Origin of the sequence: Mesorhizobium sp. M0293, assembly GCF_040321735.1 — a bacterium.
Lineage (GTDB): Bacteria > Pseudomonadota > Alphaproteobacteria > Rhizobiales > Rhizobiaceae > Mesorhizobium.
Genome location: NZ_JAMYSA010000059.1, coordinates 1 through 40,775, shown reverse-complemented (window position 1 = coordinate 40,775; position 40,775 = coordinate 1). Strand labels below are relative to the sequence as shown.

General features: G+C 63.7%; 39 protein-coding genes. 25 read left to right on the top strand and 14 right to left on the bottom strand.

Features of this window, described 5'->3' with window-relative positions; translation table 11 throughout:
* Positions 1–143: 143 nt before the first annotated feature.
* The 13 genes from NKJ06_RS21640 to NKJ06_RS21580 all read left to right on the top strand — a co-directional run bounded on the left by NKJ06_RS21640 (position 144) and on the right by NKJ06_RS21580 (position 12,299).
* Positions 144–809 (top strand): amino acid ABC transporter permease, encoded by a 666-nt coding sequence (locus NKJ06_RS21640; RefSeq protein WP_352632807.1) that lies wholly within the window; start codon positions 144–146, stop codon positions 807–809.
* A gap of 1 nt (position 810) precedes the next feature.
* Complete coding sequence (locus NKJ06_RS21635) at positions 811–1,461, top strand: amino acid ABC transporter permease (RefSeq protein ID WP_352632808.1); 651 nt, start codon at positions 811–813, stop codon at positions 1,459–1,461.
* Between the two features lie 2 nt (positions 1,462–1,463).
* Positions 1,464–2,258, top strand: coding sequence for an amino acid ABC transporter ATP-binding protein (locus NKJ06_RS21630; RefSeq protein ID WP_352632809.1), 795 nt, complete (start codon positions 1,464–1,466; stop codon positions 2,256–2,258).
* 38 nt (positions 2,259–2,296) lie between these two features.
* Positions 2,297–2,758 (top strand): RidA family protein, encoded by a 462-nt coding sequence (locus NKJ06_RS21625; protein ID WP_352605817.1) that lies wholly within the window; start codon positions 2,297–2,299, stop codon positions 2,756–2,758.
* A gap of 24 nt (positions 2,759–2,782) precedes the next feature.
* Positions 2,783–3,988 carry an aminotransferase class V-fold PLP-dependent enzyme gene (locus NKJ06_RS21620; RefSeq protein ID WP_352632810.1) on the top strand — a complete coding sequence of 402 codons (1,206 nt, stop codon included), beginning with the start codon at positions 2,783–2,785 and terminating at the stop codon, positions 3,986–3,988.
* A 232-nt stretch (positions 3,989–4,220) separates the two neighbouring features.
* On the top strand, positions 4,221–5,210 hold the full coding sequence (locus tag NKJ06_RS21615) for a sugar phosphate isomerase/epimerase family protein (RefSeq protein ID WP_352632811.1): 990 nt from the start codon (positions 4,221–4,223) through the stop codon (positions 5,208–5,210).
* Between the two features lie 41 nt (positions 5,211–5,251).
* Entirely contained in the window at positions 5,252–6,304 is a 1,053-nt protein-coding gene (locus NKJ06_RS21610) for a sugar ABC transporter substrate-binding protein (RefSeq protein WP_352632812.1), read from the top strand.
* 70 nt (positions 6,305–6,374) lie between these two features.
* Positions 6,375–7,886 (top strand): sugar ABC transporter ATP-binding protein, encoded by a 1,512-nt coding sequence (locus NKJ06_RS21605; protein ID WP_352632813.1) that lies wholly within the window; start codon positions 6,375–6,377, stop codon positions 7,884–7,886.
* Positions 7,887–7,895: 9 nt separating this feature from the next.
* The gene (locus NKJ06_RS21600; protein ID WP_352632814.1) at positions 7,896–8,864 is read left to right on the top strand and encodes an ABC transporter permease; all 969 of its coding nucleotides are present in this window, start codon (positions 7,896–7,898) and stop codon (positions 8,862–8,864) included.
* Positions 8,861–9,736: a MurR/RpiR family transcriptional regulator gene (locus tag NKJ06_RS21595; protein WP_352632815.1), complete on the top strand. Its 876-nt coding sequence runs from the start codon at positions 8,861–8,863 to the stop codon at positions 9,734–9,736. Before NKJ06_RS21600 ends, NKJ06_RS21595 begins: the two co-directional genes overlap by 4 nt.
* Positions 9,733–10,626, top strand: a complete 894-nt coding sequence (locus NKJ06_RS21590) for a ribokinase (protein ID WP_352632816.1) — start codon at positions 9,733–9,735, stop codon at positions 10,624–10,626. The genes NKJ06_RS21595 and NKJ06_RS21590 overlap by 4 nt, the downstream gene beginning before the upstream one ends.
* A gap of 102 nt (positions 10,627–10,728) precedes the next feature.
* Positions 10,729–11,226: a 5-(carboxyamino)imidazole ribonucleotide mutase gene (gene purE, locus NKJ06_RS21585; RefSeq protein WP_352810562.1), complete on the top strand. Its 498-nt coding sequence runs from the start codon at positions 10,729–10,731 to the stop codon at positions 11,224–11,226.
* Complete coding sequence (locus NKJ06_RS21580; protein ID WP_352810561.1) at positions 11,223–12,299, top strand: 5-(carboxyamino)imidazole ribonucleotide synthase; 1,077 nt, start codon at positions 11,223–11,225, stop codon at positions 12,297–12,299. Before purE ends, NKJ06_RS21580 begins: the two co-directional genes overlap by 4 nt.
* Positions 12,300–12,308: 9 nt before the next feature.
* Here the strand turns inward: NKJ06_RS21580 and NKJ06_RS21575 are convergent, their stop codons facing one another.
* Entirely contained in the window at positions 12,309–12,731 is a 423-nt protein-coding gene (locus NKJ06_RS21575; RefSeq protein ID WP_352632819.1) for a lysozyme inhibitor LprI family protein, read from the bottom strand.
* Positions 12,732–12,969: 238 nt separating this feature from the next.
* On the opposite strand from NKJ06_RS21575, the gene ykgO reads away from it, so the two are divergent.
* The 3 genes from ykgO to NKJ06_RS21560 all read left to right on the top strand — a co-directional run bounded on the left by ykgO (position 12,970) and on the right by NKJ06_RS21560 (position 14,996).
* Entirely contained in the window at positions 12,970–13,095 is a 126-nt protein-coding gene (gene ykgO, locus NKJ06_RS21570; RefSeq protein ID WP_006203764.1) for a type B 50S ribosomal protein L36, read from the top strand.
* Between the two features lie 111 nt (positions 13,096–13,206).
* Positions 13,207–13,812 carry a tetratricopeptide repeat protein gene (locus tag NKJ06_RS21565; RefSeq protein ID WP_352632820.1) on the top strand — a complete coding sequence of 202 codons (606 nt, stop codon included), beginning with the start codon at positions 13,207–13,209 and terminating at the stop codon, positions 13,810–13,812.
* Positions 13,813–13,928: 116 nt separating this feature from the next.
* Entirely contained in the window at positions 13,929–14,996 is a 1,068-nt protein-coding gene (locus NKJ06_RS21560) for an alpha/beta fold hydrolase (RefSeq protein ID WP_352632821.1), read from the top strand.
* A gap of 27 nt (positions 14,997–15,023) precedes the next feature.
* Here the strand turns inward: NKJ06_RS21560 and pyk are convergent, their stop codons facing one another.
* Together pyk and NKJ06_RS21550 are read right to left on the bottom strand one after the other, a co-directional pair.
* Complete coding sequence (gene pyk / locus NKJ06_RS21555; RefSeq protein ID WP_352810560.1) at positions 15,024–16,460, bottom strand: pyruvate kinase; 1,437 nt, start codon at positions 16,458–16,460, stop codon at positions 15,024–15,026.
* The gene (locus NKJ06_RS21550; RefSeq protein WP_352632857.1) at positions 16,457–16,903 is read right to left on the bottom strand and encodes a DUF1036 domain-containing protein; all 447 of its coding nucleotides are present in this window, start codon (positions 16,901–16,903) and stop codon (positions 16,457–16,459) included. Before NKJ06_RS21550 ends, pyk begins: the two co-directional genes overlap by 4 nt.
* 287 nt (positions 16,904–17,190) lie before the next feature.
* Between NKJ06_RS21550 and NKJ06_RS21545 the strand changes: the two genes are divergently transcribed.
* From NKJ06_RS21545 to NKJ06_RS21535, 3 genes are all read left to right on the top strand, one after another.
* The gene (locus NKJ06_RS21545) at positions 17,191–17,988 is read left to right on the top strand and encodes an N-formylglutamate amidohydrolase (protein WP_352632823.1); all 798 of its coding nucleotides are present in this window, start codon (positions 17,191–17,193) and stop codon (positions 17,986–17,988) included.
* A gap of 14 nt (positions 17,989–18,002) precedes the next feature.
* On the top strand, positions 18,003–18,311 hold the full coding sequence (locus tag NKJ06_RS21540; RefSeq protein ID WP_352632824.1) for a DUF1244 domain-containing protein: 309 nt from the start codon (positions 18,003–18,005) through the stop codon (positions 18,309–18,311).
* Between the two features lie 448 nt (positions 18,312–18,759).
* A complete protein-coding gene (locus NKJ06_RS21535; RefSeq protein ID WP_352810559.1) occupies positions 18,760–19,935 on the top strand; it encodes an MFS transporter in 1,176 nt (391 codons plus the stop codon).
* Here the strand turns inward: NKJ06_RS21535 and NKJ06_RS21530 are convergent.
* Entirely contained in the window at positions 19,899–20,807 is a 909-nt protein-coding gene (locus NKJ06_RS21530; protein WP_352632826.1) for a LysR family transcriptional regulator, read from the bottom strand. The genes NKJ06_RS21535 and NKJ06_RS21530 overlap by 37 nt on opposite strands.
* Positions 20,808–20,902: 95 nt before the next feature.
* On the opposite strand from NKJ06_RS21530, the gene NKJ06_RS21525 reads away from it, so the two are divergent.
* A complete protein-coding gene (locus tag NKJ06_RS21525; protein WP_352632827.1) occupies positions 20,903–21,862 on the top strand; it encodes an NAD-dependent epimerase/dehydratase family protein in 960 nt (319 codons plus the stop codon).
* A gap of 72 nt (positions 21,863–21,934) precedes the next feature.
* Here the strand turns inward: NKJ06_RS21525 and NKJ06_RS21520 are convergent, their stop codons facing one another.
* From NKJ06_RS21520 to NKJ06_RS21495, 6 genes are all read right to left on the bottom strand, one after another.
* Complete coding sequence (locus NKJ06_RS21520) at positions 21,935–22,093, bottom strand: DUF3309 family protein (protein WP_352632828.1); 159 nt, start codon at positions 22,091–22,093, stop codon at positions 21,935–21,937.
* Positions 22,094–22,215: 122 nt separating this feature from the next.
* Complete coding sequence (locus NKJ06_RS21515) at positions 22,216–25,398, bottom strand: efflux RND transporter permease subunit (protein WP_352632829.1); 3,183 nt, start codon at positions 25,396–25,398, stop codon at positions 22,216–22,218.
* Positions 25,399–25,477: 79 nt separating this feature from the next.
* On the bottom strand, positions 25,478–26,653 hold the full coding sequence (locus NKJ06_RS21510) for an efflux RND transporter periplasmic adaptor subunit (protein WP_352632830.1): 1,176 nt from the start codon (positions 26,651–26,653) through the stop codon (positions 25,478–25,480).
* Between the two features lie 154 nt (positions 26,654–26,807).
* Positions 26,808–27,416, bottom strand: coding sequence for a hypothetical protein (locus tag NKJ06_RS21505; protein ID WP_352632831.1), 609 nt, complete (start codon positions 27,414–27,416; stop codon positions 26,808–26,810).
* On the bottom strand, positions 27,413–29,686 hold the full coding sequence (locus tag NKJ06_RS21500) for a xanthine dehydrogenase family protein molybdopterin-binding subunit (protein ID WP_352632832.1): 2,274 nt from the start codon (positions 29,684–29,686) through the stop codon (positions 27,413–27,415). The genes NKJ06_RS21505 and NKJ06_RS21500 overlap by 4 nt, the downstream gene beginning before the upstream one ends.
* 2 nt (positions 29,687–29,688) lie before the next feature.
* Positions 29,689–30,150 (bottom strand): (2Fe-2S)-binding protein, encoded by a 462-nt coding sequence (locus NKJ06_RS21495; RefSeq protein WP_352632833.1) that lies wholly within the window; start codon positions 30,148–30,150, stop codon positions 29,689–29,691.
* 125 nt (positions 30,151–30,275) lie between these two features.
* Here NKJ06_RS21495 and NKJ06_RS21490 point away from each other — a divergent pair, with 125 nt between their 5' ends.
* Entirely contained in the window at positions 30,276–30,872 is a 597-nt protein-coding gene (locus NKJ06_RS21490) for a helix-turn-helix domain-containing protein (RefSeq protein WP_352632834.1), read from the top strand.
* Positions 30,873–30,905: 33 nt separating this feature from the next.
* On the opposite strand, the gene NKJ06_RS21485 is transcribed toward NKJ06_RS21490, so the two are convergent.
* The 3 genes from NKJ06_RS21485 to NKJ06_RS21475 form a co-directional block, all read right to left on the bottom strand.
* Positions 30,906–32,036, bottom strand: a complete 1,131-nt coding sequence (locus NKJ06_RS21485; RefSeq protein WP_352632835.1) for a patatin-like phospholipase family protein — start codon at positions 32,034–32,036, stop codon at positions 30,906–30,908.
* 49 nt (positions 32,037–32,085) lie between these two features.
* Entirely contained in the window at positions 32,086–32,877 is a 792-nt protein-coding gene (locus NKJ06_RS21480) for a 3-hydroxybutyrate dehydrogenase (protein ID WP_352632858.1), read from the bottom strand.
* A gap of 178 nt (positions 32,878–33,055) precedes the next feature.
* A complete protein-coding gene (locus NKJ06_RS21475) occupies positions 33,056–34,144 on the bottom strand; it encodes a citrate synthase/methylcitrate synthase (RefSeq protein WP_352632836.1) in 1,089 nt (362 codons plus the stop codon).
* Positions 34,145–34,236: 92 nt separating this feature from the next.
* Between NKJ06_RS21475 and NKJ06_RS21470 the strand changes: the two genes are divergently transcribed.
* The gene (locus NKJ06_RS21470) at positions 34,237–35,376 is read left to right on the top strand and encodes a citrate/2-methylcitrate synthase (RefSeq protein ID WP_352632837.1); all 1,140 of its coding nucleotides are present in this window, start codon (positions 34,237–34,239) and stop codon (positions 35,374–35,376) included.
* A gap of 59 nt (positions 35,377–35,435) precedes the next feature.
* Here NKJ06_RS21470 and phaR read toward each other — a convergent pair whose 3' ends face one another.
* Complete coding sequence (gene phaR / locus NKJ06_RS21465) at positions 35,436–36,050, bottom strand: polyhydroxyalkanoate synthesis repressor PhaR (protein ID WP_352632838.1); 615 nt, start codon at positions 36,048–36,050, stop codon at positions 35,436–35,438.
* Positions 36,051–36,349: 299 nt separating this feature from the next.
* Between phaR and NKJ06_RS21460 the strand changes: the two genes are divergently transcribed.
* The 3 genes from NKJ06_RS21460 to NKJ06_RS21450 all read left to right on the top strand — a co-directional run.
* Entirely contained in the window at positions 36,350–37,528 is a 1,179-nt protein-coding gene (locus NKJ06_RS21460; RefSeq protein ID WP_352632839.1) for an acetyl-CoA C-acetyltransferase, read from the top strand.
* A 112-nt stretch (positions 37,529–37,640) separates the two neighbouring features.
* Entirely contained in the window at positions 37,641–38,366 is a 726-nt protein-coding gene (gene phbB / locus NKJ06_RS21455; RefSeq protein ID WP_352632840.1) for an acetoacetyl-CoA reductase, read from the top strand.
* 741 nt (positions 38,367–39,107) lie between these two features.
* Positions 39,108–40,775: helicase-related protein (locus NKJ06_RS21450; RefSeq protein ID WP_352810558.1), on the top strand; the 1,668-nt coding region annotated here is incomplete at its 3' end.

Sequence of the window (40,775 nt, the reverse complement as noted above, 5' to 3'; positions counted from 1 at the left end):
CCCCCCCCCCCCCCACCCCTATTGGGGGGCCGGGCCCCCCCCCCGCCCCCGGGGGGCCCCCGGCCCACCGCCCCCCCCGGCGCGGCGGGGGCCCCCCCCCCCCGGGCCCCTCTCCCGAAGGCCTGCGGCACCGAGGCGAACGCATGGGCTATGCCCTCAACTTCAACCTGATCTGGCGGCATTTCGACAAGCTGTGGGGCGGCCTGCTGCTCAGTCTCGAACTCGCCGTCATCTCGATCGCCATCGGCATCGTCATCGGGCTGGTACTGGCGGTCTGGTATGTTTCGGCCGGGCGCGTGGTGCGCACCATCATCGCCGCCTATGTCGAATTTATCCGCAACGTGCCGTTGATCCTGCTCGTCTATCTCGTCTTCTACGGCTTGCCGACAGTGGTCGATATCGCCTACAGCGCGCCGACCTCGTTTGTCGTCACGCTCTCGCTCTACAGCGGCGCGTATCTGGTCGAGGTGTTCCGCTCCGGGCTCGAGGCCGTTCCGCGCGGACAGCTGGACGCCGGCAAGGCGATCGGCCTGACGCCCTGGCAAAGGCTGCTCAACGTGCGCCTGCCGACGATGCTGCGCATCACGCTGCCGGCGTTGTCCAACACCTTCATATCGCTGTTCAAGGATACGTCCGTCGCGTCGGTCATCTCGGTGCCGGAACTGACCTACGGCGCCCAGTGGATCAACTTCAACACCTTCCGCATCGTCGAGGTCTATCTCGTGGTGACGGCGATGTATCTGGTGACCGGCTACGCACTGCTTTTTGCGCTTCGGCTTGTCGAGCGCCGGTTCAGGGCGGCGCGCTGACATGCTGACCCAGATCGCCTATGCCTTGCCTTTCCTCGCCCAGGGCTTTGCCCTGACACTGTGGGTATCCCTGCTGGTCGTGGTGTTTTCTCTGATCGCCGGCGTGATCATGGGCGTCGGTCTCGTTTATGGCCCCGTGCCGTTGCAATGGGCAGTGCGCATCTTCAGCGATACCATCCGCGGGATACCGATCCTGGTGCTCATCTTCTTTGTCTATTACGGCCTGCCGGCCGTCGGGCTTCATCTCCCATCCTTCTGGGCTGCCGTGCTGGCGCTGACCCTGTTCAAGACGGCGCAGGTCGTCGAATATCTCAGGGGTGCGGTCGGCTCCATTTCGAAGGGTCAGTCCGAGGCGGCAATGGCGATCGGACTGACCTTTCGCCAGCGTCTGGCCTACGTCATCTTCCCGCAGGCGTTCAGGCGCTTCCTGCCGCCCTGGATCAATGGCGTCACCGACGCGGTCAAGGGCAGCGCCCTGGTGTCGCTGCTCGGCATCACCGATCTGATGCAGGCCATCAATCAGGTCATCGGCCGCACGTATGAGGCGATGCCGCTCTACCTCCTCGGCGCGCTCATCTATTTCGCGGTCAATTATGCCCTCTCGTTCGCCAGCCGGCGGCTCGAGCGGCGTTTCTCCTTCATTCGGGATTAGCAATGTCCACAGGTTCGAACGACACCCCGGCGCTTCTCGACATCCGCGACGTCTCCAAAGCCTTTGGAACCGTCCAGGTCCTGCGTTCGGTCAGCCTGCGGGTGGCGCGCGGCGAGGTGGTGACCGTCATCGGCCCCTCCGGCAGCGGCAAGACCACGCTGCTGCGTTGCGTCAACTTCCTCGAAAGCTACGACAGCGGCTCGATCCGCATCGACGGCAAGGAGGTCGGCTTTCGCGAAACCGGAGCCCGCCAGCGCCGCAGCGAACGCGATCTGGCCGCGATGCGCGCCGAAACCGGCATGGTGTTCCAGAGCTTCAACCTCTTTCCGCACCTGACTGCCGCCGGCAACATCATGCTTGGTCTAACCAAGGTGCGCGGCAAGAGCAGAGCGGAGGCCCGCACCATCGCCGAACACTGGCTCGGCCGGGTCGGCCTCGCTCACAAGGCCGACAGTCTGCCCGCGGAACTGTCCGGCGGCCAGCAGCAGCGTGTCGGCATTGCCCGCGCCGTGGCCATGGGGCCGAAGATCCTGCTTCTCGACGAGATAACCTCCGCGCTCGACCCGGAGCTGGTCGGCGAAGTGCTCGAGGTCGTGCGCAGCCTGGCCGAGGACGGCATGACGATGGTGATGGTCACGCACGAAATGGCCTTTGCCCGCGATGCCTCGAGCCGCATCGTCTTCATGGCCGATGGCGGCGTCAGCGCGGCGGGCCCGCCCGCCGAAATCCTGGCGGCGGATACCGACAACGAGCGCCTGCGCACCTTCCTGGCACGTTTCCGCGCCTCGCATTTCTAGAACGGGACAGCGAGCGCTGTCGCAAGGAGCCTTCTTTCATGACGCCTTATATCCGGCTCGCCGCGTTGGGCCTGACGCTGCCCGAGCCGCCGACCCCGATCGCCAATTTCGTCACCCATGCCGAAAGCGGCCGGCTGATCTTCCTGTCCGGTCAGGGGCCGCTGCGGACCGACGGCACGTTGTTCACCGGCAAGGTGGGAGATGATGTCACCGTCGAGGAGGCCTATGGCCATGCCCGCCTCACCGGCCTCAATCTGCTCGCCGTCATGCATGCAGCCACCGGCGACCTTGGCCGTATCGTGCGCATCGTCAAACTGCTCGGCTTCGTCAACGCGATACCGACCTTCAGCGACCACCCGAAAGTGGTCAATGGCTGTTCAGACCTGTTCGCCGATGTATTCGACACCATCGGCGGCCATGCCCGCTCGGCGATCGGCGTCGGTTCCTTGCCCGGAAACATCACCGTCGAAATCGAGGCGGTCGTCGAGATCGCCGCCTGACCCGCTAGAAATGGAATCCGAGAGATGAAAACCACGTCCACCGACGGCTCCAACACCACGATCCGCGAACGGCTCGGCCTTCGCCCGATCATCAACGTCTCCGGCACGATGACGGCGCTCGGCGCGTCGATCATCGTCCCGGAAGCGATCAGCGCCATGTCCGAAATAGCCTCGCAATGGGTCGAGATGGACGATCTGCAGCGTGCCGCAAGCACGATCGTCGCGCGTCTCACCGGCGGCGAGGCCGGTTTCATCACCGCTTGCTGCGCCAGCGGCATCACCATGGCGATCGCCGGTGCGATGACGGGAACCAATTTGCTCGCCATCGAACGCCTGCCGGACGACACCGGAGGGCTGAAATCGGAGGTCATCGTCCAGCTCGGCCACATCGTCAACTACGGCGCGCCGATCGACCAGTCGGTCCGCGTGGCCGGCGCAAAGGTCGTGCCGGCCGGCACCGTCAGCGTCACGCAGGACTACCACGTGCGCCAGGCGATCAACGAGCGCACGGCGGCGGGTCTCTATGTCGTCGCCCATCACACCGTGCAGTACGGCATGCTGTCGCTGGAGGAATTCTGCGAGATCTGCCACGCCAGGGGTGTCCCGGTCATCGTCGACGCGGCTTCCGAATATGATCTGCGCGGCTTCCTTGCGCGCGGCGCCGACATTGTCATCTACAGCGGGCACAAATTCCTGAGCGGACCGACCAGTGGCATCGTCACCGGGCGCAAGGATCTGGTTCGAGCCGCCTATCTGCAGAACCGCGGCGTCGCGCGCGCCATGAAGGTCGGCAAGGAAAGCATCGCCGGCACCATGGCCGCACTGGAAGCCTGGGAAAAGCGCGACCACGCCGGCATCCGCCGGCGCGAAGAGGCGGCGCTGAACCTGTGGAAAGACGCGTTGCAGGGGTTGCCGGGCATCGTCGCGCAGATCATCCCCGACCCGACCGCCAACCCTCTGGACCGGCTGCAGATTTTTGTATTGCCCGAAAGCCGGTTCTCGGCGGCCGGTCTCACCTCGGCATTGGCGACGGGCTCGCCGCCGATCATCGTGCGCAACCATGAAGTGGAGCGCGGCCATTTCTTCCTCGACCCCTGCAACCTTCATCCCGGCGAGGCCGAGATCGTCGCCGAACGTCTGCGCGCCATGCTGACCGCGGCCGAGCGGCCCGCCAATGCCATGAGACCTGCCCGCAAGGATTCATCCGGCGTCCTGCGCTGGCCGGATTGAAACGCCAGGTAGACCATCACCTGAAAATGCGCCGGCCGCGATCGGCGCGCGCCATCACGCGACCGCTCCCCTGACGGGTTCTATGGCCAGGACGTCGGCCAGGAGACTGCCGGCTCCGCCTTTGCGCGGCTCAGCCCGGCCGCCGACGAGGCCAGACAGTCGCCGACCTTCAAAAGAATAACTTTACAAATATTTTAGTATGTGTGAAGTTATGACTATTGAAGGGTCGATCATGACAGCCAATCGCTTCGCCACGCGTCTGAATTCCTTTGCCTCGCGACCACAGGCCGAATGGCGCGACCTCTCCGGCAAGCCGTCGCTGCTGCAGATGGCGGCGCGCGCCGCCAAGGTTGCCGGACTGACCGACCTCGATCTGAACTACCCCGACCATGTCAGCGAAAAGCCTGCTGAAATCGCCCGCAAACTCGGCGACCTCGGCCTTTCCATCAATGGCTTCGCCATGCGCTACTACTCCAACCCGGCCTTCAAGCTCGGCGCTTTCACCAATCCGGACCCGGCGGTACGCCGCGAGGCCATCGACCTGACCAAAGCGGGAATCGACGCCGTGCGCGAGGCGGGCGCCAAACTGATGACGCTGTGGCTCGGCCAGGACGGCTTCGATTACGCCTTCCAGGCTGACTATGCCTCGCTCTGGCAACACGAAATCGATGGCATTCGTGAAGTGGCCGCGCATGACCCCGACTGCCAGATCAGCCTTGAGTACAAGCCCAATGAGCCGCGATCCTATAGCCTGATGCCGGACGCAGCGACGACCTTGCTGGCGATCCGTGACGTCGGCCTGCCCAATCTCGGCGTCACGCTCGATTTCGCCCATGTGCTCTATGCCGACGAGCAGCCGGCCTTTGCCGCAGCCCTGGTGGCGCGTCACAGCAAGCTGCTCGGCGTGCACCTCAACGACGGTTACGCCAAGCGCGACGACGGCCTGATGGTCGGCGCGGTGCACACGCTGCAGACCATCGAGCTGCTCAGGCAGATCCGCAGGGACGGCTATGCCGGCGCCATCTATTTCGACACATTCCCCGACATGACCGGGCTCGACCCGGTGCGCGAATGCGAAGTCAACATCGCCACCGTCAAGCGCATGCTGCGCGTCGTCGACCGGCTGGAGCAGGACAATCGCCTGTCCGCCGCCATCGACGGTCAGGACGCGGTGACGTCGCAAGCCATCATCCAGGAAATCATGCTCGGGCCGGACAGCTGAGGCATCCGAGCCATCGCCGTTTTCAACAAGGGAGGAATACAATGAAACTTCTGCTTGCCACCGCTACCGCCGCACTGATGGCATTATCCATCGGCTCGGCCTTTTCCGCTGATCCCGCGCCGCTCAATTCCGATACGGAAAAGGACCGCATCGACTGGTCGCAGGTCGAGGCCAAGTTCGGCACGTTCCCCAAACTGCCCGAAGGAACAAAGGCGGGCGCGGTTTCCAAGACGCTGACCAATGAATACTGGCGCTCGCTGGGCGAGGGCTACAAAGCGTTCGGCGAGAAGGTCGGCGTGCCTGTCGTCTACCAGGCGGCGCAGAGCGAAGGCGACCAGCTCGGCCAGCTCACTATCGCGGAAGGCCTGGTGACGCAGGGCTACAACGTTCTGCTGGTCTCGCCGCAGACCGATGCCAATCTGCAGCCGATCATGGAGCAGGCCAAGGCCGCCAATGTGCCGGTGGTCAACGTCAATGACGCGGTCATCCCGCAGGCCGAGCACTATGTGGGCAATGTCCAGCGCGACAATGGCGTGCGCGTCGCCAAATGGTTCATCAAGAATCGTCCGGATGGCGGCAAGGTCGCCATCGTCGAAGGCCAGGCCGGCGTCTATGCAGCCGTGCAGCGCACCGATGGCTTCAAGTCCACCATCACCGAAGGGGGCAAGTTCGAGGTCGTCGCCAGCGTTCCCGGCAATTGGGACCGCCAGACCTCCTATGATGCGGCCACCAACATCCTGCAGCAGCACCCCGACCTGATCGGCTTCTATGCCAACAATGACGGCATGGCGCTGGGCATTGTCGAGGCGGTCAAGGCTGCCGGCCTGCAGGACAAGGTTGCCGTGTTCGGCACCGACGGCATTTCCGACGCCTATGCCTCGATCCGTGCCGGCGAACTGACCGGCACGGTCGACAGCTTTCCGGTGCTGACCGGCGAAGTGGCACTGGAAACGGCGCTGCGGCTAGTGGCCGGACAAAAGCTGCCGCGCGTCGTTGCCACGCCGCAGGCACTGATCACCAAGGACAATGCCGACCGCTATTCCGGCACCGGCGCGCGCAAGGCACTGCTCGAGGATGCCGCTGCGGGCCAGTAGAGCCAATCGACGGGGTGCCGGCCAGAGCAATTCGCTCCCGGCCGGCACCGTTGCCCGGAGATAGAACCCAATGTCACCCCGGCTGCAATTCCAGGGCATTTCCAAGCTGTTTCCGGCCGTCCGGGCGCTCAACGACGTGTCGTTCTCGGTCAGTGCCGGTGAAATCCACGGTCTGCTCGGCGAGAACGGCGCCGGCAAGTCGACGCTGCTGCGCATCCTGTCGGGCGTCTACAGGCCGACGGCCGGAAGCGTCCTTATCGACGGCAAGCCGGTTACGCTCGCCAATCCGGTCGCGGCGCGCGCGGCGGGCGTCGCCATGATCCATCAGGAACTGCAGCAGGTGCCGCGCCTCAGCGTTGCCCAGAACATGTTCCTTGGCCATCCGCTGACGCGCGGTATCTTTGTCGCCCGGCGCGAGCAGGAGCGTCGCGCGGCCGAGGCTCTGGCGGCAATAGACCCCTCCATCGACCCAGCCGCTCCACTCGGCACGCTGAAGGTGGCGCAGCGGCAGATCGTCGAGATCGCCCGCGCGCTGCTCGACCGCGCCCGCATCGTCGCCATGGACGAGCCGACATCGAGCCTGACGCCGAGCGAATTCGAACGGCTGGCGCATGTCATCACCGGCCTCGCTCGCGACGGCGTCGCCGTCGTCTATGTCTCGCACAAGCTGGATGAGGTGTTCGGCATCTGCCGGCGCGCCACCATCATGCGCGACGGCGGCGTGGTCGATTCCGTCGATCTGAAAGAGCTGTCGGAGAAAGCGGTCGTGGCGATGATGGTCGGCCGCGAACTGGCGCAGGAACACCATAGCTCCCATGCCTCGGACGAGGTGATGCTGAGCGCACGCGGCCTCTCCTCGGCGACGAAGGTGCGCAACGTGTCGTTCGATCTGCATCGCGGCGAGGTGCTGGGCATTGCCGGGCTGGTCGGATCCGGCCGCACTGAACTTTTGCGGCTGCTGGCGGGCGCGGATCGCGCCACGGCCGGGACGATCGCCATCGACGGCAAAGCGACGCGCTTCGCCAGCCCGCGCGACGCGATTGCCGCCGGCATCGGCCTGGTTCCGGAGGAGCGCAAGCGCGAAGGCATCGTGCCGCTGCGCTCGATCACCAGCAACATGGCGCTGGCTTCCATGGGTGTGTTCGCGTCGCGCGGCCTCATCGATCACACCAGGTTGAAACAGGTGGCAGTCGACAAGATGGGCCGCGTCAATCTGCGCCCATTCCTGCTCGACCGGCCGATCCGCCTGTTCAGCGGTGGCAACCAGCAAAAGGCGATCATCGGCCGCTGGCTGGCGGCCGGAACACGCATCCTCTTGTTCGACGAACCGACGCGCGGCATCGATGTCGGCGCCAAGGCGGAGATCTATCACCTGATCGAGGAACTCGCCGCCGAAGGCCATGCGGTGATCGTCGTCTCCTCCGAGCTTCCCGAGGTGATCCGGCTCGCCGACCGCGTGCTGGTCATGCGCGACGGCACGATCGCCGCCGAACTCCACAGCGACGATATCAGCGAACAGGCAATCGCGGCACACGCCATCCCGCAGACACAGACGCCGGCCGCACAGCCGGCAAGGCAGTAGGTGAAGGATATGTCGGATACCACTCTGGTGCAGCCACGGGCCGAATTCCTGCGCGGGATTTCCATGCGCGATGCCGGCACGCTGATCGGCCTTGTCGTGATCCTCGCCGTCTTCGGAGCGCTGGTGCCGGGCTTCTTTGCCGAGCGCAACCTGATCAACATCCTGCAGCAGTCGAGCATCAATGCCTGTCTGGCGCTGGGCATGACGCTGGTCATCATCTCCGGCGGCATCGACCTGTCGGTCGGGCCGACGGCAGCGCTCTCGGCCGTCATCTCGGCCTCGATGATGGTCGCCGGCGTGCCGTTTCCGCTCGCCATCGCCACCGGCTTCGCCATTGGTCTTGCGTGCGGCCTCATCAACGGCGTGCTCGTCGCCTATGTCGGGCTGCAGCCTTTCATCGTCACATTGGGTACACTCAGCACATACCGGGCACTGGCGCTGATCTATACCGGCGGCAATCCGGTGCTCGGCCTGCCGGCAGGCTTTCGCGCCGTCTTCAACGGCTCGCTGTTCGGGCTGCCGCTGGCGGTTATCATCGTCGCCTTCGTGGCGATCGTCGCCTGGGTCGTTTTGAAGAAGACTCCCTTCGGCGAATATCTGCTCGCCGTCGGCGGCAATGAGGAGGCTGCTTACATCGCCGGCGTGCCGATCGCCCGCACCAAGATCGCCGCCTACATGATCTCCGGCCTGCTGGCAGCCCTTGCCGCGCAAATCCTGATCGGCCGGCTCGGTGCCGCCGAGCCCATCCTCGGCAACCTCTGGGAACTCGACGCCATCGCCGCTGCCGCCATCGGCGGCGCCTCGCTGATGGGCGGCAAGGGCAGTATCGTCGGCACCATCCTGGGCGCCGTCATCCTCGGCGCCATGCGCAACGGTTTGACGCTGATGAACGTGCAGTCCTTCTATCAGCTTCTGGCAACTGGTCTTATAATCCTCGCCGCGATGCTTATCGATCGCGTGACGAGGGGGCGTGGATGACCTTGAGCGGGCTGGACCTGAAAGCGGTAGGACCGCGCATCCGCATGATGATGCCGCATCTCACCCCGCTGGAGGCGAAGGTGGTGGAAACCGTCTTCGGCCGTCGCGGCTTTGACGAGAGCATCCCGCTGAAGCAGATCGCCGAGGAGGCCGGCGTGTCGGAAGCAATGGTGGTCAAGATCGCCAAGAAGCTCGGCTTTTCCGGCTATCGCGACTTCCGCACCGCCGTCTATGAATACAGCCGCCTGCCGACCGCCGAGATGCATCAGGAACTGTCGTCGGACGACAGTTCGGCCGAGATTGTGCAGAAGGTGTTTCGCACCTCCATCCAGGCACTGGAGGAGACGCTGGCGATCCTCGACATTGAGGATTTCGACCGCGCCGCCGATCTTCTCTATCGTGCGAAGAACCGGGATTTCTACGGTGTCGGCGGCTCGGCGCAGATCGCGCGCGACGTCTCGCACAAATTTCTGCGCATCGGCATCCGCGCATCCGTCTACGACGATTCGCACATGATGCTGATGTCGGCCTCGTTGCTCGGCGGCGACGACATCGCCGTCGGCTTCTCGCATTCGGGCAACACCTCTGCCGTCATCGACGCCATCCAACTGGCCCGCAAGAACGGTGCCCGCACGCTGGCCATCACCAATTACGACAACTCGCCGCTGGCCTCAGTCGCCGACATCGTGCTGTGCTCGACCGCGCAGGGCTCGCCGCTGATGGGCGAGAACGCGGCGGCGCGGATCGCCCAGCTCAATATCCTCGACGCGCTGTTCGTCGCCGTGGCGCAGCGCGACTACCAGGCGGCGGAGCGCAACCTCGGCCGCACCATGTCGGCGGTGGCATCGAAACGAAAAGACCGGGGCTCATGAGGACACCGCCGCTGGTCACCGTGTTCGGCAGCCTGCACTACGACATCATGGTCGACGCCCCCGACCGCCCGCGCAAGGGCGAGACGGTGGCCGGCCATGCCTGGCACCCGAAATGTGGCGGCAAGGGCGGCAACCAGGCCGCGTCGGCGGCAAGGGCCGGGGTGCGGGCGGCGATGATCGGAGCGGTTGGCGACGATGATTTCGGGCGGGCGTTGCTGGCCAATCTCGATCGCGCCAGGCTCGACCGCCGCTTCGTACGGGTGGCCGCTGGCGCCGGCTCCGGAATGAGCGTGGCGATCTTCGACCAAGGCGGCGACTATGGCGCGGTGATCGTCTCGGGCAGCAATCTCACGCTGGGCGATGCCGATATTGCCGCCGCTTCCGAAATGCTGTCCCAAACGGCGGTGCTCCTATTGCAGAACGAAGTGCCGGAAGCCGCCAACATTGCCGCCGCACGCGCGGTCAAGGCGCAGGGCGGCCGCATCGTGCTCAACGCGGCCCCGGCGCGCAAACTCTCCGGCGAGTTGACCGCGCTGGTCGACATATTGGTGGTCAACGCCATCGAGGCGGAGTTCCTGGCCGGCATGGCGGTGGTCGAGACGCTGGACGGCGCCGCGCAAACCGCGCGGCTGCTGGCCGATCTTTGGCCTGTCGCGATTGTCACGGCGGGCGGCGAAGGCGTCGCCTGTTGCGAGCGGACCGGCGAGGCCTTCGCGCTGCCGGCCATCCCGGTCAAGGTCGTCAGCACGCATGGCGCCGGCGATGAATTCGTCGGTGCGCTGGCCGCGGGGCTTGCCCGTGGGGAGACCATGCAAGCGGCCGTCACCGCCGCCAATGCAGCTTCGGCCTTGCTGGTCTCGACACCCGAGGCCGAGCGCGACGGCATCTGACAGACTGGTTTCCGCCTCACCAAACCACTGCGGCCGCCGCCTATCCTTGCGGCTTGGCGCGAATTCCGCTAAGGCGCGCCTTTGTCGCCGGGGAACACAGACTTGGACGATCAACGCGCCGATGTCGCCATCATCATGGGCAGTCAGTCCGACTGGGCGACGATGCGCCATGCGGCCGAAACGCTGGAAGCACTCGGCATCCCGCACAAGCGGCTGATCATCTCCGCTCATCGAACGCCGGACCGGCTCTATGATTTTGCCAAAGGCGCCAAGGCGGCCGGTTACAAGGTGATCATCGCCGGCGCCGGCGGTGCCGCGCACCTGCCCGGCATGACAGCGGCGATGACGCCGCTGCCGGTGTTCGGCGTACCGGTGGAATCGAAGGCGCTCTCCGGCCAGGATTCGCTACTGTCCATCGTCCAGATGCCCGCCGGCATTCCCGTGGGGACGCTGGCCATCGGCAAGGCCGGTGCCACCAACGCAGCCCTTCTGGCCGCCGCCGTGCTGGCGCTGAACGATGACAAGCTCGCCGTCCGTCTGGATGCCTGGCGCGCCGCGCAGACCGCCAAGGTCGCGACCGAACCGGCGGACACACCGTGAGCCTGCTCGCTGGATCGACCATCGGCATCATTGGCGGCGGCCAGCTCGGCCGCATGCTGGCTGTTGCCGCCGCCCGCCTCGGCTACCGCACGGTGGTGCTGGAGCCGCAAGCGGATTGCCCGGCGGCGCAGGTCGCCAACCGGCAGATAACGGCTGCCTATGACGACCCAGCAGCCCTTGCCGAACTGGCAGCGTCGAGTTCCGTCGTTACCTACGAGTTCGAGAACGTGCCGGTTGCGGCCGCCAGCGCGCTTGCCATCCAGGTTCCGGTTTATCCGCCGGCGCGGGCGCTTGATGTGGCGCAAGACCGGTTGAGCGAGAAGACATTCCTCAATGCCATCGGCATTGCCACCGCGGATTTCCACGCCGTCGACAATGATGACGAACTGACGGCAGCACTGAAAGCATTCGACGGCAGCGGCATCCTGAAGACGCGCCGCATGGGCTATGACGGCAAGGGCCAGCGCATCTTCCGCAACATGGAAACGGGCGGTTTCGCCGGCACCTGCGAGGCGATGGGCAATGTGCCGCTGATCCTGGAGTCCTTCGTGCCGTTCGAGCGCGAGATCTCGGTGATCGCGGCGCGTGGGCTGGACGGCGCGGTCGCCGCCTACGATCCGGCCGAGAATGTCCATCGCAACGGCATTCTCCACACATCGACCTTGCCGGCCGCCATCATGCCCGAAACGGCGGAAGCGGCGCGAGCAGCGGCATCGAAGATCCTGTCGGCGCTGAACTATGTCGGCGTCATCGGCGTCGAGTTTTTCGTGCTCGCCGACGGCTCGCTGCTGGCCAACGAGATCGCGCCGCGCGTGCACAATTCCGGTCATTGGACGGAGGCAGCCTGCATCGTTTCGCAGTTCGAGCAGCATATCCGCGCGGTTGCCGGCCTGCCGCTGGGAAGCCCGGACCGCCATTCCGACTGCGTGATGGAGAACCTGATCGGCGACGATGTGCTGCGTGTTCCGGCCCTGCTTGCCGAACCGGATCTGATGCTGCATCTCTACGGCAAGGCCGAGGCGCGGCCCGGCCGCAAGATGGGCCATTTCACCCGGATCGGCCGTCGCGCCTGATAACGCCGTCTATTGCACCTCGTCGCTCTCGTCCTCGTCGGGACTGGCGCAACTCACATCGCCTTCCTCGCAATTGGCCAACGCGGCAAGCTGCTTGACGCGATCATTCGTCAATCTGGTCAGGCATTGCGAAACCTCCATCGGATGGATCGAGCCGCCCTCACTGGCGGCGGTGGAATGGGCGCACTCGGCGTCGCGAAAAGCGATCCAGGCGCGTTGCGCCACCTGCAGCAATCTCTTGCTGTTGGCGTCATCCGCGCTGATGAGGTCCTGGTAGGCCGTGTTGAGCCTGGCGTCGGCCGCTTGGTAATCCTCGCCGGCACAGATGTTCATCATCTGCTGGCCGTCGTCGCTGCGGTCGCACTCCTGCGCGCGGGCAGCCGAGGCCCCCGCCAGTAGGACAAGGCAGGCGGACAGGAAAAATCGGCGCATAGTCATCCCCAAATCACTTCATGGCGGCAGCATCATCCCAGCCGGTCCGGGGCCGCGCAATGCCGCCAGGTGGAGATGGCGGATATTTGATGATAGGGATGAATCACATCCGCTATTGACGCTTGCGGTTGACACGGACAAGGCTCCTCGTTTATGAGCCACCCACAGTTCAAAGGCGCGTCTTCTGGCGCGCCTTAAAATTTCGACCCGGACAGGGTCCACACCGACAGGCAAGACCATGAAGATCAAGAATTCGCTCAAGGCGCTGAAGGCGCGTCACCGCGACAACCAGCTGGTTCGCCGCAAGGGCCGCATCTACATCATCAACAAGACCGCCCCGCGCTACAAGGCACGCCAGGGCTGAGTTTAGGGCTGGAGGCTGTTGCCTCCGCCTGTTGATGCTTGTTGCCCGCCTGCCGGCCCCTTCACGCCAAATTCAGTTTGACGTTCCGCCGCCCGGGATTAGAGTCCGGCGATGCGGATTCTTTTTGCATTTTTGACATCTCTGCTTGTTTCCGGTGCCGTTTATGGCCCGGCGCGGGCGGATGATGCTGTCGCTCCGCCGGCCACCCAGAACGCGCCACCGGTGGCAATGACGAAACAGGCCCGTCTCGACCAGCTGTTCGGTGACCTGAAGCGTGAGCGCAACGAAAAGGCAGCCGAGCGCATTGCCGGCAACATCTGGAATGAGTGGTCCCAGTCCGGCAGCGCCTCGATCGACCTGATGATGCAATGGTCGCAGAAGGCAGTCGAAGGCCAGAAATTCGACGTTGCGCTCGATTTCCTCGACCAGGTCGTGACCTTGCAGCCGACCTACGCCGAAGGCTGGAATCGGCGCGCCACCGTGCATTTCATGATGAAAAACTACGGCAAGTCGATGTCCGACATCGATCATACGCTGCAACTCGAGCCGCGCCATTTCGGCGCGCTCTCCGGCCTGGCGCAGATCATGGCGCTGACCGGCCACAAGCAATCGGCACTCGAGGCCTGGCAGAAGGTTCTGGCGATCTATCCAATGATGCGCAGCGCCCAGGACCAGGTCGGCACGCTTTCGGAAGAGCTTGCTGGAGAAGGCATTTAAGGGAATAGGCAGTAGGGATTAGGCAGTAGGCGCAGATCGCGTTACGCACATTCCTACTGCCTACTGCCTATTCGCTACTGCACAACTTATCCCCCTCCACCCCCGTATCTCTCCCCATGAACCTGATCTACGCTGCCCTTGCCTTTCTGATGGCGCTTGTCTTCGGCTTTGTCGGCGTCACCCGCGCCGGCTCATGGCTGATCGAACGTCGCAATCCGTCGATTGGCGAGTTTGCCGACATCGATGGCGCCCGCATCCACTATGTCCATATTCCGGGGCCCGCTAACGCCGAATTGCCGCCGATCGTCTTCGTCCACGGCGCCAGTGCCAATCTCAGGGATCAGATGCTGCCGCTGCGGCCATTGCTCGAAGGCCGCGCCGAAATGCTGTTCTTCGACCGGCCAGGCCACGGCTGGTCGGGTCGTGGTCCCGGCAACAACGAGGACCCGTCGGCGCAGGCCAACACCATCGCCGCGCTGATGGACCGTCTCGGCATCAGGAAGGCTGTTGTCGTCGGCCATTCCTTCGGTGGTGTGGTGACATCGGCGTTCGGCCGCGAGCATCCCGACAGGACGCTCGGCCTGGTCTTTCTGGCACCGGCAACCCATCCATGGCCGGGCGGCGCAACCTCCTGGTACTATGATCTGACGACCATTCCGGTGATTGGCTGGCTGTTTTCCGAGACGCTGACCTATCCGACGGGAACGCTGCGGATGGAAGACGCCACGACCTGCGTCTTCTCGCCCAACAAGGTGCCGGACAACTATGTTGCCGTGGCTTCGATCCCGCTAGTGCTGCGGCCATCGGCCTTTCGCGCCAACGCCACCGATGTCGCCGGGCTCTATCGCTACGCCCTTGGCGCCGCACCGCACTACAATCAGATCAAGGCCCCAACCGTGGTCATTTCGGGTGATCGCGACAAGGTCGTCTATGCGCAGATTCACTCGATCGGCCTCCAGCGCGACATACCGGGCGCCCAACTCATCTGGGTGCACAATCTCGGCCACAAGCCGGACTGGATTGCGCCCGACCTGGCCGTCGGCGCCATCGAGAAGGTCGCTGGCAAGAAGATCGACCTGCAGGCAATGGCCAAGACAGTGGAAGCGCGCATTGCCGGCGATGCTTATGGCGCCGGCAGATGCGCTGATATCAAGGTGCCGCAGGCCGAACTCGCGCCGACCTGATCACGCCTGCCGGTTCGGACGGTCGATCTAACGGCTAGTCTGCACGTCCGATCCGACATAGGCGATGCGCAGCATATTGGTCGAGCCTGGCGTCCTCAGCGGCACACCGGCTGTGATGATGACGCGGTCGCCGGGCTTGCCGAAGCCTTCCTCGAAGGCGATGCGGCAGGCGCGGTCGACCATGTCGTCAAGATCGATTGCGTCGGGTGAGACGACGCAATGCGTGCCCCATAGCAGCGACAGCCGCCGCGCCGTGTTGACGATCGGCGACAGCGCGATGATCGGCACTTGCGGACGCTCGCGGGCGGCGCGCAGGCCCGTGGTGCCGGATGCCGTATAGGTGATGATCGCCGACAGCTTCAGCGTTTCGGCGATCTCACGCGCAGCCAGCGAAATGGCGTCGGCACCGGTCGCTTCCGGCTCGGAACGCTGGGCGTTGATGATGCCGGCATAGGTCGGATCGGTTTCGACCTTGGTGGCGATACGGTTCATCATCGCCACGGCTTCGACGGGATAGGCGCCCGCCGCCGATTCCGCCGACAGCATGATGGCATCGGCGCCTTCGAAGACTGCGGTCGAAACATCCGACACCTCGGCGCGGGTCGGCACGGGTGCTGTGATCATCGATTCCAGCATCTGTGTCGCAACCACCACCGGCTTGCCGGCGCGGCGCGCCGCGCGCGTGATCTGCTTCTGGATGCCAGGCACCGCCTCGAGCGGCATCTCGACGCCGAGATCGCCGCGGGCGACCATCAGCGCGTCGGACAGTTCGATGATCTCGGCCAGCCGGGCGACAGCCTGCGGCTTTTCGATCTTGGCCATGATCAGCGCCCGGCCGCGCGCGATCTTGCGCGCCTCGGCCAGATCCTCCGGCCGCTGCACGAAGGACAACGCAACCCAGTCTACGCCTGTGGCCAGCACGGCATCGAGATCCTTGCGGTCCTTCTCGGTCAGCGCACCAACCGGCAGGTCGGTGTCGGGCAGACTGACGCCCTTCTTGTCGGAGATCGTGGTGCCGGCGACGACCGTGCAGACGATCGACTTGCCGTTGCTCTTCACCGCCTTCAGCTCGAGCTTGCCATCATCGATCAGCAGGCGATGACCGGCTTCGACCGAGGTCAGGATTTCCGGATGCGGCAGATAGACCCTGGTCGAGGTGCCGGGCTCGGGATTGTCGTCGAGCGTGAAGGTCTGGCCGACGGTCAGCACTTCCTTGCCATTGGCGAACTTGCCGACGCGCAGCTTGGGCCCTTGCAAGTCGGCCAGGATGCCGATCGGTCGGCCAACCGCTTCCTCGACAGTGCGGATGCGTCCGACCAGCGTGCGCATCAGTTCGTGATCGGTATGGCTCATATTGATGCGGAACACGTCGGCGCCAGCTTCGAACAGCTTCTTCAGCATCTCCTCCGACGAGGAGGCCGGACCGATGGTGGCTAGGATCTTGACCTTGCGGCTACGTCTCATTGACTGTTTGTTCCCGGGGCGGCTGGAGCGCCTCCCGTTGTGGACTCATCGGTCAGCTGGACCATCCAGCTTGCCTGTTCGCCCGTGTCATATTCCTGGAATCCGGCGCGCTGAAAGCCCCGGGCGACGCAATCGGTTACGCCGGCGATCTTGAACTCTTTTTCAGCCACGCACATGTTGATCGGGCCGTCCCAGCGTCCACCGCGCTCGGCGTCTTCTGCATAAAGATAGTAAAACCTTGATGACAGCGGCCCTTCGATCAGCGTCTTGCAGCTCGATCCCTCGATGTGCCACCAGCCCTCGGTGATCCAGCCGGCCTTGGCGCGATAGCCGATACCGACGCCGACCAGGTTCTGCGTGGCGTTGCAGACACGGAAATCGGCACGCGCCGGCGAGGCCATGACCATAGCCGACAGGCCGACGACAAGGATCAGGAGCGGCATGGCAAAGGCAGAGCGCGTGCGCTGCCTGCCGGCGGAACCCATCCGAAAACCCCTCAAGAACCACATCAGCATCTCTCTGCGCCCCTTTTCGGAAAAGTCCGGGCGCATGTCAACGCACCGTTTTGTTCAATTCCAATCGATTTAGAAAGGCTCCGGCGCACAATTCGCCGACCTCTGCCAGATTTCTCGGGAAACCTTGGCCAAACAACGGCATTGCGCAAGCGTCGTCTTCGTGGAATGACGATAGCATCCTCCCCGGAAGCCAGCGAACAGACCATTTCCCATCAATGACCCGATCCACAGTTTTCGCGCCTTTCGACATTGTCGAAGGTGACCGCAAGCGAGGCATCGTGCTCCTGTGTGACCATGCCCGCCGCGACCTGCCCGACGACTATGGCAGCCTCGGCCTGCCTGCGGCGGAGTTCGACCGCCACATCGCCTATGACATCGGCGTCGAAACGGTGACGCGCGAACTGGCCGCTCTGCTTGGCGTACCGGCGGTGCTTGCCAATTTTTCGCGGCTGCTGATCGATCCCAATCGCGGCGAAGACGATCCGACACTCATTCGCCAGCTCTATGACGGCACTGTCGTGCCCGGTAATTACCCCATCGCTCCCGAGGAGCGCGAAAGGCGGCTCGATGGCTTCTACCGGCCCTATCACGATGCCGTCGGCGCCATGATTGCCTCGGTCGCGCGGGCCTCTGCACAGGCGCCCTTCATCTTCTCGGTGCATTCCTTCACGCCTGCCATGCAAGGGATACTGCGTCCCTGGCATGTCGGTATCCTGTGGGACCTCGACGACCGGGTGGCGCGGCCGCTGATAGACATGCTGGCCGAGGACAAAGACCTCGTCGTCGGCGATAACGAGCCCTATGACGGCGCACTGCGAGGCGACACCATGTACAAGCACGCCATCGTCAACGGTTTTGCTCATGCATTGATCGAGATCCGCCAGGATCTGATAGCAGACCAGAAGGGCGCTCTGGCATGGGCCGAACGGCTGGCGCCGATCGTTGACGCGATCGACCTCCGTCCCGATATACATGTGGTCAAGCAATTCGGCTCCCGCACCGGGCCGCAATGACGGAGGCTGTGACCATGACCGAACTCAGCGACGAGCAGCAACGCGATTTTGAGGCCGCCGCCTTTCGCCGCCTGGTCGAACATCTGCGCGAACGCAGCGACGTGCAGAACATCGACCTGATGAACCTTGCCGGCTTCTGCCGCAACTGCCTGTCGAACTGGTACCGCGAGGCGGCCAATGCCGAGGGCATCGACCTCAGCAAGGACCAGTCGCGCGAGATCGTCTACGGCATGCCTTACGAGCAATGGCAGGCACTCAACCAAATCGAGGCCTCTGACGCCAAGAAAGCCGAATTCGAGGCAAGGCGTCCCAAGGACCACTAGACAAACCTTGTGGGGCGATCGGTCCCCGTCCACCTTCTTCCGGCGTCTCGTATGGCTAGGCCCACTCAACTTCACAATCCTAGGGCGAAGCAAGGAGCGAAGCGACGCGGCGCAAACCCTAGGATCCATGCCGCGAGGGTTGGCACAAGCATAGCGGTTCAGAATAATGGTCGTGGCGCTCCAGCTAGAGCTAGTTCCGCACCATAGCATCGCTCAGGAGTCGCGGCATGGATCCTCGGGTCTGCGCCGCGTCGCTGCGCTCCTTGCTCCGCCCGTGGATGACGAAGAGAGAAGCGTTTCCGCTAATCTCCAACGTAGGTTGTCCGCCACGAACGATGCGATCCTATCTCGCCCTTTGGTCCAAGCATTTCCCCACATACAGCGCTTGACTAGAAATTGAATCGATCTAATTTGCGGCGCGAAGCCATTTTCTGACCGGATTCGCCTTATGAACGCGTCAACAGCCATGCAGACTGCCATTCGCGGACGATGGGCCGTCGCGGCCATTTCCCTGGCCACCGGCTGCCTCCCCGGACGCGGGCCCCAGCACAGGCCGGTGTGCCGGACCCGGCGCCACAGCACGAAATACCCGCTCGGGCAATTCCCCCTGCTGTGCGGCGCCGGCGCCGGCGCCGCCATGACCTGGTGCGGTCATTTGATCTCCAGACATGGTTCGCGCACCGTGCTGCGCTGGTTCGGCCTTTGCGGCAGCCTCGGCCTGCTGGTCGTGGCGCTGGCGCCCAATGTGCCGCTGGCAGCCATCGCCATGTTCATCTTCGGCGGCTCGATCGGCGGCATGGACGTCGCCATGAACGCCAATGCCGTGGTGGTCGAACGGCGGCTCTCCCGCGCCATCATGTCGTCGTCGCATGGCTTCTGGAGCCTCGGCGGTTTCGCCGGCGGCGGTCTAGGCGGCTTCGCCATCCAGACCTACGGCCATCTCGCCCACGCGGCGGTGGTGACTGTGCTCGCCTTCGCGGTGATCGCGGTGGCGGTTGGCTATCTGATCGGCGAGAACAGGCCGCAGGCGGCCACGCATCACAAATTCACGCTGCCGGCCAACCCGCTGGTCTACCTCGTCGGCCTGATGGCGCTGCTGACGATGGTTTCCGAAGGTGCGGTGCTTGACTGGGCGGCGCTGTATCTCAGGCAGGAACTCGGCGCAGACCTTGCCATCGCCGGTCTCGCCTACGCCGCCTTTTCCGGTGTCATGGCGATCATGCGGTTCTTCGGCGACGGCGTACGCAACCGCTTCGGCGCGGTGGCAACGCTACGCGGCTCGGCGGTTGTCGCGGCAGCTGGCATGCTGATCGCCGGACTGTCGCCCTCGCCCTGGCTTGCAATCGCCGCCTTTGCCTTGTGCGGCTTCGGCATCGCCAACATGGTGCCGATCATCTTCTCGGCCGGCGGCAACCAGGAAGGCATGTCGTCGGGCACCGGCATGAGCGTCGTCACCACAATGGGCTATTCCGGCATCTTGGTGGCACCGTCTGCGATCGGCTTCGTTGCCGAGCATTCGAGCTTCGGCCCAATCTTCGTGGCCATGTCGGGGCTGCTGATCGTCGTGCTGTCGATGGCCGGGCTTGCTCACCGCGCCGAATTCGCTGCCGCGCCGGCCGAATAAAGTTTCAGCTCTTCGTAGAGGAAATCTGCCACGCGGCGGATGCGTACACTGGTGCGCACGTCGCGATGCATGGCCAGCCATACCGGCAGGATAGGCAATGGCAGCCCAGGCAGTAATTTCTCCACCGATGGATCACGGTCGACCAGCGGCTGCTGGCCGAGACCGATGCCGTTTCCCGCTCGCACCGCCTCCCAAAAGACGATCTGATTGTCGGCCCTGAAGCGGAAACTGCTCCGCGTAACAGGGATGCCATACTGGGTGAAGCCCCTGATGATCTCGTCGCTGCGGTCGAAGCCGACCAGATCGTGGTCGACAAGGCCGGATGGCTCCAGAGGACGGCCGCGCCGGTCGAGATAGGATTTGGCCGCGCAGGCGCAAAGCGGAATATCGCAGACCTTGCGTGCCACCAGTTCATTCTGCGCCGGCTTGACCATGCGGATGGCGATGTCGGCATCCCGACGCAGCAGGTTCTCGACCTGATTGGAGGCGACGACCTCAACCTCGATACCCGGCTCCTCGATCCCTAGCCGCGCCGTCATCTCCGGCAGCACATAGGCGGCGACAACTTCGCTGGCTGCTATGCGCACCGTGCCTTCGATTGCCTCGACCGATCCCAGCGCCAGCAGTGAAAAGGCGCTTGCCTGCTCGCTGACCGCCTTGCCGCGTTCGAACAGCGTGCTGCCGGCTTCGGTCAGTTCATAGCCGCGCCGCCCACGCCGGAACAGCGTGATATCAAGCGCCTGTTCGAGTTCGCCGATGTGACGGCCGAGTGTCGGCTGGCTGGCCGAGAGCTTTCGCGCGGCAGCCGACAGGCTGCCGGTTTCCGCCACCGTGACGAAGCTCTTGATCAGGTTCCAGTCGATTTCAGCCATTCATTTATGAATATCAGAGCGCCAATCATTGTCAATTTCAATTCACTTGCGAAGCGATCATGTTCAGGCTGCAAACACAAACACGGAGACCAGAAATGACCAAGATCGCAATTCTCGGTGCCAATGGCCGGCTCGGCCGCGTCGTCGCCAAAGCTTTCATCGACGCCGGCTTCGACGTCCGCACCGTCACCCGTACCGGCAAGGTGCCGGCCGAACTCAAGGGCGCTACGGCGGTTGCCGGCGATGCGCTGGACCGTCAATCGCTGGTCCGCGCTACGGCAGGTGTCGATATCGTCTTCAACGGCCTCAACCCGATTTACACCGACTGGGGCAAGTGCCTGCCGATGGCCGAGAACGTCATGGCCGCTTGCCATGCAAATGACACGCTGCACCTCTTCCCCGGCACCGTCTACAATTACGGCTCGCCGATGCCGGCGGTGATCACGGAAGACACGCCGTTCCACCCGACGACAGAGAAGGGCCGCATCCGCTGCGCCATGGAGGATTTGTTCCGCCGTGAAGCCGAAGCGGGCCGCGTCCGCACCATCATTCTGCGCGCCGGCGATTTTTTCGGCGGCAGCGGTAGCGGCTCCTGGTTCGATCTGGTCGTCGCCGCCAAGATAAGCAAGGGCATCTATACCGCGCCCGGCCCTGCCGATCTGGTGCATGAGTGGGCCTATCTGCCGGACTTTGCCGTAGGCTTCGTTGCGTTGGCTCGCAATCTCGACAAGCTCGGCTACTATGAAGCACTGAACTTTCCCGGCCATGCAGTCACCGATCTGGAGATCAAGGCCGCCGCCGAGAGGGCCGTTGGCCGCCCGCTCAAGATGACCTCGATGGCCTGGTGGGTGCTGCGTGCCGGCAGCCCGTTCGTGGCAATGTGGCGCGAGATCGTTTCGATGTCCTATCTGCGCTTCGAGCCGCACCAACTGGCTTCGGCAAGGCTGGAAGGCATCATCGGTGCGATTCCCCATACACCGCTCGACCAGGCGGTCACCGAGGCTCTCGAGGATATCGGCATCGCCACCGTGAATGGCACCGCGAAAGCCGCCTGACAGGCCCGGCGGGTCACAGCCTGCCCATCCAATCTCTTGCACCGAGAAGTCTCTCAACACACTGAAAACTCGTCAGACCCGCCCCATCAACACCAGCACCAGGAGCACCACCAGCACCACGCCAAGAATGCCGGACGGTCCATAACCCCAAGAACGCGAATGCGGCCAGGCCGGCACGGCGCCAATGAGCACGAGAACCAGGACGATGATGATAATGGTGGTGATCGGCATGGGAAACTCCCTGCACAACATTGCTCCGGTGACAACGCTTCGCATTGCTCTTGGGAGAACAATGCAAAGGCCGCCCGGTTGTTCCAGGCGGCCTTTGCGTCAGAGAAACGCAGACAGGTGGTCTATTCGGCGGCTTTTGGAAAGGCGATCTCCGGCTCTGCTCCGGCATCGTCCTGTCCCGACGCATCGGTCGACGAGATCTCGCCCTTGCCGCGCCGGAACAGCCGGCTGAACCAGCCACGCCGCGCGCCCGGCCTGACCTTGGCGCGGGTGAACACCATCAGCATCGACGGCGTCACCACCAGCGTCAGCACCGTGGCGAAGGACAAGCCGAAGACGATCGCCGACGACAGCGAAATCCACCATTGCGTCGACGGCGCGTTGATCGTCGTCTCGTGATGGAAGATTTCGAGGCCAAGGCCGAAGGCGATTGGCAGCACGCCGAGAATGGCCGACACCGCCGTCAGCACCACGGGGCGGGCGCGTTCGCGGCAAGTCTGCAGCACCGCCTCGACCTTGTCCCAGCCCTCTTCGCGCAGCCGGTCATAGGTATCGATCAGCACGATGTTGTTGTTCACCACCACGCCGGCCAGCGCGATGACGCCGATGCCCGACATGACGATGCCGAACGTCTCGCCTGTTATCAGCAGGCCGAGGAACACGCCGATCGTCGCCATGACCACGCAGGACAGCACCAGCCAGACGCTGGTGAACTTGTTGAACTGCGCCAGAAGCACCAGGAAGATCAGGAAGATCGCCGCTCCGAAGGCCTTGCTGAGGAAGGCGCTGGCTTCGGCGCTGTCCTCGTTCGAGCCAGCCAGCTTCCAGCGGATGCCGCTGCCCAGATCCATATCGGAGACGGCCTTGGTGACCTGCTCCTGCACGGTCGCGACCTGGGCGTCAGCGGCGACGTTGGCCTGCACGACCACTGTTCGAGCACCGTCGATGCGGTTGAGGATACCAACCGTCGGCTCGGGTTTGCGCACGACGAAATTCGAGATCGGCACAGAGCCTTGCGCGGTCTGCACCCGCAACTCGTCGAGCGTCGACAACGTGCGCCGGTCTTCGGGCAGGCGCAGCCTTATGTCGACGGCATCGTCTGCGCCGGCCGGACGGTATTCCGAGAGCTTCAACCCGTTGGTCACCAGCTGCACCACGGTTCCGACTGCCGTCGGGCTGATGCCGTATTGCGCAGCTTTTGCGCGGTCGACCTCGATCGCCCAGTCGACGCCGGGCGGCGGCAGACCATCGGAAATATCGATGACGCCGGGCACCTTGGCGATGCGCTCCGCGACGGCGCGCGCCTTATCGTCGAGCCCTTTCGGATCGATCGCCGAAAGCCTGATCTGGATCGGCTTGCCGGTCGGTGGTCCGGCCTCCGGCACACGCACCTCGACATCGACGCCTGGAATGCCGGCCATGACGCCACGCAGATCGTTCAGGATATCGTTCGCGGATTTGCGCTCGCGCCAGTCGATGAACTCATAGTTGATAACGCCGACCACATCTTCCGGAACGTCCTGGCCGCCGCCCTGCGTCCTGCCCACGCGGGTATAGACCGATTTGATGCCGGGCCAGCCGAGCATCCTGTTTTCCGCAATCTTCGTCGCGGTGTCCATTTCGGCCAGCGAAAGGTTGCCGCGGGCATGAACGTAGAGCAGGCCGTAATCAGGCTCGACGCTGGGAAAGAATTCCACACCCGCGCCATACTTCACATAGCCAACGAACACACCGCTCAACAAGACGACAGTAAGGACCAGCACGGTGATTGGGAATCGCACTGCCTGCTTGACCACGGCCATGTACCAGCCGTCGCGGTGGTCATCCTCGTGATGCTGCGGCGCCTTGGCGAAGATCGCTCCGAGCGTCGGCGCGAACACCAGCGCGTAGAGCATCGAGGCCGACAGCGTGACAATCAGCGTGATCGGCATGTATTTCATGAAGTCGCCGATGATGCCCGGCCAGAACAGCAGCGGCGAGAAAGCGGCGATGCGCGTCATCGTCGCGGCGATGACCGGGCCGGCCATGCGCTTGGCGGCCAGCGCGAAGGCTTCCTCCTTGGGCATGCCTTCGCTCATCCGTCGCTCGGCGAACTCGGTGACGATGATGGCGTCGTCGACCAGCATGCCGACGGCCAGGATGAGGCTGAACAGCACGATCATGTTGATCGTGTAGCCCATCATCGCCAGTAGCAGGATGCCGATCAGGAAGGACGACGGAATGGCGAGACCGATCAGCAGCGAGGCTCGGCCGGACAGCGCGTAAAGGATGACGATGAACACCAGGATGACGGCGATCATCACGTGGTTCTGCAGGTCGCCGAGCAGCTGGTTGACAAAGACGGACTTGTCTTGCGTGTAGGTGACGTGCATGCCCTCGGGCATCGCTTTGACGAAGGTGTCGGAGACTTCCTTCACCTTGGTGAGCGTGTCGATCAGATTGGCGCCGATGCGCTTCTTGATTTCGATGGCGATTGCCGGCTTGCCGTTGAGGCGCGTGATAGTCGTGGCGTCGGCGAAGGTCGAACGGATCGTCGCGATGTCCTTGGCTTGCACGACGGCGTTGGCGCCGGCGACGACCGGCAGCGCAGCCACATCCTCGGGCGTCTCGATCAGCGACGGCACCTTGACGGCGTATTTGCCCTCCGCGCCCTCGATGTTGCCGGCGGCAACCAGACTGTTGGAGCTGCCAACCGCGCCGATCAGCTGATCAAGCTGCAACCCATAGGACGACAGCTTCATGGGGTCGATGACGACTTCGACGAGATCGTCGCGTGAGCCCTGCAGCGAGCCTTCGAGAACGCCGGGCACCTCTTCGATGCGGTCGCGCAGTTCGCGCGCGGCGGCGGTCAGCACACGTTCGGGCAATTCGCCCGACAACGTGACGACCATCACCGGGAATTCCGAGATGTTGATTTCGGTAACGACTGGCTCTTCGGCCGCCTGCGGCAGATCGGCCTTGCCGTCCTGCACCTTGCTGCGCGTGTCCTGCAACGCCGTCGCCAGATTGGTCTGCGGCTGGAATTCGACCATTACATAGCCGCCACCCTGGAAGGCGGCCGAGCGCATTTCCTTGAGGCCCTTCAGGCTCTTCAGCTTGCTTTCCATCGGCCGTAGCAGAAGCCGCTCGGAATCCTCGGGCGAAATGCCTTGGTATATCAGGCTGACATACATCATCGGAATCGGAACGTCGGGTTCCGCTTCCTTCGGCGTCGCCTGATAGGCGACCCAGCCCGCCAGCAGAAGGAAGACCAGGACCGAGATGGTCAGGCGGGCATTGTTGATTGCGAGTCTGACGATATCCATGGCTAACGCCTGTCGTTGAATTGCAGGAGCTGCGTCGCAGCCGATTGTCCCAGCCCAGGGCTGATCCGTAGGATCTGTGCTACTGCGTGCCTGCAGTCGCTTCGCCGAGCAGCTTCTTGATGGTCGCCTGGTCGGCATCGACCGGATTGACCAGGTCGCCTTCCTTCACCAGCTCCTGGCCGGCGACGATGATACGCGCGTCGGCCGGGATGCCGCCGAGCACGAGGCCGGTCGGCGTGTCGTCGACGAGGTCGATCGGGAAGAACGCCACCTTGTTGTCCTTGCCGACGGCACGGATGCCGAGGTCGCCCTTGTCGCCGAGTGTCACCACCGAGCGCGGCAGCAGAACCGCGTCGGTCGGTTGCGCGTTGAGCGCGATTTCCGCCGTCATACCGGCCGGCACGGAGCCGTCGCCATTGGGGATCGCCACCTCGACGCGGAAGGTGCGGGTCGCCGATGATGCGTCGCGGCTGATATAACGCACGGTGCCTTCGACGGTCTGCCCGCTGACCAGTCGTATATTGGCCTTGTCGCCGAGCTTGAGATAGCCCAGGTCGCGCTCGCTGACTTCGCCGCGGGCAATCACCGGGTCAAGCTTGAGGATGGTTGCCACCTCGCCGCCCTGCATTATGGAACTGCCAAGTTCCACCGGCACCCTGTCGATAACGCCGTCAAACGGCGCCTTGACTTCGTTGCGGTCAAGCTCGGCCTGCGCGGTATCCAGCTGCGATTGCGCCAGGGTCAGATTGGAGCGCGCGGTGTCGAGCTGCAGCTTCGGCAAATTGCCTGACTTCATCAGCCGCAGCGATGCTTCCAACTCGGCCTGACGCTGCACAACCAATTGCCTGGCGTTGTCGACCATCGAGATCTTTTCTTCCGCCGCAAGCATCATCACCAGATCGCCGCTCTTGACGTGTTGGCCTTGCTTGACCGGCAGCTTGTCGATGACACCGGCGACGCGAGTCGCCAGCACCGCCCGCTTGTCGGCTTCGGTCAGCCCGGAAATGCGGATGGCGCGTGCATATGTCTTGCGCGGCGGCGTCACCACCGCGACGGCGCGCAGTGGTGCCTTCGGCTCGGCTTCCGCCGTCTTGGGCTTGTTGGCGTCCGGCGCCTTGGCCTGCTCGACTTCGGCTGCCTTGGCTTTTTCGGCGGCTACGCTGCCGACCGACGAAAACTCGCCTGTCGCCATCCAGGCCGCGAAACCAATGAGCACAACAATGGCTGCAAGCTTGTGAAACCTGATTCTCGGCATCGTCGTTTTTTCCACTGCGGGTTCGGCCAGCGTCCTCATAACGCGGGCGCGTCGCCGATATGGGTGCGCGCCAAGCCGTGTTCAATTTGCCGTGATCGGCGAAGCGCGCTTCTACATCAAAGTTGCACCGCAATATAGTCCGAAAGTTGCAAGATCATTGCGCCACCGGACAAGATGCGCCCGCCGCCGCCCAGGTTTCGATAGCTTGATATGTTGCTTCGGCAGAGCCCGGAGCCGGTTCACGATCCGACCCCGGCGCCCAGCCCCAGGCGACCAACCTGTCGTCGCGAACATGCAGCGCTATATCCTTCAAGCTGCGGTTGCCATTGCGCAGGGGATCCTTGATCTGGGCGCAGATTTCGGCCGAGGATTTGCCGAACCAGGCCATCTCGGCCGGCGCCAGATGCCAGTTCTCGGCTCCGGGTGGCCCATGCAATGCATTGGAATTGCTGGAGAAATGGCAAGTCGTGCAGCGCAGGCCCGGATTGCCGAAGCCCGATCCATCAGCACCGCGCTGGACATTGAAGGCGTGAACGCGAGTGCCGCCATGATGCGCGCCGGACCAGCGCGGCCGGTCGTCCGCGACATGACAGTCGGCGCAGCGTGGATGCGAGAACACCGCATAGACCTTGTCCCATTCGGACAGGCCTTTTGCTGCGTCGACCGTCGCTGGCGCCGGCGTCTGGCTCTCTTGCGCGATTGCAAACGGCATCGCGAGGACGAGCATGGCAGCAGGCGTCAGCATGATGAGGAACCTTTTCATGCGAAGGCCACCTCCTTGGACAAAGGCAGCGTCCGGATGCGCTTGCCGGTCAACGCGAAGATGGCGTTGGCCAAGGCTGATGCTGCCGGCGGTGTGCCGACCTCGCCGACGCCGCCCATCTTGTGGAAGTTTTCCAGGATGGCGACTTCGAAGACCGGGCACTGGAAGATCCGCATGGCATCGAAATCGTGAAAGTTCGACTGTTCGACCATGCCGTCGGCGAAGGTGATCTCCTGGCCCATCGCTGCCGCCAGTCCATAGATGGCGGCGGAGATCAGCTGCGCCTCGATGATGCCGGGATCGAGCGCGGTGCCGACATCGGCGGCGATCCACACCTTCTCGATACGGATGCCGGCCGGCGTATCCGCCACCTGGACGATCTCGCCGACCCAACTGCCGAAGGACAGCGTGAACGCCATGCCCTTGGCCTTGCCGGCGGGCAGCGCCTCACCCCATTTCGCCATCGCGGCGACTTTCTCCACCACCTTCACCGCCGAGGGATAGGCGGCCATCAGCGTCTTGCGCATCTCGACCGGGTCGACTTTCCCGGCGACTGCGATCTCGTCCATGAACCCCTCATGGAAGAAGCCGTTGACCGAACTGCCGACCGAGCGCCAGGAACCGACAGGGATGGAGACCGCCGCCGCGACACCGCTGACCCGGTAATTCGGGATGGTGTAGGGCTGGTCATAGGCGCCATCGACAATGGTCTTGTCGGGACCGAGCGGCGATATCGAGGGAAACAGCCGGCGCAGCGTGCCGGCAATCACCGATGGCGAGGCCATCTTCATGTCGACGGCGACCGGCATACCATCGTCGCCGAGCCGCGCCTGGAACTTGCCGATAGCGGCCGGCCGGTAGGCGTCGTGACGCATGTCTTCTTCGCGCGTCCAGGTCACCTTGATCGGACGCCCGCCCGTCTCCTTCGACATCAGCGCGGCGCATAGCGCGTAATCCACCTCGACGCGCCGGCCGAAACCGCCACCCATGAAGGTGGTGTGCACGGTAATCCTGTCCTGCTCGACACCGACCGCGTTGGCACACAGCTGCCGCACCAGGGTCGGCGCCTGGTTGCCGCACCAGATGTCGAGCGCGCCATCCCTAAGCTGCGCCGTCGCGTTCATCGGCTCCATCGTCGCGTGCGCCAGATAGGGCACCGCATAATCTGCTTCGACGATCCTTTCGCGCGGCGCATCGGCAAAGGCGCTGTCGACATCGCCATTGTCGCGCATCACCGAACCCTTGGTGCCAAGCGCCTGCTTCAGCACATCGGATATGGCGGCGCTGCTGAGCGGATATTCGGGATCGGACCACTGGGCGTCGATCACCTCGGCGGCCTTGAACGCCGCCCATGTGTTTTCGGCGATGATCCCGAAGCCATGGCCGTAATTCGTCTCGAGCGGCACGATCTTGATCACGCCGGGCATTTTCTCGGCCCTCGATAGGTCCGCCTTGACCGGCCTCGACCAGAAGCGTGGGCTCATCTTGACCGTGCCGTAGAGCATATCCGGCAGCCGGACATCGATGCCGAAGATCGGCGCACCGGTGACCTTGGCCAGCATGTCGATGCGCTTCTGCGGCTTTCCCAGCAGTTTCCAGTCGGCTCGATCCTTGAGCCTGACTTCGGCCGGCGGCACCATCGCGGCAGCGGCCGCGGCGACCGCCCCATAGGTCAGCGATTTGCCAGACGCCTTGTGCAGGATCGAACCGTCGGCCGTTTCCAGATCGGCGGCGGCGACACCCAGTTTTTGCGCCGCAGCCGCGATCAGCATCTGCCGGGCGGCCGCGCCCGCTTGCCGCATCTTGTCAAAACCGTCGCGTGTCGAAGCCGAACCACCCGTGCCCTGCAGGGCAAGGAATTTGCCGACCACGCCGAGACCTGAGCGCACCGCCTGCGCGGTCATGCTCTCGTCGAAGAAGGCGAACGGACCGCCCTCTTCCAAGATCGCTGCGTTGTAATAGGCGTAGGAGGCGGGGCCGTGCTCGACCTTGATCCGATCGAGGCCGACATCGAGTTCTTCGGCGACCATGGCGGCAAGCGTGGTCGAAATGCCTTGTCCCATCTCGGCGCGCGGCGCGACGATGGTGATGGTGTTGTCGGCACCGATCTTCACATAGAGGTTGAAGGTCGCCTCGCCCTTCCCGAGATCGGCCTCGAGCGGGTTCGGAAAGGGCTTGCGATAATAGTAGTAGCCGACGGCAACGCCGCCCGCGACAGCGGCAGCGCCAATCAGGAACGTGCGGCGGGCGATCTTTCCGACACTGGCCATGGTCAGAGCCCCGCCGTCTTGAGCGCCGCGGCCTTCTTGATGGCCGAGCGAATCCTGGGATAGGTGCCGCAGCGGCAGAGATTGCCGCCCATGGCGTTGTCGATGTCGGCGTCGCTCGGGTCAGCGACCTCGTCGAGCAGCGCCACCGCGCTCATGATCTGGCCGGCCTGGCAGTAGCCGCATTGCGCGACCTGTTCCTCCAGCCATGCCTGCTGCACCGGATGCAGTCTGCCCGCCGTGCCGATGCCTTCGATGGTGGTGACGGCGCCGCTGACCTGGCCGACCGGAAGCGAGCAGGAACGCACCGGCTGACCGTCGACATGAACCGTGCAGGCGCCGCAGGCGGCAATGCCGCAGCCGAACTTCGGTCCGGTCTTGCCAATGAGATCGCGTAGCGCCCACAGCATCGGCATGTCCGGATCGGCGTCGATATCGAATGACTGTCCGTCGACGGTGAGGCGCATGGGGATACCCTTTGTTGTCGTCCATTGCCCGAAGGCAAAGCACCCTCTTGGGTCGCTTCGTCCCGATACAGATTGACAAATTACGTCATTTTGTCAATAAGGATTTTGCAGGGTAGAATTGCTCCATGAATCAGATCGAAGACATCGCCGCAGCCGACCCCAAACGCGTCCGTATCCTGGATGGGGCGATGAAGGTGTTTTTGGCCTACGGTTTCTCCCGCACCACCATGGACGACATCGCCCGCGCCGCCGACATGTCGCGCCCGGCGCTCTATCTCCTGTTCAAGAACAAGACCGACATTTTCCGCGCCATCGCCATGATGATCCTGTCGCGCTCGGTCGAAGCGGCAAAGGTGGCTCTGGCCGGCGACGGCACTTTCACCGAGCGCATGATGCGAGCCATCGACGAGGCCTTCATCTCGATGATGAGCGCGGTCATTGCCTCGCCGCACGGCGCCGAACTGCTGGACATGAAATCGAGCCTTGCCGATCTGGTCGGCTGCTGGCGCGGCGGGCTTGGCAAACATATTGCCGCCGCGATCGAGGGCGAGGCAGCCAGGAACGGCGTCGATCTGGCGGCCAGGGGCCTGTCGACGCAACTGCTTGCCGACATGCTGCTCGACGGGCTGGAAGGCATGAAGGCGCGGATCAGCGATCCCCAGGGGCAGCGACAGGCAGCCGCCGCCCTGATTAGGGTGATCGACCTCACCCTGAAAGCATGATCGCGGGCCAATCGATGAACATCGATTGGCCGTTTAAGCGCGACGGCGAACCACCTCGGGATTCTTGCGCACAGCGAGGAATTCCTTGACCCGCCGGCCAGGTGCGGGGCCGCGCACCGGTTTGAAACCGTCATCGAGTTCGCCGGACAGATCGAGCGTCGGGTGCTTGCCGACAGCGTCGTAATTCTCTTCTAGCCAGTCGGTCGCGGCGGTGCGGCCAAGATCGCGCAAATAGGTCAGAAACGCCCATTCGGCATTCACTTTCGATGATGCCGACAGGTCCTTGAACGCCTCGTCGGCATCGATGCGGTGCATGCGGATATCGCGGTATTCGCCATGCGGCAGACGGCCGGCGGCGATCAGTTCCTTGACGAAGGCGATCGAACGGAATTCGCGCAGCAGCCCGGCATTGAAGGTGATCTCGTCGATGCGGTTCTGGATCTCGTTGGCGCTCCTCGGCGTTCCCTCACGCACCACCGGATTGATCTGCACCAGAAGCACGTCCTCGGTCGCCGCCGTCTTGAAGAACGGATAAAGCGCCGGATTGCCGCCATAGCCGCCGTCCCAATAGGGCACGCCCTTGATCTCGACGGCGCGGAACAGTTGCGGCAGGCAGGCCGACGCCATCACCGTGTCGAGGTCGATCTCGCCGTCGGAAAAGACGCGCAACTGTCCGGTTTCGACATTGGTCCCCGAGATGAACAGCTCCATCGACTTGCAGGCACGGACATTGGCGAAATCGATCTCCTGCTCGACCACGTCGCGCAGCGGGTTGAGGCCGAGCGGGTTGGCGACATAGGGCGAAAATACCCGTGACATGGTGTCGAAGAAGACATAGCCGGGCGTGTTCTCGATCGACCAGTTGCCCCAGGCGACATCCCACGGCATGCGCTGCACCGGGCTGAACCGGCCCTTAGCCGCCACCGCGCGCCAGAAATCGTCGAGTTTTTGTCTTGCACCCTCAACCCCGCCGCGGACAAAACCGTCGGCCAGCGCCACCGCGTTCATGGCACCGGCGCTGGTGCCGGACACTGCCGATATCTCCAGCCTGCCGTCCTCCAGCAGCCGGTCGAGCACACCCCAGGAAAAGGCGCCGTGCGAGCCGCCGCCCTGAAGTGCGATGTTGATCTTCTTCGTCTCCTCCGCCTTGCCGTTTTTGGTCATGGCGTCGTCCTTGATCTGTCCCGTTTGGTAGATGAGAAAATTTTGGACCTCACGCGGCGGTCCAGCCGCCGTCGACCGAGAGATGCGTGCCGTTGACCTGCGCCGCCGCGTCCGAACACAGGAACACCGCTGCTGCCGCGATCTGCTCGACCGTGACGAATTCCTTGGTCGGCTGCTTGTCCAGCATGACCTCGCGGATGACGGTCTCGCGGTCCATCTCGTGGGCGTTCATCTGGTCGGGAATCTGCGCCTCGACCAGCGGCGTCAGCACATAGCCCGGGCAGATGGCGTTGCAGGTGATCTTGTCACGCGCCAGTTCGAGCGCGACGGTCTTGGTCAGCCCCATGATGCCGTGCTTGGCCGCGACATAGGCCGACTTGAACGGCGACGCGACCAGGCCATGCGCCGAGGCGATGTTGACGATCCGGCCGCCGCCGGCCTTTTTCATCAGCGGAATGGCGGCTGCGATGGTGTGGAACGCCGAAGACAGGTTGATCGCGATAATGGCATCCCATTTTTCGATCGGGAAGTCTTCCACCGGCGCGACATGCTGGATGCCGGCATTGTTGATCAGAATATAGACCGACCCGAACGTTTCTGCCGCCTTAGAGACCAGCGCCCGGCATTCAGCCGGTTTCGACATGTCGGCCTTGATGTAGGCCGTCTTTACGCCGTGCTGTTTGGCGATCGCACCGGCGATGGCGTGGTCGGCTTCCGTGTCGGAGAAGGAGTTGACGACGACGTTGTGACCTTCGGCCGCCAGCGCCTGGGCGATAGCCAGGCCAATGCCCGATGTGGAGCCGGTGATGACAGCGGTTTTTCTGGTGGCCAAGGGCGGAATCCTCTGGTTGCGGCAAAAGCAGTCTATGTTGCAGTGCAGCATATATGCTCAATGCGACGCAATAACAGCGGCCGGACTTGTGCGGTGAGATGAAATTTTCGTCATGAGCGGCCGCAGCCGCTCCCAGGAAGGGCGTAGGCTGGATCGCCCCGTCCTTCCCCGCAAAGCAAAGAGAGCTTCAGGCAACCAGGTCCGGCACCGGCCCGACATAGCGCGACTGCGGCCGGATCATCCGACCGGTCGTCTGCTGCTCGCGCGCATGCGCGATCCAGCCGGCGACACGCCCGGCGGCAAAGACATTGCTGAACGCCTGGCTGGAAAAGCCCGCCGCTTCCAACAGCAGCGCGGTATAGAACTCGACATTGGTCTGCAGCGAGCGCGACGGCTTGGCGACCCGCAGTACCTCGAGCGCCGCTTGTTCCACTGTCTCCGCGAAAGCCAGCCGGCGGCCGGTTTCGCCCTCGCCGCCGAGTTGCCGCACCACCGCTTTCAGCACATCGGCGCGCGGATCGCGCACGCGGTAGATGCGATGCCCAAAGCCCATGATGCGCTCGCCGTGCGCGACCTCGTCGCGCAGCCAGTCGGCCGCATCGCCATGCGCTTGGATTGCATCCAGCATCTCGATGACAGGGCCGGGGGCGCCGCCGTGCAGCGGCCCCTTGAGCGCGCCGAGCCCGGCCAACACGGACGATGTCAGGCCGGCCTGCGTCGACGCGACCACGCGTGTCGCAAAGGTCGATGCATTGAGACCGTGATCGCAGACCGTCACCAGATAGGTGTCGAGCGCTTTTGCCAGCGCCGGTGACGCAGTTGCGCCGCTTAGCATCCGCAACATATCGGCGGCATGATCGGCCCGGCTGTCCGGCGCGATCGGCTCCTCGCCGCGCTGCAGGCGAAGCAGGGCCGGCGTCAGCACCGCTGGCGCCGAAATCAACAGCAAGGCGCCCGTCAGCGTGTCGTCGTCCGGCAGCAGCGCCATGCCGGCGCGCATGGCGCTGTAGACATGGAGCGATGCCAGCAAGGGCAGCGAGGGCGAAAGCCGCTCGAACACGTTAGCACGCGCCTGGCCGAGAGCCCGCGTCAGTTCCGCATCATCGGGAAGGTCATCGAAAAAGCCACCGAGCAGCAGCCGAACCACCTGGGCATAGCTCCAGCGGCCGGCCAGTTCCGGCAGCGAATGACCCCGGATCGTCAGACGGCCGCCCAAGCCATCCACGTCGGAGAGCACAGTTTCCGCCGCCACCACGTCATCGAGCCCATTCGCCATAGCCTGTCTCCTTGAAGCGTTTGCGGATTGGAGATAAGGCTGGGCAACATGTCCATCAATCTTGATCAATAGAATCAATATCAGAGTTCGATATGACCGAGTGGTTGTCCCGGGAAGAAGCACTTGAACGCCTCAAGGTGCGGGCGCAGACGCTGTACGCCTATGTCAGCCGTGGGCGCATCGGCATGCGGCCCGACCGGACCGATCCGCGCCGCAGCCAGTATCGCGCCGACGATATTGCCGCATTGGCCATTCGTCGGGCGCGCGGACGGAGCCCGTCGGCCATCGCCGAAAGCGCCATTGCCTGGGGCGAACCGTCGATCGTCACCTTGATCTCGACCGTCTTGCACGGTCGCCTTGTCTATCGTGGCCAGGACGCCGTCGCGCTTTCGGCGAGTGCCACACTGGAAGAAACAGCCGCCGTGCTCTGGGCTCGGCCTCAACCAGTGGCTTTCCGAGCACCATCGCCGGATGCGCCCCATCAAGCCGGCCGAGCCTCGGCCTTCGCGCAGCTTGCAGTGCTTGCCGGCCAGGGGCGGCCTTCACTCGGGCGCAGCGCCGCCTCGCTGCATGCCGATGCCGCGCACGCGGTCGGCGTTCTGGCCGGTGCCTTGGGCGCATCGGCGGGGTCGGATCCGGTCCATCAACGGTTGGCGCGGGACTGGTCGGTGGACGCAACGGGGGCGGACGCGATCCGCCGCGCTCTTGTCCTGCTCGCGGACCATGAACTGAACGCATCGACGTTCGCCGCCCGTGTCGCTGCCTCGACCGGCGCGCCGCTGGCCGCTTGCCTGCTGGCGGGGCTGGCGACGCTGTCAGGCCCTCGCCATGGCGGCGCCGGCGAAGCGGTGATGCAACTGGCCGAGGATGCGGCAGGGCATGGCGCCGATGCGGCGCTCCGGCGCTGGCTCAGCCACGACCGGCCGCTGCCGGGGTTCGGTCATCCGCTCTATCCCGACGGCGATCCGCGGGCGGAGGCGCTGCTGTCGGTGATCGAGGTTGACGGCACATTATCGTCGCTGTGCGATGCGGCCCGTGGAGCGACCGGCGCGCTTCCCAACATTGACCTTGGCCTGGCCGCGCTGACGCGCAGCCTTGGCTTGCCGCGCGATGCACCGTTCCGCCTGTTCGCGCTCGCACGCAGCGTCGGCTGGGCCGCGCACACGGTCGAACAGATAACAAGCGGAAGCATCATCAGGCCGCGCGGCCGCTATGTGGGAGTGCTGCCGTAGGGCATGACCCCGAAAGGTACCCGTCTTCGGAAAAGATGGACGAGCAGCGATCGAACGTCTCAAGACATCGTGTCGAGCTTGCGCTGCATGGCCGCGATCTGGTCCTTCAGCTCCTGAAGGTCGTCGGGCTTGTCAGGCGTTTCCTTCTTGGCCGCCGGCTCGGGAGTCGGCGCAGCGGCTGGCGCGGAGCCCGCCGGTGGGAATGGCGTGAACAGCCGCATCGCATTCTGGAACATTTCCATGTTGCGGCGCGTCTGTTCCTCCAGCGCCTTGATCGGCGTGGTGATTTTCATCATGTCCAGCGGCGACTTGCCGAGCGCCCCCTTCATCTGCTCGCGAAAGCGTTCCTGCTCCTTGGAGAAGGCGAGCATGGATTGTTCGAGGAAACTCGGCACGATCATCTGCATCTGGTCGCCGTAATAGGCGATCAGCTGGCGCAGGAACGGGATCGGCAGCATGTTCTGCCCGTCCTTGTTCTCCAGCTCGAAGATGATCTGGGTCAGCACCGGATGCGTGATGTCGTCACCGGTCTTGGCGTCCTGGACGGTGAACTCCTCGCCCTTCTTGACCATCTCGGCGAGGTCCTCGAGCGTCACATAGGTGCTGGTGCCGGTGTTGTAGAGGCGGCGATTGGCGTATTTCTTGATGATGATCGGATCGTCTTTAGCGGCCATCTACATCCTCCCGGGGACACCGGCGCGCCTCTGAGTAAGCCGCCGATAACGATTGTGCCTTTTTCGAGGATATGCGCAAAAGCCGCACAATTCCAAGCAGTTTGTGCAGTGCGGGATCACTAAATGCTGCATAGCAGGCAAAATATGCTGCGCAGCAATGGACAAACGGCCGCCATGGCAAGGCGCGACCTGCTTGCCCCGCATGGGCGCCATGCCCATTTCCGGTTTGACTTGGGGTTGGGAAAGGGCAAGAAAAGTCCTCAACGACAGAACAACACCCTTGAAGTCTGGAGAAGAAAATGTCCGCTTCCATCGTCATTGCCAGTGCGGCGCGCACGCCGGTCGGCTCCTTCAACGGCGCCTTCGCCGCCACCCCGGCGCATGAGCTCGGTGCCGTCGTCATCAGGGAATTGCTGTCGCGCGCCGGTGTCGAACCAGGCGAGGTCGATGAGGTCATCCTCGGCCAGGTGCTGACCGCCGCGCAGGGTCAGAACCCGGCCCGCCAGGCATCGATCAACGCCGGCCTGCCCAAGGAAACTACCGCCTGGGGCCTCAATCAGGTTTGCGGCTCAGGCCTGCGCGCCATTGCGCTCGGCATGCAGCAGATCGCCACCGGCGATGCCAAGGTGATCATCGCCGGCGGCCAGGAATCGATGTCGCTTTCGACGCATGCCCAGCACCTGCGCGCCGGCGTCAAGATGGGCGACTTCAAGCTGATCGACACCATGATCAAGGACGGACTGTGGGATGCCTTCAACGGCTATCACATGGGCAACACCGCCGAAAACGTCGCGCGTCAGTTCCAGATCACCCGCGACGACCAGGACCAGTTCGCGCTCGCCTCGCAGAACAAGGCCGAGGCCGCGCAGAAGGCCGGCAAGTTCAAGGACGAGATCGTCGCCGTCACCATCAAGGGCAAAAAGGGCGACACCATCGTCGACCAGGACGAGTACATCCGCCACGGCGCCACGATCGACGCCATGACCAAGCTGAAGCCGGCTTTCGACAAGGACGGCACGGTGACCGCCGCCAACGCCTCCGGCATCAATGACGGCGCCGCGGGTGCTGTGCTTATGAGCGAAGCCGAAGCGGTGAGGCGCGGCATTACCCCGCTGGCGCGCATCGTGTCGTGGGCAACCGCCGGCGTCGATCCGCAGATCATGGGCACCGGCCCGATCCCTGCTTCGCGCAAGGCATTGGAAAAGGCCGGCTGGTCGGTCGGCGATCTCGACCTGATCGAGGCCAACGAAGCCTTCGCAGCGCAGGCCTGCGCCGTCAACAAGGACATGGGCTGGGATCCCTCGATCGTCAACGTCAACGGCGGCGCTATCGCCATCGGCCATCCGATCGGCGCTTCGGGTGCCCGCGTCTTCAACACGCTGGTCTTCGAGATGCGCCGGCGCGGCGCCAAGAAGGGCCTCGCCACGCTCTGCATCGGCGGCGGCATGGGCGTCGCCATGTGCGTGGAGGCAATCTGAGAAAAAGAGTGAATGGTGAATGGCAAATGGTGAATGGCGGGTAGCCGTCCGTCTTCGACCATTCACCATTCACTATTGACCATTCACAAAAAACTCTAGGGAGGAGGAACACATGACCAAGGTAGCAATCGTCACAGGCGGATCGCGCGGTATCGGCGCGGCGATCTCGATCGCATTGAAGACCGTCGGCTATTCGGTTGCCGCGAACTATGCCGGCAATGACGACGCGGCGGCGAAATTCAAAGCCGAGACCGGCATTCCGGTCTATAAATGGTCGGTCGCCGACTATGATGCCTGCGTCGCCGGCATCAGCCAAGTCGAGGCCGATCTCGGCCCGGTCTCGGTGCTGGTCAACAATGCCGGCATCACTCGTGACGCCATGTTCCACAAGATCACGCGCGAACAGTGGAAAGAGGTCATCGACACAAATTTGTCCGGCGTCTTCAACATGACGCATCCGCTATGGAGCGGCATGCGCGACCGCAAGTTCGGCCGCGTCATCACCATCTCCTCGATCAACGGCCAGAAGGGCCAGGCCGGTCAGGTCAACTATTCCGCCGCCAAGGCCGGCGACATCGGTTTTTCCAAGGCACTTGCGCAGGAAGGCGCACGCGCGGGCATCACCGTCAACGTCATCTGCCCCGGCTACATTGCCACCGAAATGGTCAAGGCGATCGACGAGAGGGTGCTCAACGATCGCATCATTCCGCAGATCCCCGTCGGCCGTCTCGGCGAGCCCGAAGAAATCGCGCGCTGCGTCGTTTTCCTCGCATCCGAAGATGCCGGCTTCATCACGGGATCGACCATCACAGCCAATGGCGGCCAGTATTTCGCCTGACGACGCGGCGATGTAGGCGATAGATCGACGGGCCGGCACACCGGTCCGTTTTTCGCTGCCGGCCTGGTCCTTTCGACACGCCCTCGTCGGGTGCTGACCCAATCCGGCACGCAGAAGTTAACAGCGGCTGGCTGCCCTGTGCGAAACCTGTTCCCAAGCCTGTGGATTCTCGGTGGATAAGCTGTTCACAACACAAGATGCTGGGGTGAACAAACCAGGAATATTCTGACATTGCTGATTCGTCGCCGATTCGTTCCGGCTTTGACCGAAACGTTAACGACGGCGGCCTGAATCGCTCGCCGAATTCTTAACGCAAATTAGGAAAGATCAACAATTTCATAATGTTGGGCAAGGCACACAGAGCCATTGGGATCGTTCATCAGCAAAGGTTAATGGCGATGCCCGCCTTGCACTCTCCAAGCATGAAACGGGCCAGTTCGGCGATTCAGCATGTGGTGCGTTCAGCGGTCGCAAAATCCACATGTAGCCGTGAACAAAAGCTGAATCTGCAGGAGTCACTGATTCGTCGCCGATTCGTTCCAGACTCGTTCTATCGGTTAATCCGCACCCAATCCGGAGCTTGACAAGAACGACTTCGAGCCCCCAGCGGAACATTCCGCTTTCGCTTCGCGCCCGAAATCCCTATGTGTCACCTGTCATACGCGCCACTTGAGGCACGCTCCCGACAGCCAGAGGCCAGAAAGCCTTATTTCCAGGTCCCAGAAGCCTTATTCTAGGTCAATGAACATCCAGCCGAAACACACTGAGCCGCTGATCCTGTCGGGCCGCGACGTGACCGCCGTGCTTGGGCCGACCAATACGGGCAAGACCCATCTCGCCATCGAGCGAATGGTGGCGCACGAGAGTGGCATCATCGGCTTGCCGCTCAGGCTGCTGGCGCGCGAGGTCTACACCCGCGTCTGCGAAAAGGTTGGCGCCCACAAGGTGGCGCTGATCACCGGCGAGGAAAAGATCCAGCCGGCGGGCGCGAAATATTCGGTCTGCACGGTCGAGGCCATGCCGCGCGAGACCGACGCCGCCTTCGTCGCCATCGACGAGGTGCAGCTTGCCGGCGACCTCGAGCGCGGTCACATCTTCACCGACCGCATCCTGCATCTGCGCGGCCGCCAGGAAACGCTGCTGCTCGGTGCCGCCACCATGCACGGCATCCTCCAGCGCTTGCTGAGAGGCGTCTCGGTGGTGACGCGGCCCAGGCTGTCGCATCTTGCCTATGCCGGCTCCAAGAAGCTGACCCGCCTGCCGCGGCGCACGGCGATCGTCGCCTTCTCCGCCGACGAAGTCTACGCCATCGCCGAACTGATCCGCCGCCAGCAAGGCGGCGCCGCCGTCGTGCTCGGCGCACTCTCACCGCGCACCCGCAACGCCCAGGTGGCGCTGTTCCAGTCGGGCGATGTCGACTATCTCATTGCCACCGACGCCATCGGCATGGGCCTCAACCTCGACCTCGACCATGTCGCCTTCGCCCAGAACCGCAAATTCGATGGTTATCAGTATCGCAACCTGACGGCGGCAGAGCTTGGCCAGATCGCCGGCCGCGCCGGCCGGCATCTGCGCGACGGCACCTTTGGCGTCACCGGCCAGGTCGACCCGTTGGACGAGGAACTGGTCAAGAAGATCGAAGGCCATGATTTCGATCCCGTGAAGGTACTGCAATGGCGAACCGCGCGTTTCGACTTCGCCAGCCTTGATGCGCTGAAGCGCTCGATCGAAACCAATGCCCCGGTCGAAGGGCTGACGCGTGCGCTGCCTGCGGTCGACGCGCAGGCGCTTGAATATCTGTCGCGCGATGAAGACATCCGCGCTCTTGCCAGCAATGCCAAACGCGTCGCGCTGCTGTGGGAGGCCTGCGCGCTGCCCGATTACCGCAGGATCGCGCCGGCCCAGCATGCAGACCTCGTTGCTTCGATCTACACGGACCTTGCACGGCATGGCCATGTCGACGAGAATTACATGGCCGAGCAGGTGCGTCGCGCCGACACCACCGAGGGCGACATCGACACGTTGTCGCATCGCATTGCCCAGATCCGCACCTGGACATTCGTGTCGAACCGGCCCGGTTGGCTGGCCGATCAGGCACACTGGCAGGAAAAGACGCGCGAAATCGAAGACAGATTGTCGGATGCGCTGCATGAGCGGTTGACGAAACGCTTCGTAGACCGCAGGACTTCCGTCCTCATGCGGCGCCTTAGAGAAAATACCATGCCTGAAGCCGAAATAAGCCCAACCGGAACCGTCCTTGTCGAAGGCCATCATGTCGGCGAGTTGCAAGGGTTCCGTTTCACAGCCGACCAGACGGTCGGCGGTGAAGACGCCAAGGCCGTGCGCACCGCCCCCCCCAAAGCGCAGGCCGCCGAGTTAGAGGCGCGCGCGGAACGCGTAGGCGCGTCA

What these genes read in the sequence shown, in the direction of transcription:
- NKJ06_RS21640 (WP_352632807.1), top strand. Translation starts at nt 144, where the DNA reads ATGGGCTATGCCCTCAACTTCAACCTGATCTGGCGGCATTTCGACAAG.
- NKJ06_RS21635 (WP_352632808.1), top strand. Translation starts at nt 811, where the DNA reads ATGCTGACCCAGATCGCCTATGCCTTGCCTTTCCTCGCCCAGGGCTTT.
- NKJ06_RS21630 (WP_352632809.1), top strand. Translation starts at nt 1,464, where the DNA reads ATGTCCACAGGTTCGAACGACACCCCGGCGCTTCTCGACATCCGCGAC.
- NKJ06_RS21625 (WP_352605817.1), top strand. Translation starts at nt 2,297, where the DNA reads ATGACGCCTTATATCCGGCTCGCCGCGTTGGGCCTGACGCTGCCCGAG.
- NKJ06_RS21620 (WP_352632810.1), top strand. Translation starts at nt 2,783, where the DNA reads ATGAAAACCACGTCCACCGACGGCTCCAACACCACGATCCGCGAACGG.
- NKJ06_RS21615 (WP_352632811.1), top strand. Translation starts at nt 4,221, where the DNA reads ATGACAGCCAATCGCTTCGCCACGCGTCTGAATTCCTTTGCCTCGCGA.
- NKJ06_RS21610 (WP_352632812.1), top strand. Translation starts at nt 5,252, where the DNA reads ATGAAACTTCTGCTTGCCACCGCTACCGCCGCACTGATGGCATTATCC.
- NKJ06_RS21605 (WP_352632813.1), top strand. Translation starts at nt 6,375, where the DNA reads ATGTCACCCCGGCTGCAATTCCAGGGCATTTCCAAGCTGTTTCCGGCC.
- NKJ06_RS21600 (WP_352632814.1), top strand. Translation starts at nt 7,896, where the DNA reads ATGTCGGATACCACTCTGGTGCAGCCACGGGCCGAATTCCTGCGCGGG.
- NKJ06_RS21595 (WP_352632815.1), top strand. Translation starts at nt 8,861, where the DNA reads ATGACCTTGAGCGGGCTGGACCTGAAAGCGGTAGGACCGCGCATCCGC.
- NKJ06_RS21590 (WP_352632816.1), top strand. Translation starts at nt 9,733, where the DNA reads ATGAGGACACCGCCGCTGGTCACCGTGTTCGGCAGCCTGCACTACGAC.
- NKJ06_RS21575 (WP_352632819.1), bottom strand. Translation starts at nt 12,731, where the DNA reads ATGCGCCGATTTTTCCTGTCCGCCTGCCTTGTCCTACTGGCGGGGGCC.
- ykgO (WP_006203764.1), top strand. Translation starts at nt 12,970, where the DNA reads ATGAAGATCAAGAATTCGCTCAAGGCGCTGAAGGCGCGTCACCGCGAC.
- NKJ06_RS21565 (WP_352632820.1), top strand. Translation starts at nt 13,207, where the DNA reads ATGCGGATTCTTTTTGCATTTTTGACATCTCTGCTTGTTTCCGGTGCC.
- NKJ06_RS21560 (WP_352632821.1), top strand. Translation starts at nt 13,929, where the DNA reads ATGAACCTGATCTACGCTGCCCTTGCCTTTCTGATGGCGCTTGTCTTC.
- pyk (WP_352810560.1), bottom strand. Translation starts at nt 16,460, where the DNA reads ATGAGACGTAGCCGCAAGGTCAAGATCCTAGCCACCATCGGTCCGGCC.
- NKJ06_RS21550 (WP_352632857.1), bottom strand. Translation starts at nt 16,903, where the DNA reads ATGCCGCTCCTGATCCTTGTCGTCGGCCTGTCGGCTATGGTCATGGCC.
- NKJ06_RS21545 (WP_352632823.1), top strand. Translation starts at nt 17,191, where the DNA reads ATGACCCGATCCACAGTTTTCGCGCCTTTCGACATTGTCGAAGGTGAC.
- NKJ06_RS21540 (WP_352632824.1), top strand. Translation starts at nt 18,003, where the DNA reads ATGACCGAACTCAGCGACGAGCAGCAACGCGATTTTGAGGCCGCCGCC.
- NKJ06_RS21535 (WP_352810559.1), top strand. Translation starts at nt 18,760, where the DNA reads ATGAACGCGTCAACAGCCATGCAGACTGCCATTCGCGGACGATGGGCC.
- NKJ06_RS21530 (WP_352632826.1), bottom strand. Translation starts at nt 20,807, where the DNA reads ATGGCTGAAATCGACTGGAACCTGATCAAGAGCTTCGTCACGGTGGCG.
- NKJ06_RS21525 (WP_352632827.1), top strand. Translation starts at nt 20,903, where the DNA reads ATGACCAAGATCGCAATTCTCGGTGCCAATGGCCGGCTCGGCCGCGTC.
- NKJ06_RS21520 (WP_352632828.1), bottom strand. Translation starts at nt 22,093, where the DNA reads ATGCCGATCACCACCATTATCATCATCGTCCTGGTTCTCGTGCTCATT.
- NKJ06_RS21515 (WP_352632829.1), bottom strand. Translation starts at nt 25,398, where the DNA reads ATGGATATCGTCAGACTCGCAATCAACAATGCCCGCCTGACCATCTCG.
- NKJ06_RS21510 (WP_352632830.1), bottom strand. Translation starts at nt 26,653, where the DNA reads ATGCCGAGAATCAGGTTTCACAAGCTTGCAGCCATTGTTGTGCTCATT.
- NKJ06_RS21505 (WP_352632831.1), bottom strand. Translation starts at nt 27,416, where the DNA reads ATGAAAAGGTTCCTCATCATGCTGACGCCTGCTGCCATGCTCGTCCTC.
- NKJ06_RS21500 (WP_352632832.1), bottom strand. Translation starts at nt 29,686, where the DNA reads ATGGCCAGTGTCGGAAAGATCGCCCGCCGCACGTTCCTGATTGGCGCT.
- NKJ06_RS21495 (WP_352632833.1), bottom strand. Translation starts at nt 30,150, where the DNA reads ATGCGCCTCACCGTCGACGGACAGTCATTCGATATCGACGCCGATCCG.
- NKJ06_RS21490 (WP_352632834.1), top strand. Translation starts at nt 30,276, where the DNA reads ATGAATCAGATCGAAGACATCGCCGCAGCCGACCCCAAACGCGTCCGT.
- NKJ06_RS21485 (WP_352632835.1), bottom strand. Translation starts at nt 32,036, where the DNA reads ATGACCAAAAACGGCAAGGCGGAGGAGACGAAGAAGATCAACATCGCA.
- NKJ06_RS21475 (WP_352632836.1), bottom strand. Translation starts at nt 34,144, where the DNA reads ATGGCGAATGGGCTCGATGACGTGGTGGCGGCGGAAACTGTGCTCTCC.
- NKJ06_RS21470 (WP_352632837.1), top strand. Translation starts at nt 34,237, where the DNA reads ATGACCGAGTGGTTGTCCCGGGAAGAAGCACTTGAACGCCTCAAGGTG.
- phaR (WP_352632838.1), bottom strand. Translation starts at nt 36,050, where the DNA reads ATGGCCGCTAAAGACGATCCGATCATCATCAAGAAATACGCCAATCGC.
- NKJ06_RS21460 (WP_352632839.1), top strand. Translation starts at nt 36,350, where the DNA reads ATGTCCGCTTCCATCGTCATTGCCAGTGCGGCGCGCACGCCGGTCGGC.
- phbB (WP_352632840.1), top strand. Translation starts at nt 37,641, where the DNA reads ATGACCAAGGTAGCAATCGTCACAGGCGGATCGCGCGGTATCGGCGCG.